Source organism: Mycolicibacterium pyrenivorans (assembly GCF_025821625.1).
Lineage (GTDB): Bacteria > Actinomycetota > Actinomycetes > Mycobacteriales > Mycobacteriaceae > Mycobacterium > Mycobacterium pyrenivorans.
In genome coordinates, this window is sequence record NZ_JACKSH010000206.1 from 1 (window position 1) to 45,070 (window position 45,070).

At 68.7% G+C, this 45,070-nt stretch carries 38 protein-coding genes, 1 tRNA gene and 1 pseudogene; 24 read left to right on the plus strand and 16 right to left on the minus strand.

Annotated features, from left to right (window positions below):
- Window positions 1-133 precede the first annotated feature (133 nt).
- On the minus strand, window positions 134-1,354 hold the full coding sequence (locus H7I57_RS23255; protein WP_264026412.1) for an alpha/beta hydrolase family protein: 1,221 nt from the start codon (window positions 1,352-1,354) through the stop codon (window positions 134-136).
- Between the two features lie 39 nt (window positions 1,355-1,393).
- Here H7I57_RS23255 and H7I57_RS23260 point away from each other — a divergent pair, with 39 nt between their 5' ends.
- Complete coding sequence (locus H7I57_RS23260) at window positions 1,394-2,158, plus strand: trans-aconitate 2-methyltransferase (protein ID WP_264026363.1); 765 nt, start codon at window positions 1,394-1,396, stop codon at window positions 2,156-2,158.
- A gap of 118 nt (window positions 2,159-2,276) precedes the next feature.
- Window positions 2,277-4,811: an alpha-glucan family phosphorylase gene (gene glgP, locus H7I57_RS23265; RefSeq protein ID WP_264026365.1), complete on the plus strand. Its 2,535-nt coding sequence runs from the start codon at window positions 2,277-2,279 to the stop codon at window positions 4,809-4,811.
- Here the strand turns inward: glgP and H7I57_RS23270 are convergent.
- On the minus strand, window positions 4,808-5,290 hold the full coding sequence (locus tag H7I57_RS23270) for a hypothetical protein (protein ID WP_264026367.1): 483 nt from the start codon (window positions 5,288-5,290) through the stop codon (window positions 4,808-4,810). The genes glgP and H7I57_RS23270 overlap by 4 nt on opposite strands.
- Window positions 5,291-5,480: 190 nt before the next feature.
- On the opposite strand from H7I57_RS23270, the gene H7I57_RS23275 reads away from it, so the two are divergent.
- Entirely contained in the window at window positions 5,481-6,107 is a 627-nt protein-coding gene (locus H7I57_RS23275) for a phosphatase PAP2 family protein (protein ID WP_264026414.1), read from the plus strand.
- On the opposite strand, the gene H7I57_RS23280 is transcribed toward H7I57_RS23275, so the two are convergent.
- The gene (locus tag H7I57_RS23280; protein WP_264026370.1) at window positions 6,061-7,554 is read right to left on the minus strand and encodes a bifunctional phosphatase PAP2/diacylglycerol kinase family protein; all 1,494 of its coding nucleotides are present in this window, start codon (window positions 7,552-7,554) and stop codon (window positions 6,061-6,063) included. The genes H7I57_RS23275 and H7I57_RS23280 overlap by 47 nt on opposite strands.
- Before the next feature lie 63 nt (window positions 7,555-7,617).
- On the opposite strand from H7I57_RS23280, the gene H7I57_RS23285 reads away from it, so the two are divergent.
- From H7I57_RS23285 to H7I57_RS23295, 3 genes are read left to right on the plus strand one after another with little or no spacing between them, the layout of a single operon-like run.
- Window positions 7,618-8,211, plus strand: coding sequence for an ArsR/SmtB family transcription factor (locus H7I57_RS23285; RefSeq protein ID WP_264026372.1), 594 nt, complete (start codon window positions 7,618-7,620; stop codon window positions 8,209-8,211).
- Window positions 8,212-8,213: 2 nt separating this feature from the next.
- A complete protein-coding gene (locus tag H7I57_RS23290) occupies window positions 8,214-9,053 on the plus strand; it encodes an SRPBCC family protein (RefSeq protein ID WP_264026373.1) in 840 nt (279 codons plus the stop codon).
- Window positions 9,054-9,069: 16 nt separating this feature from the next.
- Window positions 9,070-9,741 carry a L,D-transpeptidase family protein gene (locus tag H7I57_RS23295; RefSeq protein ID WP_372510339.1) on the plus strand — a complete coding sequence of 224 codons (672 nt, stop codon included), beginning with the start codon at window positions 9,070-9,072 and terminating at the stop codon, window positions 9,739-9,741.
- A gap of 3 nt (window positions 9,742-9,744) precedes the next feature.
- Here H7I57_RS23295 and H7I57_RS23300 read toward each other — a convergent pair whose 3' ends face one another.
- Entirely contained in the window at window positions 9,745-10,203 is a 459-nt protein-coding gene (locus H7I57_RS23300) for a nuclear transport factor 2 family protein (RefSeq protein WP_264026375.1), read from the minus strand.
- Window positions 10,204-10,257: 54 nt separating this feature from the next.
- Here H7I57_RS23300 and H7I57_RS23305 point away from each other — a divergent pair.
- The 4 genes and pseudogenes from H7I57_RS23305 to H7I57_RS23320 all read left to right on the plus strand — a co-directional run.
- Window positions 10,258-10,359, plus strand: a pseudogene (locus H7I57_RS23305) (HNH endonuclease signature motif containing protein); the annotation flags it as partial.
- Between the two features lie 320 nt (window positions 10,360-10,679).
- Window positions 10,680-12,536: an Hsp70 family protein gene (locus tag H7I57_RS23310; RefSeq protein ID WP_264026376.1), complete on the plus strand. Its 1,857-nt coding sequence runs from the start codon at window positions 10,680-10,682 to the stop codon at window positions 12,534-12,536.
- A gap of 215 nt (window positions 12,537-12,751) precedes the next feature.
- Window positions 12,752-13,723: an L-lactate dehydrogenase gene (locus H7I57_RS23315; RefSeq protein WP_264026377.1), complete on the plus strand. Its 972-nt coding sequence runs from the start codon at window positions 12,752-12,754 to the stop codon at window positions 13,721-13,723.
- Window positions 13,724-13,798: 75 nt separating this feature from the next.
- On the plus strand, window positions 13,799-15,775 hold the full coding sequence (locus tag H7I57_RS23320; RefSeq protein ID WP_264026379.1) for a SpoIIE family protein phosphatase: 1,977 nt from the start codon (window positions 13,799-13,801) through the stop codon (window positions 15,773-15,775).
- A 15-nt stretch (window positions 15,776-15,790) separates the two neighbouring features.
- On the opposite strand, the gene H7I57_RS23325 is transcribed toward H7I57_RS23320, so the two are convergent.
- The gene (locus H7I57_RS23325) at window positions 15,791-17,026 is read right to left on the minus strand and encodes an FAD-dependent oxidoreductase (protein ID WP_264026381.1); all 1,236 of its coding nucleotides are present in this window, start codon (window positions 17,024-17,026) and stop codon (window positions 15,791-15,793) included.
- A gap of 99 nt (window positions 17,027-17,125) precedes the next feature.
- Here H7I57_RS23325 and H7I57_RS23330 point away from each other — a divergent pair, with 99 nt between their 5' ends.
- Window positions 17,126-18,049: an NAD(P)H-dependent flavin oxidoreductase gene (locus tag H7I57_RS23330; RefSeq protein WP_264026415.1), complete on the plus strand. Its 924-nt coding sequence runs from the start codon at window positions 17,126-17,128 to the stop codon at window positions 18,047-18,049.
- A gap of 10 nt (window positions 18,050-18,059) precedes the next feature.
- On the opposite strand, the gene sodC is transcribed toward H7I57_RS23330, so the two are convergent.
- The 3 genes from sodC to H7I57_RS23345 form a co-directional block, all read right to left on the minus strand.
- Window positions 18,060-18,956 carry a superoxide dismutase[Cu-Zn] gene (gene sodC, locus H7I57_RS23335; protein WP_264026383.1) on the minus strand — a complete coding sequence of 299 codons (897 nt, stop codon included), beginning with the start codon at window positions 18,954-18,956 and terminating at the stop codon, window positions 18,060-18,062.
- Window positions 18,957-19,026: 70 nt separating this feature from the next.
- A complete protein-coding gene (locus H7I57_RS23340) occupies window positions 19,027-19,791 on the minus strand; it encodes a hypothetical protein (protein WP_264026384.1) in 765 nt (254 codons plus the stop codon).
- Window positions 19,792-19,873: 82 nt separating this feature from the next.
- Window positions 19,874-21,772, minus strand: coding sequence for a lipocalin family protein (locus H7I57_RS23345; RefSeq protein ID WP_264026385.1), 1,899 nt, complete (start codon window positions 21,770-21,772; stop codon window positions 19,874-19,876).
- 199 nt (window positions 21,773-21,971) lie between these two features.
- On the opposite strand from H7I57_RS23345, the gene H7I57_RS23350 reads away from it, so the two are divergent.
- Window positions 21,972-22,649 carry a DUF305 domain-containing protein gene (locus tag H7I57_RS23350; protein ID WP_264026388.1) on the plus strand — a complete coding sequence of 226 codons (678 nt, stop codon included), beginning with the start codon at window positions 21,972-21,974 and terminating at the stop codon, window positions 22,647-22,649.
- Here H7I57_RS23350 and H7I57_RS23355 read toward each other — a convergent pair.
- Entirely contained in the window at window positions 22,615-23,760 is a 1,146-nt protein-coding gene (locus tag H7I57_RS23355) for a sensor histidine kinase (protein ID WP_264026389.1), read from the minus strand. The genes H7I57_RS23350 and H7I57_RS23355 overlap by 35 nt on opposite strands.
- Entirely contained in the window at window positions 23,757-24,509 is a 753-nt protein-coding gene (locus H7I57_RS23360) for a response regulator (RefSeq protein WP_372510337.1), read from the minus strand. The genes H7I57_RS23355 and H7I57_RS23360 overlap by 4 nt, the downstream gene beginning before the upstream one ends.
- A 445-nt stretch (window positions 24,510-24,954) precedes the next feature.
- On the opposite strand from H7I57_RS23360, the gene lpqS reads away from it, so the two are divergent.
- From lpqS to H7I57_RS23375, 3 genes are all read left to right on the plus strand, one after another.
- Window positions 24,955-25,365, plus strand: a complete 411-nt coding sequence (lpqS, locus tag H7I57_RS23365) for a putative copper homeostasis (lipo)protein LpqS (protein WP_264026391.1) — start codon at window positions 24,955-24,957, stop codon at window positions 25,363-25,365.
- 113 nt (window positions 25,366-25,478) lie between these two features.
- Complete coding sequence (locus H7I57_RS23370) at window positions 25,479-26,588, plus strand: PLP-dependent cysteine synthase family protein (RefSeq protein ID WP_264026392.1); 1,110 nt, start codon at window positions 25,479-25,481, stop codon at window positions 26,586-26,588.
- 44 nt (window positions 26,589-26,632) lie between these two features.
- Window positions 26,633-27,859 (plus strand): MFS transporter, encoded by a 1,227-nt coding sequence (locus H7I57_RS23375; protein ID WP_264026417.1) that lies wholly within the window; start codon window positions 26,633-26,635, stop codon window positions 27,857-27,859.
- Here the strand turns inward: H7I57_RS23375 and H7I57_RS23380 are convergent.
- On the minus strand, window positions 27,846-28,727 hold the full coding sequence (locus tag H7I57_RS23380; RefSeq protein WP_264026419.1) for a glycoside hydrolase family 16 protein: 882 nt from the start codon (window positions 28,725-28,727) through the stop codon (window positions 27,846-27,848). The genes H7I57_RS23375 and H7I57_RS23380 overlap by 14 nt on opposite strands.
- A 578-nt stretch (window positions 28,728-29,305) precedes the next feature.
- Between H7I57_RS23380 and H7I57_RS23385 the strand changes: the two genes are divergently transcribed.
- Entirely contained in the window at window positions 29,306-30,025 is a 720-nt protein-coding gene (locus H7I57_RS23385; RefSeq protein WP_264026394.1) for a hypothetical protein, read from the plus strand.
- Here the strand turns inward: H7I57_RS23385 and H7I57_RS23390 are convergent.
- Window positions 30,014-30,087 (minus strand) — tRNA-Gly (locus H7I57_RS23390). The genes H7I57_RS23385 and H7I57_RS23390 overlap by 12 nt on opposite strands.
- An 87-nt stretch (window positions 30,088-30,174) precedes the next feature.
- Here H7I57_RS23390 and dcd point away from each other — a divergent pair.
- The 8 genes from dcd (at window position 30,175) to rfbA (ending at window position 37,767) form a co-directional block, all read left to right on the plus strand.
- Window positions 30,175-30,747 carry a dCTP deaminase gene (gene dcd, locus H7I57_RS23395; protein WP_264026395.1) on the plus strand — a complete coding sequence of 191 codons (573 nt, stop codon included), beginning with the start codon at window positions 30,175-30,177 and terminating at the stop codon, window positions 30,745-30,747.
- A 250-nt stretch (window positions 30,748-30,997) separates the two neighbouring features.
- Window positions 30,998-32,635 carry a DUF7159 family protein gene (locus H7I57_RS23400; RefSeq protein ID WP_264026399.1) on the plus strand — a complete coding sequence of 546 codons (1,638 nt, stop codon included), beginning with the start codon at window positions 30,998-31,000 and terminating at the stop codon, window positions 32,633-32,635.
- Window positions 32,636-32,711: 76 nt separating this feature from the next.
- The gene (locus tag H7I57_RS23405) at window positions 32,712-34,052 is read left to right on the plus strand and encodes a UDP-glucose dehydrogenase family protein (RefSeq protein WP_264026401.1); all 1,341 of its coding nucleotides are present in this window, start codon (window positions 32,712-32,714) and stop codon (window positions 34,050-34,052) included.
- 10 nt (window positions 34,053-34,062) lie between these two features.
- On the plus strand, window positions 34,063-34,386 hold the full coding sequence (locus tag H7I57_RS23410; RefSeq protein ID WP_264026402.1) for a DUF1330 domain-containing protein: 324 nt from the start codon (window positions 34,063-34,065) through the stop codon (window positions 34,384-34,386).
- Window positions 34,386-35,717 carry a cytochrome P450 gene (locus H7I57_RS23415; RefSeq protein ID WP_275081612.1) on the plus strand — a complete coding sequence of 444 codons (1,332 nt, stop codon included), beginning with the start codon at window positions 34,386-34,388 and terminating at the stop codon, window positions 35,715-35,717. The genes H7I57_RS23410 and H7I57_RS23415 overlap by 1 nt, the downstream gene beginning before the upstream one ends.
- Before the next feature lies 1 nt (window position 35,718).
- The gene (locus tag H7I57_RS23420) at window positions 35,719-36,465 is read left to right on the plus strand and encodes a maleylpyruvate isomerase family mycothiol-dependent enzyme (protein WP_264026403.1); all 747 of its coding nucleotides are present in this window, start codon (window positions 35,719-35,721) and stop codon (window positions 36,463-36,465) included.
- A 70-nt stretch (window positions 36,466-36,535) separates the two neighbouring features.
- Window positions 36,536-36,904: a nuclear transport factor 2 family protein gene (locus H7I57_RS23425; RefSeq protein WP_264026404.1), complete on the plus strand. Its 369-nt coding sequence runs from the start codon at window positions 36,536-36,538 to the stop codon at window positions 36,902-36,904.
- Window positions 36,904-37,767: a glucose-1-phosphate thymidylyltransferase RfbA gene (rfbA, locus tag H7I57_RS23430; protein ID WP_264026405.1), complete on the plus strand. Its 864-nt coding sequence runs from the start codon at window positions 36,904-36,906 to the stop codon at window positions 37,765-37,767. The genes H7I57_RS23425 and rfbA overlap by 1 nt, the downstream gene beginning before the upstream one ends.
- Here rfbA and H7I57_RS23435 read toward each other — a convergent pair.
- The 4 genes from H7I57_RS23435 to iniR form a co-directional block, all read right to left on the minus strand.
- Entirely contained in the window at window positions 37,764-38,993 is a 1,230-nt protein-coding gene (locus tag H7I57_RS23435) for a YibE/F family protein (RefSeq protein ID WP_264026406.1), read from the minus strand. The two genes, rfbA and H7I57_RS23435, sit on opposite strands and share 4 nt — an antisense overlap.
- A gap of 155 nt (window positions 38,994-39,148) precedes the next feature.
- Entirely contained in the window at window positions 39,149-40,414 is a 1,266-nt protein-coding gene (locus H7I57_RS23440; RefSeq protein ID WP_372510338.1) for a pyridoxal phosphate-dependent aminotransferase, read from the minus strand.
- Between the two features lie 57 nt (window positions 40,415-40,471).
- Window positions 40,472-43,525: a 4Fe-4S dicluster domain-containing protein gene (locus tag H7I57_RS23445; protein WP_264026408.1), complete on the minus strand. Its 3,054-nt coding sequence runs from the start codon at window positions 43,523-43,525 to the stop codon at window positions 40,472-40,474.
- Between the two features lie 136 nt (window positions 43,526-43,661).
- Window positions 43,662-45,070, minus strand: a 1,409-nt coding sequence (gene iniR, locus H7I57_RS23450; protein ID WP_264026410.1) for an isoniazid response ATPase/transcriptional regulator IniR, incomplete at its 5' end; no start/stop codon positions are given.

The window sequence follows — 45,070 nt, forward strand, 5'->3', positions numbered from 1 at the left end:
GTGCCCGAGCGCGGCGTGCACCGCCCCGCGCTCGCCGCCCTCGCTCCGGCGTCCGACACGCGCCTGGCCGCCGCACCCGTCCGCGTCACCGCCGGCCTGTCGTCACAGCTGCGGTGGCCGACGGGCGCAGCGCTCAGTCGAACATGAACTCGCCCATGAAGCGGGTCATCCGGCGCAGGTAGTCGGGCTGGCTGACATGCAGCACGTGGTTGCCGGGGAACCAGTGGAATGCGCAGTGGTCCCAATGCCTCCAGAGGATCTCGGCCTGCTCCGGGGGTGCCAGCCGGTCGCCGAGGCCGGCGATGATCAGCCGCCTGTCCTTGGCGGGTAGCGGGCGGTAGTTCAGCGGCGACGAGTACATCGTCGCGGCGTCGGACAGGTCTCTGTCGGTTCCGACGATCATGTCCCGCAGTGCCACCACCTTGTTGGCGGGGAACCACTCGTCGACCGTTCTGTCGGGGGTCACGACGGGAACGTTGGGGATGACCGCCTGGATCCTGTCGTCCACGCTGGCGATCAGCGCGGATGTGTAGCCGCCCAGCGACATTCCGGTCAGCGCGATGCGATCGACACCGGTGTGCTCGAGGTAGTCGATCAGCGATCGGAAGTCGTGCACGGCCTGCGCCATCGCCTCGGCGAAACCCGCGAAGCCGTTGGCGAAGTAGCCGTATCCGCTGTAGGGAGAGTACTTCTCGGCGCGACGTCCGTGGAACGGCGACGTGTAGAGCATGACGTCGTAGCCGGAGCGGTAGAACCAGGGCAGCGAGAAGAAGAGCCCGTTGAACAGATAGGCCGACCCCATGAAGCCGTGGATGACGCACAACGTGGGCCGCGGCCCGTCATCGTGACGCCAGTGCTGAGCGTGGACGACGTTGTTGCGCTGGTAGCTGCCGCACTGCTCGCGGAGAGCGGGGTTGACGGCCTGGAAGCTGGAGTCGAACCGGATGCTGCGCACGTTGCCGTGGGCGATCCATTCGGCCACTGGGTTGGCCGGGCGCGACGACACCCGCGGCGGCGCAGCGGGCGCGGGAAAGGACAGCTGCGGGTCCTTGGCCGACGCCAGGTCCGCGTAGAACCGCAGATGCTCCTCCTCGGTCCGTGACCGAGACCGCCGTAACGCACCGACCACCGTCGGCAGCATCGTGGCGCTGATCAGCGAGGCGATCGACGTTCGCAGCGCCAGGTCGGCAACGGCCGACGAGTCCACGATCAGGCGCTGCTGCCAGGTGAGATCGGCTCGGCGCGGCAGTCCGCGCGCGGTCGCGTCGGCGCCAGGGACGTCGGGGACGGGGATGGGCGGTGCTTCTTCGTCGGGAATGAGCAGGGGCGCGCCGTCGGACTCCACATCTCGCATGCTAATGCCGCCGGTGGTACGCAGTGCCACACTGGCCGCATGTGGAACGCGGATGTCTACCTCGCCTTCGCCGACCACCGGGGCAGGCCGTTCTTCGATCTGCTGTCGCGGGTCGGCGCCGACAGCCCCCGGCGGGTCGTCGATCTCGGATGCGGCCCCGGCAATCTCACCGAGACGCTGACCGGTCGGTGGCCCGGCGCGGTGATCGAGGCGTGGGACTCCTCACCGGAGATGGTCGATGCGGCGCGGCAACGCGGGGTGGCCGCGCAGGTGGGCGATGTGCGGGACTGGGCGCCGCAACCCGACGTCGACGTGATGGTGAGCAACGCGACGTTGCAGTGGATACCCGAGCACCCGCAACTGGTGACGCGGTGGGCCCGCCAGATGGGCGCCGGCTCCTGGATCGCGTTTCAGGTGCCGGGTAACTTCGATGCACCGTCGCATCAAGCGGTCCGCGACCTCGCACGCGCACCGCGGTGGTCGGAAGCTTTGCGGGACTTCCCCTTCCGTGGCTCCGATGTGGTGGGGTCGGCGGCCGACTACGCCGGGCTGCTGACCGATGCCGGATGTTCGGTCGACGCGTGGGAGACCACGTATGTCCATGAGCTGACCGGTGAGAACCCGGTGCTGGAGTGGATCACCGGGACGGCGTTGCGGCCGGTGCGCAGCGCCCTCGACGACGCGCAGTGGCAGCGGTTCCGCGATGAGCTGATCCCGATGCTGGACGCGTCCTATCCCCGGCGGCCGGACGGAACGACGTTCTTTCCGTTCCGGCGGGTGTTCGTGGTGGCGCAGGTGAAGTGAGCCATCGGTCCCGGCGGCCCCATGCCGTCGTCACCGCGTAGGTCACGGTAGGAGGTGACTTCGCCTGCGGTTAACACGTCGGCGGTAGGTTGACACTTTCCCGACCGAAGGCGACTTCATGGCCGAGCATCGCAACGAGATCGACCTCCCGGATTCACTGCGTGGTCTGGAGGAACTCGCCCTCGACATGCGGCTCATCTCCTCGCACCGCGCCGATCGGATCTGGCATCGCGTCAATCCGGAGCTGTGGAGCGCGTCGCGCAATGCCTGGGCTGTGCTCAAGTCGATCGGCCAGGACGAACTCGAAGACCTCGGCAAGGACAACGCGTTCAGCGCCGAGGTGCGCGTGCTCATCGAAGACCGCCAACGGCGCAACGGTGAACCGTTCTGGTTCCCGCAGTCCCAGGCGTCCAGGATCCTGGACCTGACCGCGTATTTCAGCATGGAGTTCGGCCTCGCCGAGGCGTTGCCGATCTACGCGGGCGGGCTCGGCGTCCTTGCGGGCGATCACATGAAGGCCGCGACAGACCTCGGCGCTCCGGTGGTCGGTGTCGGCCTGCTCTATCAGCAGGGGTACTTCCGTCAAGCCCTGGATTCTCAGGGCAATCAGCGTGAGCTCTACCCGTTCAGCGATCCCAGCGAGATACCGGTGCGGCGGTTGCGCGGCGGTGACGGCGCCTGGATACGCATCCCACTCGAATTCCCGGGCCGCACCGTGTACTTGCGCGCCTGGGCGGTAAACATCGGCCGGCTGTGGCTGTATCTGCTCGACAGCAACGATCCGGCCAACGATCCGTCGGACCGCGGTATCACGGCGCAACTCTACGATGCCGATCCCGAAGTGCGCTGGCAGCAGGAGATGGCGCTCGGCTTCGGCGGCTGGCGGCTTCTGCGCGAGCTGGGGCTCGATCCGCACGTCTGCCACCTCAACGAGGGGCATGCGGCGTTCGCCGTGCTGGAACGGGCCCGTTGGATCGCGCGGGAACAGGAAGTGCCGTTCGACGTCGCGCTCACCGTGGCCAGGGCGGGCACCGTGTTCACCACCCACACCCCGATCGCGGCCGCCTTCGACCGGTTCGATCCCGGCTACGTCGACGCGTACCTCGCGCCGTTCGCAGCCGAGATGCGGGTCGGTATCGGCAAGATACTGGGCCTGGGCCGCATCCGGCCGGACGACCAGACCGAGCCGTTCAACATGGCGTATCTCGCGATTCGCGGTTCGTCGCGGATCAACGGCGTGAGCCGGCTGCACGGCGAGGTGAGCCGTGAGCTCTTCGCCGATCTGTTTCCGCGCTGCCCACTCGAGGAGGTCCCGGTCGGGCACGTCACCAATGGCGTCCACGTTCCGTCGTGGGACTCGCAGGCCGCCGACGAGCTGTGGACGGACGCCGACTTGCGTTCCCAGTGGATGGGCGTGCCGACGCCGATCGCCGAGCGCATGGACACGGTTCCGACGGCCGAGCTGTGGAGTCTGCGCAATCGCAACCGTGAGGGATTCGTGTCTTGGGCGCGCCAGCGGCTGGCGCGCCAACTCACGATGGCCGGCGCGGGCGCCGACCGTATCGACGAGGCGCAGCGGATCTTCGATCCGAACGCGTTGACGCTCGGTTTCGCCCGGCGCTTCACCGAGTACAAGCGCACCGCGCTGCTGCTGCACGATCCCGACCGCCTCGCGCGCATACTCACCGATCCCGAACGGCCCGTGCAGATCGCCGTCGCCGGAAAGGCGCACCCCGCAGATACTTTCGGCAAGGCGATGATCCAGCGCTGGTTCGAGTTCTCGCAACGTCCGGACGTTCGTTCCCGCGTCGCGTTGATCACCGACTACGACCTGCTCCTCGCCGAGCAACTCGTCGGCGGCGTCGACGTCTGGATCAACACACCGCGACGGCCGTGGGAGGCCAGCGGGACGAGCGGGATGAAGGTGCTCGTCAACGGCGGCCTCAACCTGTCGGAACTCGACGGCTGGTGGGCCGAGGCCTACACCCCGCAGGTGGGGTGGGCGATCGGCGACGGCCGGGAACACGATCACGACCCGCAGTGGGATGCCGAGGAGGCCGACGGGCTATACGCGCTGCTGGACGAGGAGATCGTCCCGATGTTCTACGCGCGCGACGAGAGCGGGATCCCGCAGGACTGGTTGGGGCGGGTGCGCGCGAGCATGGCGACGCTGACGCCCGAGTTCTCGTCGGAACGCATGGTCCGCCAGTACGTCGAGGAGTTGTACGCCCCCGCTGCTGCCGCCTACCGCACCCGCATCCTCGACAGGTGCCGGGTGGCCGCGGACGTGCAGCGCTGGCGCGAGATGGTCGCAAACTATTGGGGCGACGTGTCTTTCGGCGCACTGCACGTCGAGCCGGCAGGAGACGGGCACGAGTTCCGAGTCCTGGTCTCCCTGGGCGCGATCGGGCCGAAGGCGGTGCAGGTGCAGCTGTATGCGACGGCCTGGGTGGGCGGTGCGGCCGAACGGATACCGATGCAACGCGGCGACGAAGTCATTCGCGGGACGTACAGCTACCACGTCCACGTCGACGGACCGCGGCCGCCAGAGGCATACACCCCTCGCGTGGTCCCTTATCACCCGGACGCTTCGGCACCGCTGGAAGCCGAGCAGATTCACTGGTACGACCGGGCGATGTCCGCCGCCGGTTAGGGGTGGTACGGCACGCCGACCGCCCGGAAGATGAATTCCGGTGGCATGTCGTACGCCAGGGACGTGCGCGGCAGGCGGGCCAACACGTCCTCAGGAATGTCCTCCTTGTAATGCAGGGACAACTCGCCCGAACACCGCGGGTCGACCGCGGCCAGGTCGACGTCGAGCGTCAGGCCGGTCGCCGAGATCTCGGCTTTGACCGGACCCGCCTGCGCGGCGTCCCAGCGGACGTCGATGGTGCGGCCGGCCAGTTTGGGCACCGACGACAGGGTGCCCAGAACCCGTTGGTCGGTCAGCACGAGCGAACCGACGTAGCTGGCGATGCTGCCCGAGGAGCGCAGGCCGGGCACGGCCCCGCGGAACCGGCGGGTGACGGCCACGTACTCGGCCATGAACAGCAGTCCCTCGGCCTCGACCTCAGCACGCAGCTCGCTGGGGAGCTTTCCGATTCGGAAGAGCTTCCGGAGAAATACGGCCATGCAGGCACGGTAGCTCAGCCGCGCGGCGCCGCGGCGACGCTGTAGACGAACTCCGGAGGAACCCTCAACCCGATCGCGCGGGCCGGTACCCCGAGCGGGTTTGCCCGGTGAATCGGGTGGTACAGCTGGTCGGGTGAAGACGCGCAGAGGGTGGCTGGTCGGTACGGCCCTGGCCGCCGTCGGCGTGTACATGCTGATGTGGCTGGGCTACACCCGGCAGTGGGCCTGGCTGGCGCGCCTGGACGCGTGGGCGCTGGAACCGATGTACCGAATCGGCGAGGCGCACCCCGGCTGGGTGACCGCGTGGACCGTGTTCTGCGCTGTCCTCGGCCCGGCCGTCCTCCGGGTGGTGACGCTGGTGGTGATCGTCGTGGCGTTGGTCCGGCGCAACGTCCGCCTCGCGGTGTTCCTGGTGATCAGCGTCGAACTCAGCGGCCTGGTCACCGAGATCGCCAAGACGCTGGTGAACCGGCCACGGCCGGCCACCGCGATGGTGTCGGCCGCGGGCGAATCGTTTCCGTCGGGACACGCGCTCGGCCTGATGGTCTGTGTGCCCGCCCTGGTGATCGTCGCCCTCCCGTGGGTCCGCGGCACATGGCGCATGTGGCTCGCTGCGCTCGGCGCCGTGGTCGTGGTGGCGATCGGCGCGGGGCGCGTGGTGCTCAACGTGCACCATCCGTCGGACGTGATCGCCGGGTGGGCCCTCGGCTACGCCTACCTCGTGGCCTGTCTGCTGCTGGTGCCGCCGCGGCATCGCACGCAGGACGCGGTCACACCGCGGGACGAAATACCGGCAGCGCCCGGTACAGCACGCTGAAGGTCGCCTTGGACACCTCGGTGCCGACCTCGCCGTCGAGCGCCAGCACCGTCGGCCCGTCCACCGACTCGAATGCGAACTGCGGCACCCGCAGCTCGTGATAGAGCGGGCTGCGTTCGAGCCTGCCCAGCGCGAGAGAGGTCAGGATGCGCAGTCGGCTCAGCCTCCGGCCGGTCTCCAGGATCCGGATGTCGATGAGCCCGTCGTCCATTCGTGTGCGCCTCGACGGGGCGAAACCCGACGGCAGGTAGACCGAGTTGCCCAGGAAGAACATCGACGTCTGCAACGTCTTGTTGTCGTAGGAGATGCGGACCGGCTCGCCGCGGCGCAGCGTGCTGAACATCGCGTAGACGCCTGCCAGCGGTTTGCCGATCTTGTGCTCGAGTTTCTCGCGCTTCTGCACGAACCGCGGGTAGGCGCCGATGCTGGCGGTGTTGACCACCATCTGGCGTTCGTTCAGGCACACCATGTCGACGCAGGACACGGCGCCGTCCTGGATCGCGGCGACGGTCTTGGCCGTGGTGTCGCACCCGATGTCCTTGGCGAAATGGTTGAAGGTGCCTGCGGGGAAGACCGCGAGCGGAAGACCCTCGTCGATGGCCACCGCCGCAGCCGTGGCGACAGTGCCGTCACCGCCGCCGATGGCGAGCACCTCGGCGTCCCGGGCGGCCGAGCGCAGCACCTCTTCGAGGTCGTCGTCCTCGGTGAGTTCGACGATCGTGGCCTTCGGGAGGGCATCGCGGACCTCGTCGAGCACCCGGGCGCCGGTGCCGCCGCCGGAGGCGGGGTTGACGACCAGCGTGACGCCTGCCCCGTCGGGACGGGCGGGGGTGTCCACCCGCAGCGGCTCGGTCGCAGGCAACCTCGCCTCGGCGATCGGCGGCACCACGCGGGCGCCCAGCACCGCGATTCCTGCGCCGAGGCCCAGGCCGGCGAGCACGTCGCCCGGATAGTGCGCGCCCGTCGCCACCCGCGACATGCCGACCAGGCCGGCCAACAGGGACAGCCCCAAGCCGACGGGCGGGTTCTCCAACCCGACGCCGACGGCGAACGCGGCCGCACTGGCCGAATGCCCCGACGGCAGCGAGTTCGACGTCGGGAGCCGGCGGCTCCGGCGCGCCAGGGGCACGAGGAGGCCGTTGGGGCGTGCCCGCCGCCATATCCGCTTGGCCCCCTGATTGGTGACCAGGCTCGTCACCCCCAGGGTCAGAACGCCGCGGGAGGCCCCCCGCTTGACCGACGGGTTGCCGAAAGCGATCAGTGCCGCGGCGATGGCGAACCACAGCTTGGAGTGGTCGGCAGCCCTCGTCAGGCGAGGCATGACCGTGTCGATCAGCGGGCTGGGGGATTCGGCGATGGCTTCGAACACCTCGCGGTCCAGCGTTCCGAGGCCTTCGCCGATCTGGCGGATGCCGCGGTGTCGTCGGGGCACAGGCAGCAGGTCCATTCCGCCAACTTAGCGGCAATCCGCTCTTGACAGTTTAATTTGTCAAGGGACAGGATGGGGCGCATGCTGGAGGTGGAGGTCATCGCCGATCCGGCCGCGGCGGTCAGCGCACTCGACCCGATCCGCGGCAGGCTGCTCGCCGAGTTGACCGAACCCGCGTCGGCCGCCGCCCTCGCGTCGCGAGTCGGCCTGCCCCGGCAGAAGGTCAACTACCACCTGCGCGCCCTGGAGGATCACCACCTCGTCGAGGCGGCAGGGGAACGACGCTGGGGCGGGCTCACCGAGCGTCTGCTCGTCGCCACCGCGTCGTCGTACGTCGTCTCACCCGGCGCGCTCGGGCCGGTGGCGGCCGACCCGGGCCGGTCGGTCGACCGGTTGTCGGCGAGCTACCTGATCGCCGTCGCCGCGCGAACGGTCCGCGAGGTCGGCGATCTCTGGCGCACCGCACGGGACAAACGCAAGCGGTTGGCGACGCTGTCGATCGACACCGCCGTCACTTTTCGCTCGGCGGCCGACCGCGCAGCCTTCACCGACGACCTGTCCCGCGCCGTGACCGAGTTGGTGGCGCGCTATCACGACGAATCCGATCCGCACGGGCGCACCCACCGGGTGGTGCTGGCGGCGTACCCGAAGCCGAAAGCGAAAGGAGATCAGTAGACATGACGCTGAAGAAGGACGACGGCGGACGCCGCTGGGTCGAGATGGAGTTCCTGGTGCCCGGCACACCGGAGCAGGTCTGGCAGGCGATCGCCACCGGGCCCGGGATGACCGCCTGGTTCACCCCGACCTCGGTAGACGAACGTGTCGGCGGCACCATCGAATTCGATTTCGGCGACCAGGACTGCTCGGGCGAGGACGCGGGCAGCTCGGGCGTCATCACCACCTGGGAGCCCCCTGCGCGCCTCGGCTACGAGGAGCACGGGTGGAGCGGTGACGCGCCGCCGGTGGCGACCGAGGTGGTGGTGACGAGCCGCTCGGGGGATCAGTGTGTGGTCCGGATGGTGCACAGTCTGTTCACCGATCGCGACGACTGGGATGACGAGCTGGAGAGCTTCGAGACGGGATGGCCCGGCTTCTTCGCGGTGCTGCGGATCTACCTCATGCACTTCCCGGGACAGCCCGCGGCCAACGTCCGGGTGATGACGGCGCATCCCGGCGACCTGAACCAGGCGTGGGCGACGCTGGCGGCGGCTCTCGGCCTCGGCGGCGTGAACGTCGGCGACCGGTGCGAGACCCCGGCCGGTGCACCGCGACTGGACGGCGTCGTGGAGCGCATCCACCAGGACGCGCACAGTCGCGAGGTGATGCTGCGGCTGGCCGCACCCGCGCCGGGCATCGCGGTGATCGGCGGCTTCGGCTTCGGCTTCGGCGATCAGAGCAGGGTGATGGTGAGCATCTACTTCTACGGTGCGGCGGCGCGCGACACCGCCGCGACCGAACAACCGAAATGGCAGGCCTGGATGGCACAGTTGATGCATGCCCACAGCGCAGCGACCTGATCGAGCCCGAACCTCCGTGCGCCGGTTGCTGATCGTCTGGTGCGCGACGGTGCTCGCCGCGACCGCCGGTCTGCTGACGGCGCCTCCCTCGTCGGCGGAGTTCACGCCGTGGTTCGCGCAGTCCGTCGGGGGGGCCACCCAGGTCCTGTCGGTCACCGGATCGGGCGGCTCGGACGCCAAGATGGACGTCTGGGAGCGCACCGCCGCCGGGTGGCAGCCGGTGGCCGGGGGCGTGGGAATCCCGGCGAAAATCGGTTCGAAAGGCATGTCGCCCAACCACTTCGACGGATCGTTGATGACGCCGAAGGGTATCTACACGCTGGACTTCGCCTTCGGCACCGAACCCAACCCCGGCGGCGGCCTGCAGTACGTCCAGGTCGGCCCCGACCACTGGTGGGACGGCGATATGAAGAGCCCGACCTACAACACCATGCAGGTGTGCAAGAAGGACGAGTGCCCGTTCAACACCTCGCTGAGCGCGGGAACCGAGAACCTGCAGATCCCGCAGTACGCGCACGCGGTGGTGATGGGCGTCAACAAGGCGCGAATCCCGGGCAAGGGCGGGGCCTTCTTCGTGCACAGCACCGACGGCGGGCCCACCGCGGGCTGCGTGGCGATCGACGACGCCACGCTGGTGACGATCATGCGCTGGCTGCGGCCCGGCGCGATGATCGCGATCACCGAATAGCCCTCAGATGTTGAGGGCCCGGCCCGCCTTGACCTTGAAGTTCAACGCCTCCAGCGACATCGACGCGTCGTAGGTGCGGTCGTAGCCGGTCTCGCAGATCTTCCAGCCGTCGTCGGTTCTGCGGTACCTGTCGTGGTAGAAGCCCGCGCCGATCAGCATGAAGTTGAAGTCCGGCGCGATCACCCGGTCCTGGAGATACCACGTCGCGGTGGCCTCGTCGCCGTCGACGGTGATCTCGGGGTGGTTGACGCGGTGTTCGGTCAGGATCTCGGGCCCCAGCGAGTTGCGCATGAAGCCGACGAGTTCGTCCCTGCTCGTGAAATGGTGCTCCTCACCGATCGACTCGCCGTACCGGCCGACGACATCCTCGGTGAGGGTGTCGGCGAACTCGTCCCAGTGTTTGGTGTCGAGCGCGCGGAGGTACCGGTACTTGACCTGCTTGATGTCGTCGATGTCACCCATGGCCGACATTGCAGCACACCACGGCACCGCAGCATAGGGCCACATATGTGACGTGGGGCGACCCGCGGTCTGCACGCCCACCACCTGCGGCACTGGGAAGACGGCGGGCCCACCGAGCTGGACAACCCGGTGCTGCTCTGCCCGTATCACCAGCGACCACCAACCAGTCAAGCCGGATAGTCGGCATCGCTGGCTTCCACCTCGTTGTATGTAGGGCAGAGAACGCCCGAAGCGCACCACGTAGGGCGACCTTTCGGTACCGTCAATTGAGTTGTGGCAGTTGGTATCACGCCTTGGGCCGGCGAACGCGACGAGGCGCGAGTGGTCGACGCGGACCTGGACCGCGTCGTAGGCGAACCCGAGCAGTGTTTCGGTGTCCATCGATGACCGCCAGATACGATCGTGCTTCCACGCCACTAGGGTGTCAGCTTGGACAGCCGCACTCCCCGCACGCGGCATCCGGTAAGGGATCTCTCTTGGACACGTTCGAGGACTCCAGCCCGTTGGGGTTGTCCATCGGGACGACCAACCTCGTCGCGGCCGGCGTCGGACACCCGCCGGTGATTCGGCGTTCGGTGCTGACGCTGTTCGGCCACGCCGCGCCCGAGGTTGGCACGCCCCGACCGGGCACCGCGAGCGATGCCGGGGTGGTGCTGTCCGGGTTCGTCGATCGGGTCGGTGATCCGGTGCCGCTGGTGGCCGCCGACGGGGCGAGCTACCCGGCCGAACAACTTCTGGTCGAAGCCCTGGAGTCGATGGCCGGGCTGGTGATCCGCACTACCCCGGCCGGCATCGCCATCGCCGTGCCCTCCTACTGGAGCCCGGCCATGTCCGACGCGCTGCAGACCACGTTGGGAGCCAGCGAGATCCTGTCTCCGGGCGGTGTCCGGCCACGGTTGATCCCGGACTCCGTTGCCGCCCTGACCGCGCTGAACGCCAACCCGGGCATCGATCGGCGAGGTGTGGTGGCCCTGCTGGACTTCGGGGGCGGCGGCACCAGCATCACCCTCGCCGACGCGGCGTCGGCATTCGACGTGATCGGCGGCACCGCCAGGATCCCCGAGTTCGCGGGGGACCAGATCGACCAGGCGTTGTTGAGCCACGTGCTCGACGGCATCGCCGGTGGCGGCGACGTCGACCCCGGGCAGACCGCCGCGGTGGGCTCACTGGCCAGGCTGCGGGAACAGTGCCGCTCGGCCAAGGAGCGGCTGTCTCGCGAAACCGTCACCGGCCTGACCGTCGAACTGCCCGACCAACGCACCGACATCCGCGTCACCCGATCCGAGCTGGAGGAGTTGATCGCGCGGCCGTTCGACGATGTCGTCGGGGCGTTCGAGGACATGTTGGCGCGCAACAACATCGGCTGGAGTGGCGTCTCCGCGGTCGCGCTGGTCGGCGGCGGGGCCAGCATCCCGCTTATCGTGCAACGCCTTTCGGAGAGGTCCGGGGTCCGGGTGGTGACGACGCCGCAGCCCGCCCTCGACGCAGGTGTGGGCGCGGCGCTGTTCGCCGCGTACGGGCGTGGCGCCGACACGGCGACCTGGGTGGCACCGGTGGCCCCCGTTCCCGGTCCGCGTCCCGAGGAAGCCGGCTCGGCGACCTTCCGTGCGCTTGCCTGGTCCCAGGACGATGACACCAGCGACGACGTCGTCCCGTACGCCGGAGGCGATTACGACCCCTACCTGCCGACGGGCGCGTACGAGTCCACTGAGATCCTGGCACCCGACGCCGCGCCGCGGGAGGACGACGCCAAGGCCTGGCAGCGGTTGCCGATGTCGGTGTTCGGGATCGCCGCGGCCATCGCCCTGGTCGCGGTGGGCGGCGTCGCGATCGCGCTGACCAGCCTCGACAGTGACGAGCCGACCACGCCGACCCCGGGCAACATCCCGTTGAGCAGCGCGTTCATTCCGTCTCCCGACGCCGACACGGTCACCAACCAGCCAGCGCAGCCACCCGCTCCGGCGCCGACCACCGCTGTCGCGCCGCCGAGCGTCGTCCCTACCACAACCCAGCCCGCCACGACGGCACCGACGACCACCACCACGACATCGCCCACGACCACGACGACCACCACCACCACCACGACAACAACAACGACAACGACGACGACCCCCACGACGACCACCACGACGACGACGACGATCCCGACCACCACGACGACGGTCCCGACGACGACGGTCGCCCCCACGACAACGAACCCACCGACAACGAACCCGCCGACGACGAACCCCCCGACGACGAACCCGCCGCCGCCGGCGGCGGTGACGACGACGTATCTCGACATCCCGTTCGTTCCGGTGCCCATTCCGATCCAGGTTCCGCAGGGCCCGTAACACCGCAGAAACTGACGGCTGCGTCACAACTCCAATGAGGTATAGGGATTTCCCCGATTCCCCCGGGGGTACTCTCGCGCTAGATTTGGCTGCGTCGGTTCGATCGGCTGCGGAGGGGACAGCCGATCGGGCCGGCTTTCGTCATATGGCCGGTGCGAGGCCCGAGGCTCGTTCAAAACCTCGATGACCCTGGCATTTTCGCCGACGTCGACGCAATGGGCGACAATGTCGGAGTGCCTGTCGAACAGAACACCAAGGTCGCCGTCGTCGGCATGGGAAGCGTCGGCACCGCCATCGCGTATGCCTGCCTGATCCGCGGAACGGCGGGCTCGCTCGCTCTCTACGACGTCAACGCAGGCAAGGTGCGCGCCGAAGTCCTCGATCTCAACCACGGCAGCCAGTTCGTGCCGCACTGCCGGATCTCGGGATCCGACGACATCGCGGTGACCGACCGCTCGGCCGTCATCATCGTCACCGCGGGTGCCAAACAGAAACCGGGACAGAACCGCCTCGACCTCGCCGCCGCCAACGTCGCGATGGCGAGGACGCTGACACCGCAACTGGTCGAACATTCGCCCGACGCCGTCATCGTGTTCGTCACCAACCCGGTCGACGTCGTGACGCTGGCCGCGACCCAGGCGGTCGACGCGGCACCGGGTCACATCTTCGGATCCGGAACAGTGTTGGACTCCAGTCGGTTCCGCTATCTGATCGCCGAGGAGGCGGACATCGCCGTCGGCAACGTGCACGGGTTCATCGTCGGCGAGCACGGCGATTCGGAGATCTCGCTGTGGTCGAGCGTGTCGATCGGGGGAGTGCCCGCAGATCAGTTCCGGCGCGACGGCGCGCTGGTGTTCGACGAGGACACCCGCCACCGCATCTCCGCCGAGGTGGTCAACTCCGCCTACGAGATCATCGCGGGCAAGGGGGCCACGAACTTGGCGATCGGGCTGTCCACGGCGCGCATCATCGAGGCGATCGTCGGCGACCAGCACCGGGTGATGCCGGTGTCGACGGTGCAGAGCGGTGCCTACGACCTCGCCGGCGTCGCGCTGTCACTGCCCACCGTCATCACCGCGGCAGGAGCGGGCAAGGTCCTGGAAGTGCCGCTGGCGGTGCCCGAGTTGCTCGGTCTGCAGTCGTCGGCGTCGACGCTGCGCGCCGTCCAGGACTCGCTCGGTCTGTAGCGACCAGGCTGGCGAGAACCCCTTTTAATCCGTTATCCCCGTCCTCGAGGGTGGGGCCAATGCGATAGTGGGTCGGTGAGAGCCGGCTCGGGCGTGCTGGCGCTGCGGGTTCCGCCGGGGATCCGAAGTGCAGCGCTGATCGTCGGTTCGCTGCTGGCAATCCTGGTCATCGCCTGGCTCTCCCTCGTGACGCAGCCGGAAGCGCTGGCTACCACTGCGTGGTGGCCAGCGGCCGGGATCGCGCTCGGCTTGGGGATTCGGTTCCCGCGGCGGTACATCGGCTTTCTCGCGCTGGCAGTCGTGGCCATCACGCTGCCACTGCTGTTGTGGGCGGGACGTACCGTTCCACTGGCGGTGGCCCTGGCCGTCGCCACCGGGATCGAGATGATGGCCGGGTCCCTGATTCTGCGGGGCCGCGACGACGTGCTGCCGACGTTGACGGGCCCGCGCGACCTCGGGCGGTTGCTGGTGGCTGTCATCACGGCGGCGATGGTCTTCGACCTGTTGTCGGCCGGCGCCGCATGGGCTCTCGGAGACACCGCAGGTGCCTGGACCCGGTTGATCACCAATGCCCCGAAGCATGCCGCGGGCATGATGCTGCTGACCCCGTTGTTCATGGACCTGCCGAAGCGGGCCCGGCAGGCGGCGCCGTTCGAAATGCTCGTGCAGGCGGCCGTGACCTTCGCCGTCGCGGGGCTCGTGTTCGGCGTCAACCAGCAGATGCCGCTGTCCTTTCTGCCGTTCGTGCCGCTGGTCTGGGCAGCGTTGCGGCTGTCCACGAGGCTGATGCTTCTGGAGATTCTCGGCGTCGCGGGGATGGCGTCGGTCGCGAGCACACAGGACAGGGGGCCGTTCTCCTTCGACCGGCTGACGTTGGAGCCCGGCATCGTCGTCCTTCAGACGTTCGAACTCTCGATGGTGATCGTCTTCCTCGCGCTCTCGCTGGCTGTGGGCCGCGAGCGGGACACCGCCCAACGCCTCCACGACAGCGAAGAGTTGTTCCGCAGGATCTTCGACGCCTCCGTCGCGGGAAATCTCATCGTCGGTCAGGAAGCCGACGGGTGGAACGTCAGGCGCAACAACGCATCTGCGGCCGCGACGCTTCCGGGTCTCGGTGCCGGAGACACCCGGCTGAGCGCCCTGCTGGGCGACAGTGCCAGCAAGGCGGTGTCGGACGAAGCGGACACCCTCGCCGATGAGCACGTGTGGTTGACGGTGACCACCGACGCCGAACGAATCCTCCAGGTCAGCATGGTCCCGATCAAGTCCGCCGAGGACGGCGATGTCCTCGCACTGCAGTTTCACGACATCACCGAAGCAACGCATGCGCGTCGTCTCGAGGAAGAGGAACTCGAACGGGCGGCCCAGGTTCAGCGCGCCCTGCTTCCCTGGCGAATTCCCGCGACACCGGGTTGGAGCTCGGGGGCGCTGTCCGTGCCGGCCAAGCAGGTAGGTGGGGACTTCTTCGACCTCCGCTTCAGCGCGCCGGACGCGGTATTGAGCCTCGGTGATGTGATGGGCAAGGGGATGGCCGCAGGCATGCTCGCGGCGGCAACCCGAATCGCGTTGCGTTCCAACGAACTCGCGACGAGCCCGTCAGTCGTGTTGACCCGCGCCGCGAATGTCCTCGACGGCGATCTGCAACGAACCTGCGCCTTCGTCACGGTGGCGTACGTCCACGTGGACCTCGTCTCGGGGAAGTACCGGGTCGCCGACGCCGGGCACGGGTTGCATTTCATCGTGCGCGGCGGTCCCGTCGGCGTGGAGCGCATCAGCTCCGAGGACATGCCCGTGGGCCTGGGTGAGGGCTGGCATGAGAAGCGCGGCACCCTCTACCCCGGCGATGCCGTGCTGCTGGTCAGCGACGGGTTGCTGGATCTCTGGGGAGGCACGGTCGAGGGCCTCAGCGACGCCGTCTTCCGGTGCGCACGCGAACACCGCGACTGTCCGCAGGCGCTGATCGACGCGCTCTGTGCGGGCGCCGACACCTCCGTCGACCGCGACGACGTGACCGCGGTGATGCTGCGGCGTGAGCGCGAAGCCGTGGCCTGACCTCCAACTGTGTCGTCAGCCTGCCGGCGCCCTGCGCGCGAACTCAGGTGCGCGTTCTGGGCGGACCCCGACACCGACCAGGTAACCGGGGATCACCGCAAGCCACGGCACCCGTTCGACCAACCGGATAAGGGCCGGCGGCGGGCCCGCCCCGTCGCCGCCGGCCAGGATCGGCCGGAGCAGCCGCTTGTCGATCAGCCTTTGGAGCGCCTGCGTCACCGCAGTCGGCACGATGCGGCGCCGCCGCACCGCGGCCAGGTCGCGGTCGGTCACCCTGCCGCGGAGAAGGGGCTCGGCGAGCAGTCGGGCGGTCGCCACGCCGTCCTGGACGGCCACGTTGATGCCGACCCCGCCCGCGGGCGACATGGCGTGGGCGGCGTCGCCGATGCACAACACACCGTCGCTGTGCCAGCGGCGCAACCGATTCATGTGCACGTCGAGGTGTTTGACGTCGTCGAGGGTGGTGATCGTGGTGGCGGTGTCACCGGCCTCGGGGAACAGTTCGAGGACATCGGCGTGGAATCCGTCGAGGCCGCGCGCCCGCAGTCGGGCATCCGTTCCCTTCGGGATGAGCAGCGCGATCTGCAGATAACCCTCGCGGGGGATGACGATCATCGCCTTGCCCGGGGCGATCCGCGGGAACAGGGTGTAGTCCTGGTCGCCTTCTCGCCGCGGTAACCGGAACCACCACGCGTCGAAGCTGACCGGCCATTCGCGGACCTGCAGCCCGGCCTCACGACGGACCACCGACCAGCGCCCGTCGCACCCCACGGTCAGGTCGGCGCGCAGTTCGCCCGGGCCGTCTGCGTCCTGGTACCGGACGCCGGAAACCCGGCCTCCCTCCCGCACCAGGCCGGTGACCTCCGTGCTCGTTCGCAGCGTGAAAGTGGGCTCGGCCTCGGCGGCCTCGGCCAGCAGATTGAGCAGATCCCACTGCGGAACCATCGCGATGTACGGATGAGGCATACGGAGGCGCTCGAAGTCGACCACCGTCACCGAGTGCCCTGGCCGGACCTCGAAGGTGCCCTTCTTGAGCTTGCTGTGGGGTACCGCGGCGAACTTCGGCCACAACCCGAGCTCGTCGATGAGCCGCAGCGTGGTGGGATGCACGGTGTCGCCGCGGAAGTCGCGCAGGAAATCGGCGTGCTTCTCCAGGACGGTGACGTGGACGCCGGCGCGGGCCAGCAGCAGTCCGAGCACCATCCCGGCCGGCCCGCCGCCGGCGACGGCGCAGGTGGTCTTCTCGCTCACGCCGCACACGCTAGCCCCGGCCTGCGTTTTTGGGGTGCGAACGAGTTCTTGGGGTAGGACGAGTAGGTGACCGGATTGTCCACGGAATGGTCCCGCTCGATGGGCCTGGAGGCGCCGATCGTCAATGCGCCGATGGGTGGCGTGGCCGGGGGCGCGCTCGCGGCGGCGGTGTCCCGTGCCGGTGGCCTCGGCATGGTGGGGATGGGCAGCGCCGGGTCACCGGAGCAACTCGAGGCAGAGCTTCGTCACCTGTCCGGGCTTGACCGCCCCTTCGGCATCGGCCTGGTGGACTGGGTGGTGTCGCAGAAGCCACGGCTCCTCGATGTGGCGCTGGCTGCCCGGCCGGCGCTGCTGGCCGTCAGCTTCGGGGACAACTCGACCTGGGTTCGGCGAGCGCATGACAGCGGGGTTCTCGCGGCCGCCCAGGTGGCGGACCTTCGGTCGGCGCACCAGGCGGTGGCGGCCGGGATCGATGTGGTGATCGCCCGTGGAGCCGAGGGCGGCGGGCACGGCGAGCCGCGTGTCAGCACCTTGCCGTTGCTCGCGGAGGTCCTCGACGAACTGCCGGTGCCCGTGCTCGCCGCCGGGGGGATCTCGTCGGGACGCGCGCTGGCCGCGGTCCTGGCGGCCGGTGCATCGGGTGCGTGGATCGGCACTGCCTTCATGGCATGCACTGAAGGGTCGGCATCCGAGCCGTCGCGCCGTGCGCTGCTCGGCGCCCGGGACACCGACACCGTGACCACGCGGGCATTCGACGTCGCTCTGGGATACGCGTGGCCGGAGCAGCTTCCGGAACGGGTGCTGCGCAATGAGTTCGGAGATCAGTGGACGGGTCGAGAGGAGGCGCTGGCCGCCGCCGACGAGGCCCGTGCAGAACTGGCCGCGGCGATCATCGCCGATGACCACCGACTGGCGCCGGTCAATGCGGGACAGGGAGTCGGCCGGCTGAGGAGTGTGCGTTCTGCGGCCGACGTCATCGCCGAGATGTGCGGTGATGCCCGGCGGCTGCTCGACCGCTGGTGACGACCCTGACCTACGGGTTGCCCGGCCCCGGCACGTTGGGGATGTTCGGCACGTCGGGGATCTCCGGGATCGCCGGAGGGCTGGGAACCTGCGGCGGCGGAGAGGTCGTCGTGGTGGGAGTCACGGTGACGGTCTCGGTGTCGGTGGGCGCCGGCGGCGGCACCACCACGGTCGTCTCGGTCTCGGTGGTCACTGATGTGGTGGCCGTCGTCGTCGTGGTGGTTGTCGTCGTCGTCGTGGTGGTGGTCGTGGTCTCCGCCGCAGGGTCGATGATGACGCCGCACGCCACGCGGCCACCCGAGTCGCCGGTGGCGAGCGTTTCCTGATCGGGCCCTGGTGCGCCGTTCTGGGTGTAGCGCGGCGGGATGTTCGCGAAGTTGTCCGGCCCCTCGTGAATCATCAGTGCCGTCTTCTCACCGGCCAGCAGGTCGTCCGCGGTGAACCTGTCGGTGACGGTCACCAGCCTCGCGGACCCGTCGGAGCGCACATCCAGCGAGGTCAGGTCACCGCTGGCGGGATGGCCACTCTGTCCGGGGGCCTGGAAGTGCCCGCCAGCGGAGTTGAAATCGCCTCGCGCCCCGCCGCCCGGAGCCTCGGAGTCGGGCTCACACTTGCCGACCGAGTGGATGTGCATGCCGTGGAATCCGGGAGACAGGATGCCGGGGGCCACGGTTTCCACCGTCACGGTCGCGAAACCGTCGGCGAAATCGAACGTCGCGTCGGCGACCGGGGTGCCGTCGGCGGTGGCCAGTTGCGCGGTCAGCCGTTCGGTGCCCGGCGGCGGACCGCCCGGCTCGCTGGTGGTCGGCGAGGTGGTGTCCTCGCCGGCGGAGTCCTCGGAGCCGCAGGCGGCCAGGAGGAGCGCGGGGGTGGCGATGAGCACGGCGACGTTGACGGGCTTGACCATGTCTCCAAGGTAGAGGGTGAGCCGCGCGCTGTCGGGCGGTTGGATGAGAACGCCGAATTTGCTGGCGGGATCAGCGGGCGGTCGCGGCCGTTGTTTCTGCGTGGCGCGCGACCCACTTCCGGCCCGCCTTGGCGGCTCGGGCGAGCGCGCCGAACTCGCCGAAGAAGGCCGCGACCGCACCGACGGCCGGGAGCATGCTCAGGTACCTGAAGGGCGCGCGGGGATGCGGGCGTTTGGCGAGTTCGTCGCCGACCGCGTCGAGCAGTCCGATCAGCTGCCACAGGGCCTTCGCGACGCCCTTCGGGGTGCGCGGGATCGGTTCGGTGGGCAGGTCGGCATCGACGTCGACTCCGTCCCCGGCGTCGGTGAGGTCCCGGTGACAGAGCACTGCGGCCAGCATGCGGACCTGCAGCCGATGGTCGGACACCCCCAGTTCGCGCGCCACCGCGCACAGCACGATGGCCTGGCTGGCGAACCCGAGGAGATCCTGGATCGGCAGCCGGCGGCCCACGACGCCGAGCACGCCGGGGAACGCCACCGCCACGGTGTTGAACGCGCCGACACGCCACACCCACCAGTCGATCCGGTCGTCGACGCTCATCTCGCCCCACGCCGTCGTGCCCGGCACGTCGGCGGCGTTGAGCACCCGGGCGATCCAGTCGGCGACGTTGTCGAGCGGGCCGTCGTCGGTGTCGGCCCGCCGCTGCTTCAGACCCAGAGGATTCGTTCCCCACAGCACGTCGAGAAGAGGGTTGATGATCCCGACGGCACGGCGCAGTGTGGTCTCGACGTCGGTGTCGGCGATCGACACGTCGGGTGTCGGCAGCAGGTTCACCGTCTCATCATGTCCAGTCCGTCCACTTCTCAAACGGCGACGAATACCGGCAGGGATGTCCGGGGAATGCTGCTGGTCGCGCTTACACCGAGACCGTGGCCGGAGCCGCCGCCGGCTGGCGGGTCGGGGTGATCCGTCCCTTGACGCCCTTGACCGAAGCGCGGTCCAGCAACTCCTGGTAGAGAGCGTCGGAGACGGTGCGGGTCCGGCTGAGCAGGAAGCCGCTGAGGCCGGTCGAGTCGCTGACGACGGCCCACTGATAGTCGGGGTCGAGGTCGACGATCCAGTAGTTGCCGGGAGGGTTGGCCGACGGCGTGCCGAAGAACCTGACGTTGAGCTTGTTGTTTTTGGAGTCGACGGGCAGCGCGGCGCCGACGATGCTCGACTCCGGGCCGTTGTCGAAGAAGTAGTTGCCCGAGTTCTCCACCTTGATCGAGCCATCGGGATTGAGGCTGTACACCGCCGTGGTGTTCACCAGACCGATCGAGAAGAACTGCTTGACGCTGCCCACCTCGTACCAGGTGCCCAGGTAGCTGTCGAGGTCGACGACCGGCGGGGGACCGAGCACGACCGCGGCGGTGTCGCCCATGACGATGTACTGATCAGGGGCTCCGTAGATGCCGTTGCCGTCGGTCGGGCCCAGGCCCTGGTACAGGTCGTTGATCCAGCCGGTGGCCAACGTGTAGACGGCCGCGGTGTTGCCGGGCGGGGAGAATTTTGTCACCAACTGGGCGAACAAGTCGATGATGGGGTTGCCGCCCAGCAGTGAGTCGGCATGCGAGCCGTTGGCGAGGGTCGCACCGACGAACTCGCCAGGGCGGGCGGTCACCAACTCGTCGGTGGTCGCCCCGAAGAAGTTCCACAACTGCGGCGGCGCCGCGACTTGATAGACCGGGATGTAGGGGTCGTCCAGGCTCTGCAGGGCCTGCGGCACGACGCCGCTGAACGAGAACCCGTCGAACATGACGACCCCCCGCAGGCTGCCGACGTTGACGGGGTCGGCCGCGTAGTAGCCGCCGACGGCCGTGGCGAAGCCACCACCCGCCGATTGACCGGACAGGATGAAGTCCTGCGGCAGCGTCCCCAGATAGCCTGCCGCGTTCGCGCTGGCGTTCAGCGACGCCCGGTCCCCGAGGAACATGGTGGCGACGGCCTGTTGCATCGGTACGCCGTTGAGCCAGCAGCCGGAACAGCGCCACGGAAACGACGGCACGTTGGGTGCCACGACGACGCTGTTGGTCTGCTGCGACAGGTTCGTGGCCAGCGCGGAGACGAAGGACTTCCTGTTGAGGAAGCCGTGCTGCAGCCAGATGACGCCGGTGGCCGACACCGAACCGTCCGCCTGGGTCGGTGAGTACCAGTCGGCGCGCGTCGTGAAACCGTTGCTACCCAACGGAATAGTCAGGCGGGCGTGGCCGGTCTTGACGCCGGTCACCGTGGCGGCGCCGGCCGCGCTCGACACGGCTCGGGCCGAGGTCGTCTCGGTCTCCGGCGCCGGTGAGGTGGTCGACTCGGTGGGGACCGTCGAGTCGACCGCTGTGGTCGCCGAGCCGAGCGGTTCGTCGGTGGAGGGGTCAGAACCTTCCGGCGCCTCATCGGTTGTCTCGTCGGTGGACGGGTCGACCGCCGCACTGTCGTCTGCGGTGGCTTCGCGTTCCGCTGTGGTCACCCTGCTGGGCCCGGCGCGCGAGGTCCGAGGCTCGGATTCGGCAGCGTCTGGCGTTTCCGCGTCCGAGTCCTCGGTGGATGACGGAACGGTCGCCGGATCCGTCGAGGTGTCTGCTCTCTCGTCCGGACCGGCGGCCCGTGTCGAGGCTTCTCGAGGGGTGCGGGACGAGTCGTCATCTGCGGACCGACTGGTCGACGCCGCGCTTTCGGAGGAGTCGGTGTCGGCCGCAGCGACACCATGACCGGCGCCGAGCGCGATGCACGCACCCGCGCCCATGGCTCCTAACCAGTACAGCAAACGGGCCGACGTCATGGCCGGACTGTAACCGCGGACCCCAGGGCTCGGAAGATCATTGACGCCAACGTCAGCGTGATGTCACTTCTGTCCCCCGGTGGCCACGTCGTTTACGGACTGCCCTTTACGGAATCTTCACCCGACGACTTGGCGAACCATACTCAGCACCCCGAGGCTGGAAGGCGATCGGTGACAGTCGCCAAGGAAAGGACTCTCAATGCAGCACAGTCGGTTGTGTTTCGTCGCCGCGACCGCGGTGGCCGCGACGCTCACTCTGAGTGCGTGTGGTGGCTCGGGGAACGACCCCCAGACTTCGGCGGCCACGTCGGCAGCGCCGTCATCGGCGGCGACCGGCAGCGATTCCGCGCAGGATCACAACGACTCGGACGTGATGTTCACTCAGGGGATGATCCCGCATCACCAGCAGGCCATCGAGATGAGCGACATGCTGCTGGCCAAGCCGGACATCGCCCCGGACGTGGTGACTCTGGCCAACGACATCAAGGCCGCGCAGTCACCCGAGATCGAACAGATGCAGGGCTGGCTGGACCAATGGGGCGTCTCCGGCGCCATGCCTCCGGGTGAGATGCCTGCCGACATGCCGGGCCACGACATGCCGGCCCATGAAATGCCAGGCGGAGGTGGCATGCCCGCCATGACCGGTCACGGCATGATGTCGCAGGCCGACATGGCGGCGTTGCGGGACGCGCAGGGCACGGAGGCGAGCAGGCTGTACCTCACACACATGATCACTCACCACGAGGGCGCAATCATGATGGCGCAACAGGAGACTGACGGCGGGAAGTACCCGCAGGCGCTGGAATTGGCGCGCGCGATCATGGATTCCCAGCAGAAGGAGATCACCACGATGCGGGAGATGCTGGACGCGATGTGAGCGGCGCGCGCAACGCGGGGTCCTTCAGCGGCAGGGTGATCGTGAAGACCGCTCCCGATCCGGGGCCCGGGCTGTGCACGGTGATCGTTCCGTCGTGGGCGTCCATGAGTGCCTTCGCGATGGCCAAACCTATTCCGGCGCCGCCGTGCTCACGGTCACGGGCCCCATCGGCGCGGTAGAACCGTTCGAACACGTGCGGCAGATGTTCGGCGGCGATGCCCTCACCGGTGTCGGACACCCGAACCGCGAGTCGATGATGGTCGACGCCGGCGCTGAGGTCGACGCGACCGCCCGGTGAGGTGTGCCGCAGTGCGTTGTCGAGCAGGTTCGCCAGCACCTGGGCCAACCGCTGCTCGTCACCCCACACCGAGGGCAGGTCTGCGGTCACATCTGCGCGCAGGGTGACGCCCTTGCTCGCGTAGCGCTCCTGCGCGGCGGCGGCGCAACGTCGTATCAGGTGGTCGACGTCGATGGCGCTGTGGGCCATCGACGCGGAGCTCTCCTCGGCCTGCGCCAGGGCGGCCACGTCGTCGGCGAACCTGACGAGTCGGCCGGTCTGGTCGCGCAGCATCGCGGCGGTCTCGGGGGTGAGGGTGCGGACCCCGTCCTCGAGCGCTTCGACGTATGCCTCCAGAACCGTTACCGGCGTGCGGATTTCGTGTGCGAGGTCGCTGAAGAGCCGACGGCGGGTGGCCTCGACGGACTGCAGACGCGACGCCATCCGGTTGAACGCTCCGGCGAGTGCGTCGAAGTCGTCACCAAGGTGTGGTGGTGAAACCCGGATGTCGTACCTGCCGTCGGAGACCGCGGTGGCGGCCGAGGCCACTTCCGTGATCGATCGCTGCAACCGGCGGCTGAGGTACCAGCTGACCGCCAGCGCGGCCAGCGCCGACACCGCGAGCGCGCCGCCGACCGAGATGACGGTGGCGTATCCGTAGGCCTCCTCGGCGTGCATCGCCTCCAGCGAGTGCATCGGCGCACCCGCTTCCAGCAGATGCTCGCGGAACAGCGGGGGCCCGACGACGGCGGCCACCGCTGAGGTGGTGGCCGCGCCCGCGGCGAGCACGATGGCCTGTGCCGCGAGCAGTCGCAGACCGATGCCGGGCCTCATTGCCCGACCTCCATCCGGTAGCCGACCCCCCGCACGGTGGTGATGAAGCGGGGCTGGGCGGCGTCATCGCCGAGCTTGCGTCGCAGGTGGCCGATGTGGACGTCGACGAGATGCTCGTTGCCCACCCACGGGCCGTCGCGCACGATATCGAGGAGTTGACGACGGCTCAGCACGATCCCCGGCCGCGCCGACAGCGCATCGAGAATGTCGAATTCGGTGCGCGTCAACAGAATCGGCTCGCCGTCGATGGTGACGTCGCGCGCCGCGACGTTGATGCACAGTGGACCGAGGTTGCGTGGCGGCGCGCCTGTCTGTGACGCAGCGTCCGCGGTGTGGTGAATGCGCGGGCGCCGCAGCATGGCGCGGATCCGCGCCACGAGCTCGCGCGGGCTGAACGGTTTGGTGATGTAATCGTCGGCACCGACGGTGAGCCCGACGATGGTGTCCATCTCGGTGTCGCGGGCGGTCAGCATCACGACGTAGGCGTCGGAGAACGTGCGCAGTTGCCGGCACACCTCGAGGCCGTCGATACCCGGCAACCCGAGGTCCAGGATGACGACATCCGGATCGAGTTCCCGAGCGACGGCAAGTGCGTCGGCACCGTTGCTCGCCACGGTGGCCTCGAACTGCTCACGCTCCAGATAACTGGCCACGACGTCGGCGAGTGCGATCTCGTCGTCCACCACCAGCGCCCGATACCCCCGCACGTGAGCGTTCGGCGATTCCGTCGGTTGTCTCATGGCCTTCATGGTGCCCGTCCGGCGCGTGTCCGCGTTCACAGATTGCGGTCGGGTACTTTTCGAGTACTGCGCGGTCGCGGCCGCGTCCTCACCGGCGGGTTAGCTGGTTGTGCCGTCACCCGGGAGTCGTCGGCCTACAGATGCCGGTCGAACCGGCTGGGGGTGCAACGGTGAGACGCACCACGGCAACCCGCTTGCCGCAGCGGTTCATCGAAGCGGCTCACGGCTGTCACCGCCGGCATCGGGGACGTCGGGATGCTTTCGGTGAAAGCATCCGTGAACTGGCATGACGCGCGTCCTGATGGTGACGCCTGCGGTATTCAGCACATCTAAATTGTTCCGGTGCACAGCATTTCGGGCCGCACTGTCATCCGGTCGCGACGCGGTAACAACACGGTGTCGAGTCGGCGGCTCGATGGAAGAGTTCCGATCCGCTGCTACAGTCGGGAACATTGTGAGGTACAACGTCCCGGTTCCTCGGACGCGATGGCGCGCCGCCGCCGCGGTGATTCTGGCTTTCTGGGTCGTCGTGGTCGGCGCCGAGTGGGCGCTTCCGGGTACCGAGACGCCGCACCACGGGCCGCACGCGTCCGCCGCTGGTCCGCACGGTGGCTTTGCTGTTGTCGCCGATCATCCCCACTTCGAGAGCGGATCGACGCCGCTCGCACCCGAGACCATCGCCGAGGCGGCGCTGCCCCGCGCCACCGTCACCCTCATCGCGCTGGCCCTGATCGGCGCCATCGCCGCCGTCCTGCCGTTCTGGCGGCAGACCTCGTTGACCGCGATTCGTGGTCCACCCCGGCGGCTCGTCGCACCCGACAGCGGGCGGGTCCTCCTGACCCGCCTGTGCATCGCGCGTCGCTGATCGCGTAGCGCCAGACCAAGCCGGCCCCCTGCGGCGGCCCTGGTCGGTGACCGCTACCCGTCATCAGCAGCCGCGCGCCTGTTCGCGCGGCCGAACAGAAGCGACGTATACCGATGAACCATGCCCCGTCCGTCCACACATCCGACGTCCTGCTGACCCGGCAGCATCGCCTCGGCCGCTACGATCGGCCGGGCACCATGGTCGGGAACACCCCGGTGCTGCGCATCGGCGCGCCCTTCACCGCCGATGAGCGTGGCTTCTGGGCCAAGCTCGAAGGTTCCAACCCCGGCGGCATGAAGGACCGCCCCGCCATGCACATGGTCGAGCGCGGACGTGCGCGTGGCGCGCTGCGCCCAGGCGCCCGAATCGTCGAATCCACCAGCGGCACCTTGGGTCTCGGTTTGGCCCTGGCGGGCACCGTGTACGAGCACCCGGTCACCCTCGTCACCGACCCGGGGATGGAGCCGATCCTCCAACGGATGCTGTCGGCCTTCGGCGCCGACGTCGAGCTGGTGACCGAACCGCATCCCGATGGCGGGTGGCAGCAGGCCCGCCGCGACCGGGTGCAACAGATTCTGTCCGCCGACCCCCATGCCTGGTATCCCGACCAGTACAACAACCCCGACAACGTCGAGGCCTACCGACCGCTGGCACGCGAACTGCACGCACAGCTCGGCCACATCGACGTTCTGGTGTGCTCGGTGGGCACCGGCGGACATTCCGCAGGGGTGGCGCGGGTGTTGCGGGAGTTCAACCCCGACCTACGGTTGGTCGGCGTGGACACGATCGGATCGACCATCTTCGGGCAGCCCGCCAGCGCCCGCCTGATGCGTGGCCTCGGGTCGAGCATCTTCCCGGGAAACGTCGACTACGAGGCGTTCAGCGAGGTCCACTGGGTGGCCCCGGCGGAGGCGGTGTGGGCATGCCGCACCCTGGCGGCCACGCACTACGCCAGCGGTGGGTGGAGCGTGGGGGCGGTCGCGCTGGTGGCCGGGTGGGCGGCGCGCACGTCGCCGGCCGACACCACGATCGCCGCGGTCTTTCCCGACGGGCCGCAACGCTATTTCGACACCGTCTACAACGACGACTACTGCCGTGGCCACGGCTTGCTCGACATCACTCCACCTGACGAGCCGGCCGTCATCGACGATCCGTGCACCGCGGTGGTGACGTCGTGGACCCGCAGTACCCGCGTCGTCGACCCGCTGGCGGTGCTGCGGTGAGAAACGTTGTCGCGCAGTTCCGAAGCTTCGACCGGCCGAGCCGGATGCTGATGATCAACCAGTTCGGCATCAACCTGGGCTTCTACATGCTGATGCCGTACCTGGCCGGATACCTGGCCGGTCCGCTCGGGCTGGCAGCGTGGGCGGTCGGGCTGGTGCTGGGGGTTCGCAACTTCTCCCAGCAGGGGATGTTCATCGTCGGGGGCACGCTGGCCGACCGACTCGGCTACAAACCGCTGATCGTCGCGGGGTGCCTACTCCGCACGGCGGGGTTCGGTCTTCTCATCGTGGCCGAGTCGCTGCCTGCGGTGCTGATCGCCTCCGCCGCAACGGGGTTCGCAGGAGCCTTGTTCAACCCGGCGGTGCGGGCCTACCTGGCTGCGGACGCCGGACCGCGACGCGTCGAGGCGTTCGCGGTGTTCAACATCTTCTATCAGGCCGGGATCCTGGCCGGACCGCTGGTCGGGCTGGCACTGATGGTGTTCGACTTCCGCATCACCGCCGCCGCGGCGGCGATCGTGTTCGCCGCCTTGACCATCGCGCAACTGTTCGCGCTGCCGCAACACAGCGGCCGCACCGCGACCGAGAAGACCTCAGTGCTGGCCGACTGGCGCGTCGTGCTGGCCAATCGGTCGTTCCTGTTGTTCGCCGCGGCGATGATCGGCTCCTACGTGCTGTCCTTCCAGGTGTACCTCGCGCTGCCGTTACAGGCGAGGGTGCTATCGCCTCATGGTGAGTCGCTTTTGGTGGCAGGGATTTTCGTGGTTTCCGGGCTGGTGGCGGTCTTCGGACAGCTGCGGATCACCCGGTGGTTCGGCGCACGCTGGGGGGCAGGACACTCCCTGACGGTGGGTCTGGTCATCCTCGCGGCGGCGTTCTTACCGCTGATGGCGATACCGGACGCCGAGCGCTTCGGGTCCGGTGCGGCGGTCGCCGCGCTGTTGGTGGCCGCGGGTGTGCTCGCGGTCGGCTCGGCGGCGGTGTTCCCCTTCGAGATGGACACCGTCGTGTCGTTGGCGCAGGACCGGCTGGTGGCCACGCACTACGGCTTCTACAACACGATCGTGGGGATCGGGATTCTCGTCGGCAATCTCGCCACCGGATCGCTGATGGAGGCCGCCCGTAGCGCCGGTGTGGACGAGCTCGTCTGGGTGGTGCTGGCGGTGATCGGGCTGGCCTCGGCGGCCGCGCTGTACCGACTCGACCGGACCGGCCGGCTGCGGCCGGTCTCGCCGGTGACGGCCGGTCAGGGAGCTTCTAGAAGACCCTGATCCAGTCGACGCGCATCTCGGCCGGGTACGTGCCTGCCGCGGGCTCGCGGCCACCCGAGCCGCCGACGGCGATGTTGAACACCGGTGCCAGCGTGTAGCCGGGGTCGTTGAACGGCCAGTCCGCGATGGAGTTCGCCGGCACCACGAAGAACGGCTCCATGCCCGGCTGGTAGTCCTTCCAGAAGTGCAGGCCGGTCGGCAGCCAGGTCATCCGCCAGGTGTGCCACGCGTTGTCGATGGGGTGGCGGTGGGTGGCGAACGATGTCCCGTCCAGCCTGGCGTGCACCGTGGTCCCCGAGGGCCAGTCTCTGTTCCCGTACCACTCGACCAGGTCGATCTCCCCGCCCCGGACCGGGTTGTCGTTGAGCAGCCAGAAGGCCGGCCAGGCGCCGTCGGTCAGGCAGTCGAGCTTGACCCGCGCTTCCCAGGTGGTGCCGACGCCGCCACGCCAGTTGCCGACGATCTTGGCGCTGGCGTACTTCTCCTGGATGGTGGTGCCGGGGCCGCGGGTGGCCCGGATGACCAGGTTGCCGTTGCCGTCCTGGAACACGTGCTCCTGGTCGGTCACGTAGCGGCCCATGTTGAAGGGTTTGTCCCACTCGTGCGGGTTCTTGATGGTCTCGCGAGCCGGGACGATGTGCCACCACGCCGGGTCCGGGGGCGCCCCGGCCGGGCCGTTGAACTCGTCCTGGAACAGCATCACCGGGCCCACGTCCGCAGCGCCGGGCCCTGGTGCCGCGGGCATCCCGGGCGGACCCGGAACAGGCGGGATGTCGCCGACGATGGGCTGAGCGTGGGCGGTGGCGGCGGGGAGCGCGGCAGCCGCCGCACCCAGGCCCATCATCAACATGGCACGGCGGCGATCCATTTCTGGCACGGAAAAACCATAAATGACCCGGGTGCGGGCGACTGCTCATTTCGACCATTCGGCCAGTCGTCGTGGAGGGCCTTCACCGTCACCGCGGTCATGATCGGACTTTGCCCGCGGGGTCCTGGGCCGGGTATGGGCTGGTGGACGCGCTATGACGCCGAGGGGCCTTCATTGTTGTTGCCGTGAATATTTCGACCAGTTGGCGGCTTCGGTTTGCTTCGCCCGGCGGCTTGACAAGCGATCGCGCATTTGCCGGTTGCCGCCGGGGAGCCGATGACGGGAAGCCCACCCGCGTGTGCAGCCTGGAAGTCCTTCGAGCATTGACCGCCTCAGCCCGCGGGACCTGCGTCAAACGGCTGTCGCAACGTCCGCGTTGTGCTGTATACCGCTGCCCGGGAAGGTGTACCACCGACGCAGGTTGCGGGCGGTAGGCCGGGCAGGAACGCGACGGCGGTGTCGAGGGACGTCGTCGCCGCCGACGCCCACCGCGGGTCCCGCGCGGTCGTCATACGACGAGGTTGCTGGGGCTCCGTTGGCGTTTGGTTGCGCTGCCGTGCGATGGGTACCGGTAGAACATGGTGCGCGGCAACGAACTGCTGCAGAGGCCGTTGGACCAGCGTGAACGCTGGGCCGACGAGATCCTGGACCGGTTGGCCCCGGTCATGGGTGTGCTCGGCATCGTGTTCGTGCTGCTGGTGCTCGGCGAGCAACTGGCGCGCCCGGGACCGCTATCGGTGGTGCTGGCGGTGCTGAGCTGGCTGCTGTGGGCGGTGTTCGCAATCGAGTTCCTCGCGCGGTTGGTGGTAGCCCCCAAGACAACTACGTTCCTGCGGCGTAACTGGTGGCAGTTGATCTTCCTGGTGTTGCCCTTCCTTCGGCTACTGCGGCTGCTCCGAGTCGCGCGGTTGACCAGATCAGGTCGCGTGCTGGCAGGTGCGGTGCGGGGCAGTCGATCCGCGCAGCAGGTGTTGGGCAGCAGGCTGGCGGGCCTTGGGTCGGTGGTGGCGATCACGGTGTTGGGCAGCAGCCAGTTGCTGTACCAGTTCAGCGACTATCCCCGGTACGCGGATGCCTTGCATTCGGCCGCACTAGGGGCTGTCACGGGTGAGCCATTGGGGAAGACTGACGGCTTCGCCCAAGTGACCGACGTGGTTCTGGCGATATTCTCGGTGGTTGTGTTCGGCGCGCTCGCAGGGTTGCTCGGTTCGTTCTTCATCGAGAATCGAACCCTGCAAAAGGAGGCCGCCGGTCGGTCGAGTAGCGACCAGTCGGTCAACGATCAGTGGAGCCGATGACGGGAATCGAACCCGCGTATTCAGCTTGGGAAGCTGATGTTCTGCCATTGAACTACATCGGCATGTTCGATCACGAAGGCTAACACCTGGTGGGCGGGCTTCGTGGAGGTGTCCGGGCCGCGGCCCGTCGCTGCCGTTACGCTCGTGCGGTGCTGCTCTCCGACCGCGACATCCGCGCCGAGATCAAGGCAGGCAGGCTCGGTATCGACCCGTTCGACGACAGCCTGGTCCAGCCCTCCAGCGTCGACGTCCGGCTCGACAACCTGTTCCGGGTTTTCAACAACACCCGCTACACCCATATCGATCCGTCGCTGCGCCAGGACGACCTGACCACCCTGGTGGAGCCCAAGGAGGGCGAACCGTTCGTCCTGCATCCCGGCGAGTTCGTGCTGGGGGCGACGCTGGAGCGCTGCACCCTGCCCGACGACCTGGCCGGCCGGCTGGAGGGCAAGTCCTCGCTGGGCAGGCTCGGCCTGCTCACCCATTCGACGGCCGGTTTCATCGACCCGGGATTCTCCGGTCACATCACCCTCGAGCTGTCGAACGTCGCGAACCTGCCCATCACACTGTGGCCCGGCATGAAGATCGGCCAGCTCTGCCTGCTGCGCCTGACCAGCCCCGCCGAGCACCCGTACGGCAGCGCGAAGGCCGGCTCGAAATACCAGAACCAGCGCGGACCGACACCGTCGCGGTCGTACCAGAATTTCCTCCGGTCCAGCTGACCGGGGCCGATGGCCGGAGCCCGCAGAAACGTCAATGACGGTTGTCGGGCACGCGAGTAAGGTCGGGAATCACCGGCGCCATCGCGCATTCGTGCCGTCGCGTTCCGGCCAGGTCTTCACCGCTGCCAGCTAACAGCGTCGGGTGTAACGCCTCAGCTGGTCAGGCCGATGAAGTATCTAGTTGTCGGCTCGTCGTGCCCGAATGAGCAATGGCAGCCAACCAGGCGCAGCAAACATTTTGGAGGGGTCAGTGGACATCGTATTAGGTGTGTCGATGACACCTACGACGGTCCGCATGGTGCTGGTCGAGGGCGAAAAGGCCGACGGCGTCACCGTCGACCATGACGTCTTCGACGTTGCTTCCGCAGAGGGCTCAGCAAACGTCGCGGACCAAGTTGTCGCGGCGGTTCTTGGCACCAAGGAGAGCGCACAGACCGGCGGTCATCACCTCAAGTCCATCGGCGTCACGTGGAGTGATCACGCCGAAGCCGCCGCTCTGCGCGATGCGCTGGCCGCCCAGGGCATCGACGACGTCATGCTCGTCTCCGAGGGGCACGCCGCCGCGTCGCTGGCGCAGGCCGTCGGACGCGCGGTCGGATACGACACCACCGCGCTGCTGTTCGTGAATCGGGACACCGCGACGCTGTCGGTCGTGCAGACCGACGACGGCTCGGTGGTCAAGGTGCTCAGCCGCACCCTGCACAGCGCGGACGCGATGGCCGTCCTCACGGAGATGGCCGAAGCGGTCGCCGCCCAGGACGCCCCGCCGCAGGGCATGTTCGTCGTCGGCGCCGGTGTCGACGTCAGCTCGGTGAAGGCGCACCTCGAGCACCTCGTCTCCCTGCCGGTCAATGCCCCCGACGATGCGGAGCTGGCGCTGGCCCGCGGCGCCGCGCTGGCGTCGGCCGCCGCACCCGCCTTCGAGGCGTCGACCGTCGGCCTGGCGTACTCCCAGGACCCCGACGGCACCACCGCCGGCTCGGTGTTCGCCGGCCTGGCCGGATCCGCGACGCAGCTGGCGCCGGTGCAGGCCGCGGCCGCCGACGACGTGGTCGACGAGTTCGCGATGACCCAGGCCCGGCCGGTCGAGGAGGAGCGCAAGCCGTTCCTGCTCGTCGGTAGCGCGCTGACGTCGGTGTTCGTGATCGGTGTTGTGGCGCTGGTCATCTCGTTGGCGATCAGCATCCGGCCGACCGCCGACCAACGCCCGAGCCCGGCCGAGGCCGTCATCGTTCCCAGCAGTCAGGTTCCGGCTCCGGCGCCGGTCCAGGAGGCCCGGCAGCCGGTCGACCCGCCGTCGGCGGAGACCATCAAACCGCCGGTCCCCGTCGTGCAGCAGGCACCTGCGCAGACGCCGCGGACCGTCTTCGTGGAGCAGGCGCCCGCACCTGCCGCACCCGCCCCGGCTCCAGCGCCCGCCGCCCCTGCGCCGGCTCCCGCTCCGGTGGCGCCGCCCCCGGTGGTCGCGCCTCCCGTGGTGGTGCCGCCGCCGGTGATCGTGGTGCCGCGGCAGTACCCGCGGTGGACGCCACCGAGGGCCACGTACACGGTTCCGCCGCCGACCAAGACGCAGGTGCCCGACGAGCCGGACACGCCGTGGACGCCGCCGTGGGACCCGCCGGACAAGCCGGACAAGCCGGACTACCCGACGGTGCCGCAGATTCCACAGCCTCAGCAACCGCAGTGGCCGCAGTATCCGGGTAGCGGTTCCAGCGGCGGCTCCGGCGCGAGCGGAGGCTCCGGCGCGAGCGGCGGTTCGGGCTCGTCCGGCGGTAGCGGATCCCGTGACTCGGGTTCCTCGCGCGGTGGTTCGAGCTCCGGGGTTCCCGGCGACATCAACGGCGACGGGTGCTTCCTGGTGTTCTGCGCTCCCGGCGGCGGTCGCTAGCATTCGTCACCTGCCGTTGGCCTGGCGCTCGGTGTCACGTAGCGACTAGCTCATCCTGGCTGCCTATAGAGGCAGTATGCGATGCACGGTCTTCGGTACGGGATACCTCGGCGCGACGCACGCGGTGGGGATGGCCGAATCGGGCCATGACGTCATCGGCGTGGACATCGACCCCGGCAAGATCGCCAAGCTCTCCGGCGGCGACGTGCCGTTCTATGAGCCCGGACTTCGAGAGATGCTGCAGCGCAACATCGACGAAGGCAGGTTGCGCTTCACCACCGACTATGCCGAGGCCGCGGAGTTCGCCGACGTGCACTTCCTCGGCGTGGGCACCCCGCAGAAGAAGGGTGAATACGGCGCCGATCTGCGCCATGTGTACGCCGTGGTCGACACGTTGGTGCCCCTGCTGCGACGGCCGGCAGTCATCGTGGGCAAGTCGACCGTGCCGGTGGGCACCGCGGCTGACCTGTGCGCCCGCGCCGGACGGCTCGCCCCCGAGGGCGTCACCGTCGAGGTGGCCTGGAATCCGGAGTTCCTGCGCGAGGGGTTCGCCATCCAGGACACCCTGCACCCAGATCGCATTGTCCTTGGGGTGCAGCGCGATTCGGTGCTGGCCGAGGAGGCGATCCGCGCCCTCTACGCCCCACTGCTCGACGAGGGGGTGCCCTTCCTGCTGACCGACCTGCAGACCGCCGAGCTCGTCAAGGTGTCGGCGAATGCGTTCCTGGCGACGAAGATCTCGTTCATCAACGCGATCTCGGAGGTGTGCGAAGCAGTCGACGCCGACGTCACCCTGCTGGCCGACGCGCTGGGCTACGACGCCCGCATCGGCAGGAGATTCCTCAACGCCGGTCTCGGGTTCGGCGGCGGCTGCCTGCCCAAGGACATCCGCGCGTTCATGGCCCGCGCCGGCGAACTCGGCGCCAACCATGCGCTGACGTTCCTGCGGGAGGTGGACAGCATCAACATGCGCCGCCGGGTCAAGATGGTGGAACTGGCGACCAGGGCGTGCGGTGGCTCGCTGCTGGGCGCGAACGTGGCCGTCCTCGGCGCGGCCTTCAAGCCCGAATCCGACGACGTGCGCGACTCACCCGCGCTCAACGTCGCCGGGATGCTCCAGCTCAACGGCGCGACCGTCAACGTCTACGACCCCAAGGCGATGGACAACTCGCGGCTGGTGTTCCCCACCCTGAACTATTCGACGTCCGCCGTGGAGGCCTGCGACCGGGCCGACGCGGTGCTGGTGCTCACCGAATGGAACGAGTTCGTCGGGCTGCAACCCGAAACACTGGCCGGCATCGTGAACGCCAAAGTCGTTGTCGACGGGCGTAATTGCCTCGATGCCGAGCTGTGGCGGCGGGCAGGCTGGCGGGTGCACGCGCTGGGCCGGGGGGAAGGCGCACCGTCGGCGGCGTAGCGTCGCGGCCATGACCGTGTACGCGCTGAACTTGTTCGACATCGCCGATCCCGACGAGTACCTGGCGTATTCGAGGCGCTCGCCGAAGGAGGTCGCGCAGCACGGCGGCCGCGTCGTCGCGCTCGGACAGTTCCGCGAGTCGGTCACCGGCGACATCGAACCGCGTACCGTGCTGATCCTCGTCGAGTGGGATTCCAAGGACGCGTTCGACAGCTACCGAAACGATCCGGACCTGGCCGACCTGCACGCCCATCGGGAGAACGGCTCGTCGTCCTACATCTGGCATCTCTTCGACTCGTTGGCCGATCTGCGGCCCCTGCTTAAACTCGTCTGATGGCAGTTGATCTGCGCCAGCGAGTCCGGTGGCTGGCCCTGCACGGCGTGATCCGCGGGATGTCCAAGATCGGCACCCGGCGCGGCGGGGACCCGCAGGCCCGGCTGATCTCCGACCCGGACGTCCGCGCCGATCCCGCCGCGTTCGCCGACGAACTGCGCGACCGGGGCCCGCTCATCCGGTGCCGCGCGGTCCTGCTGACCTTCGACCATCAGGTGGCAGGCGAGCTGCTGCGGTCCGACGACTTCCACGTCTCGGCGCTCGGGTCCGGCCTGCCCCAGCCGCTGCGCTGGATCAACCGCAAAACCCACCCCGACCTGTTGCACCCCATCGAGCCGCCGTCGCTGCTGTCGATCGAACCGCCCGACCACACCCGCTGCCGCAAGCTGGTGTCCTCGGTGTTCACCCCACGGGCGGTCGCCGCGCTGCGCGACCGCGTCCAACAGACCGCCGACCAGCTGCTCGACGGCCTCGACGGGGAATCCGGCCCGGTCGACGTGGTTGCGCGGTACTGCTCCCAGCTGCCGGTCGCGGTGATCAGCGACATCCTCGGCGTGCCCGAGCGCGACCGCCAGCACATCCTGCACTTCGGGGAACTCGGGGCGCCCAGCCTCGACATCGGGCTGTCCTGGCAGCAGTACATGCAGGTGCACCGCGGCCTCGTCGGCTTCAACAACTGGCTGGGCGAGCACCTGCAGCAGTTGCGCCGCAACCCCGGCGACGACCTGATGAGCCAGCTGATCCAGGCCAGCCAGGACTCCGACGAAGGCGCCCGGCTGACGGAACGCGAACTGCAGGCCACTGCGGGCCTGGTGCTGGCCGCGGGGTTCGAGACCACCGTGAACCTGCTGGGCAACGGCATCCGCATGCTGCTCGACACCCCCGAGCATCTGCAGACGCTGTCGTCGCGCCCGGAGCTGTGGCCGACCGCGGTCGAAGAGATCCTGCGGCTCGACTCTCCGGTGCAGATGAGCGCACGCATCGCCCGCAGGGACGTCGAGGTCGCAGGCACCGCGGTGAAGCGCGGTGAACTGGTCATCATCCACCTCGCCGGGGCCAACCGTGACCCCAAGGTGTTCGACGATCCGCACCGCTTCGACATCGAGCGGGAGAATGCCGGCAAGCACCTTTCGTTCTCGGCCGGCAGGCACTTCTGCCTGGGTGCCGCGCTGGCCCGCGCCGAGGGCGAGGTGGGGCTGCGGACGTTCTTCGAGCGCTATCCCGACGCTCGGCTGGCCGGCGCCGGCAGCCGGCGCGACACCCGGGTACTGCGGGGTTGGTCAACCTTGCCGATCACGCTTGGAAAGACGCGCGCCGCGATAGGTTCATGACGTGGACTTCCGAGCAGCCCTGCTCGAGCAGACTCGAGCATTCGGTGAACTGATCAGGTCGGCAGACCCCGCGACACCCGTTCCGACGTGCGGCGAGTGGACCCTCAAAGATCTCTTCCGTCACGTGGGACGCGGAAACCGTTGGGCCGCACAGATCGTCATCGAACACCGCAACCAGCCGCTGGACCCGCGTGACGTACACGACGGCAAACCGCCCGACGACATCGACGCCGCGATCGACTGGCTCAACCGCGGCGCGGAACTGATGGTGGACGCGGTCAACCGGGTCGGTGCCGACGCCCGGGTGTGGACGTTCCTGGGCCCGCGGCCCGCGGGATGGTGGATCCGTCGACGGCTGCACGAGGCGACCGTGCACCGCGCCGATGCGGCGCTGGCCCTGGGGTCCGAGTTCGAGCTGTCACCGGAACTGGCCGGCGATGCGCTCAGCGAGTGGCTCGAGCGGGTGTGCTACGACAAACGGCACCCCGTCGTGCTGGACCCCGGACAGTCCATCCACTTCCACGCCACCGAGGAGAAGCTGGGGCCCACGGGGGAGTGGACCGTCGTCCACGACGACGACGGCGTGTGGTGGTCGCACAGCCACAGCAAAGGCAGTGTGGCGCTGCGCGGCCCCGTCACCGAGCTCCTGCTGGCCACCGTCCGGCGCAAGACCGCGGCCGAGGCCGGTCTCGAGGTGTTCGGCGACACCGCCGTCTGGGACGCCTGGCTGAACAGCACGCCGTACTGAGGGTGGCACTTCGTCGGAGACGAACATGGGGCACTTCGTCGGAGACGAACATGTGGCGTAGTTTCGCGGCATGACCACTTCGGAGATGGCCACCGTCCTCGCCTGGCACGACGCCCTCAACGCCGGCGACCTGGACACTCTGTTGACGCTGTCCAGCGATGACATCGAGATCGGTGACGCCGCAGGCGCCGCCCAGGGGCACGCCGCCCTGCGCGAGTGGGCGCAGGCGCTCGACGTCAAGGCCGAGCCCGGGCGGATCTACGTCAACGACGGGGTCGTCGTCGTCGAACAGCGGATCATCTCCGTCACCGGGGAAGAAGGAACGGCGGCCTCGGCGTTTCGGGTGGTCCGTGACCACGTCACCTCGATGTTCCGGCACGACGACCTGGCCACCGCGCTGGCCGCCACCGAACTGACCGAAGCGGACCTGACCGGCTGATGCGGGGGATCATCCTGGCCGGCGGATCGGGCACCCGGCTGTACCCGATCACGATGGGTGTGAGCAAGCAGTTGGTCCCCGTCTACGACAAGCCGCTGATCTATTACCCGCTGTCCACGCTGATGATGGCGGGCATCCGCGACATCCTGGTGATCACGACGGCGCGCGACGCGTCGGGCTTTCACCGGTTGCTGGGTGACGGCTCCGATTTCGGTGTCAATCTGACCTACGCGGTTCAGGACGAACCCGACGGCCTCGCGCAGGCGTTCGTGATCGGCGCCTCCCACATCGGGTCGGATTCGGTAGCACTGGTGTTGGGCGACAACATCTTCTACGGTCCGGGGTTGGGAACCAGCCTGAGCCGATTCCAGAACGTCAGCGGTGCAGCGATTTTCGCGTACTGGGTGGCCAATCCGTCGGCGTACGGTGTCGTCGAGTTCGCCGCCGACGGCACGGCGCTGTCGCTGGAGGAGAAGCCGAAGACACCCAAGTCGCACTACGCGGTGCCGGGCCTGTACTTCTACGACAACGACGTCGTGGACATCGCACGGTCGCTGCGCAAGTCGGCCCGCGGAGAGTACGAGATCACCGAGATCAACCAGACATACCTCAACCAGGGCAGGTTGGCCGTCGAGGTGCTCGCCCGCGGCACCGCCTGGCTCGACACGGGGACCTTCGACTCACTGCTGGACGCCAGCGACTACGTGCGCACCATCGAGCGCAGGCAGGGGCTCAAGATCAGCGTGCCCGAGGAGGTCGCCTGGCGGGTCGGCTTCATCGACGACGACGCGCTCGCCGCCCGCGCGCAGACCCTGCTCAAGTCCGGTTACGGGGCGTATCTGCTGGAGTTGCTGGAGCGCTAGGCCCGACGTGCGCCGGGCGGCGTCGCGAGCACCGCGGCGATGCCCGTGGTCAGCGGCACCGACAGCGCCAACGCGATACCTCCCACCGCCGAGCGGGCGATCTCGATGGCCACGCTCTCGCTGGTGAGCACGTCACCGAGCGAGCGATTGGCGACGCTGAACAGCAGCAGCAGAGGTAATGCGCTGCCCGCATAGGCCAGCACCAGGGTGTAGACCGTGCTGGCGATGTGGTCGCGGCCGACCCGCATGGCGCCGACGAAGATGTTGCGGCGGCTGCTCTGCTCGATCCCGGCGAGTTCGAACACCGTCGACGCCTGGGTGACCGTGACGTCGTTGAGCACACCGAGCGAGCCGATGATGAAGCCCGCCAGCAGCAGGCCGGTGATCGACACATTCCCCAGATAGGCGGCGACCTCGTTGTTCTGGTCCTCGGACAGGCCGGTGAGATGGGTCAGTTCGATTGCCCCCCAGGACAGCACCGCGGCGAGCAGCAGGGAGGCCAGGGTCCCCAGCAGGGCCGCGCTGGTCCGCAGGCTCACGCCGTGCGCGAGGTAGATCACCGCGTACAGGATGGCCGCGGACGCCACCACCGCGACCGGTACGGCCGGGGCGCCGTCGCGCAGCGCCGGTAGCAGGAACACGACCAGCACCCCGAACGCGATGACGATGCCGACCAGCGCGCGAAGACCGCGCCACCGGGCCACCGCGACGATCACCACCGCGAACACCGCGGCCAGCGCGGCCAGCGGCCACGTTCGCTCGTAGTCGTAGAAGGCGTAGCTGGTGGCGCCGACGTCGTCGACCTGGCGGCTGATGCGGATGTCGTCACCGACGGCCAGGACGGGCTGGCCGGGCCCGCCGCTGAACTCCAGCAGGGTATTGGCGCCCTGGTTGGGCCCGGAATCGATCGCCACGAGCACGTGGACGCATGCAGCGGCCTCACCCTGGCCCCGATCCGGGTCCGCGGTGAGCACCGCGCCTGCCGATGGGCTCCCGCACACCGCGGCGCTGCTGGACAACACGTGACCGGACTCGGTGGTCACCGCGCCGCCCGCGGCGTTCTGGAACGGCAACGGGATGTCCGCCCGCTGCGCGGTGGGCCACAACAGCGCCGCACCGATCAGCACGGCGACGCCGCAGGCGGTCAGCAGGCCGACGACGATCTTGGCCGCGAGCGGACCCAGCGGCGACGGGCCGTCCAGCGAATGCGAATGTGAGTGCGCCACCCGGACAGGGTAGAGGTCGGTCCTTGGACTCCCGAGGCCACGCGACGGTCTGGCCTCAGCGCGGTGGCCGGATCCCTGCCCCTGCTCCGTCGAAACTGAACTTGTGCGCGAACTTTCACCCAGGAGTCGAGCAGAACTTCAGATTCGGCGGGCACTCACTGCCGGTAGCTGACCAGGAAGTTGCCGAGCCGTTCGATCGCGTTCGCCAGGTCACGGGCCCACGGCAGGGTCACGATCCGCAGGTGATCCGGTGTCGGCCAGTTGAACCCGGTGCCCTGGGCGACCAGGATCTTCTCCTGCAGCAGCAGGTCCAAGACGAGTTGTTCGTCGTCGACGATGTCGTAGACCTCGGGATCCAGGCGCGGGAACGCGTACAGCGCGCCTTCGGGTTTCACGCACGACACCCCGGGGATCTCGTTGAGCTTCGTCCACGCCACGTCGCGCTGCTCCAGCAACCTGCCCCCGGGCAGCACCAGGTCGTCGATGCTCTGATGGCCGCCCAGGGCCACCTGGATGGCATGCTGCGCAGGCACATTCGGGCACAACCGCATGTTCGCCAGCAGGCTGATGCCTTCGATGAAGCTCGTCGCGTGCTCCTTCGGGCCGGTGATGACCAGCCATCCCGAACGGTATCCGGCCACCCGGTAGGCCTTGGAAAGGCCGTTGAAGGTCAGCGTCAGGACATCGGGCGCCACGGTGGCCATCGCGATGTGCTGCCGCTCGTCGTAGAGGATCTTGTCGTAGATCTCGTCGGCCAGCAGCATCAGCTCGTGCTTGCGTGCCAGGTCGGCTATCTGGGTGAGGACCTCGCGGGAGTACACCGCGCCGGTGGGGTTGTTCGGATTGATCACCACGATCGCCTTGGTGCGGTCGGTGATCTTGGATTCCAGATCGGCGATGTCGGGCTGCCAGCCCTGGGTCTCGTCGCACAGGTAGTGCACCGGGGTGCCGCCCGCCAGCGACGTCGACGCCGTCCACAGCGGGTAGTCCGGAGCGGGGATGAGCACCTGGTCACCGTTGTCGAGCAGCGCCTGCAGCGTCATCGTGATCAGCTCGGAGGCGCCGTTGCCCAGGTAGACGTCGTCGATGTCGAAGCGCGGGAACCCGTCGACCAGTTCGTAGCGGGTGAACACCGCGCGGCGGGCGCTGACGATGCCCTTGGAATCCGAATAACCCTGCGCGTAGGGCAGCGCAGCGATCATGTCGCGCATGATCACGTCGGGCGCCTCGAAGCCGAACGGCGCCGGGTTGCCGATGTTGAGCTTGAGGATCCGGTGCCCCTCGGCCTCCAGCCGCGACGCGTGCTCGTGGACCGGCCCGCGGATCTCGTACAGCACGTCCTGCAGCTTGCTCGACTGCGAGAACGTGCGCTGCCGCCCGTGCTGGCCGGTGGCGTGCCACGGCAGGTGCGAAGTGCTCATGGGCACCATCGTCCCATCGGTGTCGAATGAAATAGGAATCCGAGGCCGGACGGTGACCTACCGCTTGCCCGGCGGTCGGGCACCCTTGGCCAGTCCTAGACCCTTGACCGGCGGCTCCTCTTTGGCGGGTGCCGCCGCGCCGCCGTCGGACGGTGCCGGTGCCGAGTCGCCGTCGCCGGTCGGCACGGGAGACGGCTCCGGCTGTGCCGCAGCGGGTTTCGCGGGTGCCGCCGCCTTCTTGGCGCCCGGCCTGCGCGCACCCGGCGCGAGACCCAGACCCTTCACCTCGGGTTCGGGTGCGGCCGGCGCACTGGGCTCTGCCGGTGCTTCGGATGTCGACGGCTCTTCGGCGGCAGGCGCTGCCGGTGCGGCCTTCTTCTTCGCTCCGGGGCGCTTGGCGCCGCCGGCGATGCCGAGGCCCTTGACCTCGGGCGCCTTGACCTCGGGCGCCTTGGCAGGAGCCGCCTCGGCCTTGGCCTCGGCGGGGGCCGCAGAGGCGGATTCGGCCGGTGCGGCCGCGGCCTTCTTGGCGCCGGGCCGCTTGGCCCCGCCGGCGATGCCGAGACCCTTCGGTGCCGGTGCTGCTGCCGCCGGCTTGTCGTCGGCCGCGGTGTCGGCTGCGGCCTTCTTGGCGCCGGGGCGCTTGGCGGCGCCGGCGATGCCCAGTCCGGTCACGGGCTTGGAGGCTGTCGACGATTCGGCTTCCGTGGTGGTGTCGGCCCCCGACTTCGTGGCCTCCGCGGGGGCGGCCTCTTCAGCTTCGTCGGCTGCGGGCCGGTCGGTCTTCGCCGGGGCAGTCGCCGCCACGCGAGCCGCCCGTTCTTCGGCTTCCTTTGCGGCCGTGCCCTTTTCGGGCAGCGTGAAGGTGGCCTTGTCCAGCGAACCCAGCAGCAGCTGGGCCACATCGAGGACCTCGGCCTTCTCCACGTCCCTGGCGGCGGCGACGTCGTCGACGCCGTCGGTGATCATCACCCGGCAGAACGGGCACCCGGTGGCGATCTTCGACGCGCCGGTGTCCATGGCCTCTTCGACGCGTTCCTGGTTGACGCGCTTGCCGATGTGCTCTTCCATCCACATCCGCGCGCCGCCTGCGCCACAGCACAGACCGCGGTCGGCGTGGCGGGGCATCTCGGTCAGCTTCGCCCCCGAGGCCCCGATCAGTTCCCGCGGCGCGTCGTAGACCTTGTTGTGCCGACCCAGGTAGCAGGGGTCGTGATAGGTGATGTCCGCTCCGCCGTCACCGTTGGAGTCGACGGACTTGACCGGAACCAGCTTCTTGTCCCTGATCAGCCGGTTCAGCAGCTGGGTGTGGTGCAGCACGGTGTAGTGCCCGCCGAGCTGGGGATACTCGCGGCCGAGGGTGTTGAAGCAGTGCGGGCAGGTGACCACGACCTTGCGGTCGACCCGCTCGACGCCCTCGAACAGCTCTCCGAGCGTCTCCACGTTCTGCGCGGCGAGCTGCTGGAACAGGAACTCGTTGCCCGAACGGCGGGCCGAGTCACCGTTGCAGGTCTCACCTTCGCCAAGCACCAGAAACTTCACGCCCGCCGCAGAGAGCAGCTCGGCGACGGCCTTGGTGGTCTTCTTCGCCCGATCCTCGTAGGCGCCGGCGCAGCCCACCCAGAACAGGTACTCGAAGCCCTCGAACGATTCGACGTCCTTGCCGTAGACCGGCACGTCGAAGTCGACCTCGTCGATCCAGTTGGTGCGGTCCTTGGAGTTCTGGCCCCACGGGTTGCCCTTGGTCTCCAGGTTCTTGAACAGCACGCCGAGCTCGCCGGGGAACTCGGACTCCATCATCACCTGGTAGCGGCGCATGTCGACGATGTGGTCGATGTGCTCGATGTCGACCGGGCACTGCTCGACGCACGCCCCGCAGGTGGTGCACGACCACAGCACGTCGGGGTCGATGACGCCGCCCTCCTCGAGGGTGCCCACCAGCGGACGGGTCGCCTGAAGCGGCGAGTCGGCGGGGATGCGCTCGAACCCGGACTCGGGCACGTGCTCGTGCGAGTGCTCCTCGGAGTGCTTCTCGCCGCGCACCTTCTCACCGAGGCCGCCCTCGGGGGTGTTCTCGAGCGGACTCTCCTTGCCGTCCAGGAAGTACGGCGCCTTCGCGAACATGTGGTCGCGCAGGTTCATGATCACGAGCTTGGGCGACAGTGGCTTGCCGGTGTTCCACGCGGGGCACTGCGACTGGCAGCGGCCGCATTCGGTGCACGTGGTGAAGTCGAGGTAACCCTTCCAGGTGAAGTCCTCGATCTTGCCGCGGCCCAGCACGGCGTCCTCGGCGGGATCCTCGAAGTCCACGATCTCGCCCTTGGACTCCACCGGCAGCAGCGGGCCCAGGCCGTCGGGCAGCCGCTTGAACGTCACGTTGATCGGCGCCAGGCCGATGTGCAGGTGCTTGGAGTGCAGCACGATCAGCAGGAACACCAGCATGATCGCGATGTGCGCGAGCAGGGCGATCGTCTCGATCCACTCGTTGGCGGGCACGCCGAGCGGGCGCATGATCGCGCCCATGAGCTGGGAGAAGAACGCGCCGTTGCCGTAGGGCAGGTTGCCGACGACGGCGGCCGCGCCGCGCACCAGCGCGTAGGTCCAGATGACGTTGAAGATCATGAACAGGATCAGCCAGGCGCCGCCGGTGTGCGATCCGTAGAACCGGGAGTCGCGACCGTGCTTCTTGGGCTCGCGGACGATGCGGATGATCGCGAAGGTGATGATGCCGAGCAGCACGGCGACGGCGAAGAAGTCCTGCAGGAAGCCCAGGACGTCCCACCGGCCGACGAGCGGGATGTGAAAGTCGTGGTCGACGAGCAGGCCGAACGCCTCGAGGTAGACGGTGGCCAGGACGAAGAAGCCCCACATGGTGAAGAAGTGCGCGATACCGGGAACGGACCAGCGCAGCAGCCGGGTCTGCCCGAACACCTCTTCGAACTGTGTGGTGATGCGCTTGCGCAGGTGGTCCTTGCGGTTGTTGGACTCGCTCATCGGCTGACCGGACCGGATCAACTTCGTCAGCCACAGCACGCGCTTTGCGGCGAACACCCCGACGACGGCGATCATCAGAACCCCGACGACGATCCTGATCAACATCTGCGTATCCACGCGTGTCCTCCGGTTGTCCGGTTACCCGTGGGTAACTTAAACCATGTTACTGTCGAGTAACTTTAGCTCGGTGCCAGCTCATAGTTGCATCCTGCCGGGAAACGGCGCTACGAAGGCTGTCCTAACTCGGCGGTGCTCAGTGTGATGGGGCGAGCATCGCGCGCAGCATCGACAGCATCTCCGACCGGGATTCCGCGCCGAGTCGGCGGCGGATCCGGGCGACGTGATGCTCGACGGTCTTCGCTGAGATGAACAGCTGCGCGCCGATATCCCGGTAGGGCATGCCCTGCAGCAGCAGTTCGGCGACCTCCCGTTCACGCTCGGAAAGCTGGGCTGCGGCGGGCCGCGGGGCGGTGACGGTCTGCGGCGCGGCGACCGGGCCACGGTCGGCGGGCAGTGAGGCGACCGCCGGCTCCGGGGTCGCGACGGTCTGCTTGAGGTCTCGGGCCAGCTGCAGCATTGCCTGCGAGACCCGTGGGTCGGAGGTCTGCAGGGCGGCCTGGCCCGCCAGCCGGGTCGCGTCCCACGTGTGCCCGAACTGCGCCAGCGCGCGCGCCGCGGCCGTCACCTCGTCCCCGTCGACGTGGTTGGCCAGCACCCGAAGCCAGGTCCGGCCGGCCGTGGCCAGCGCCTTCGCGAAGAACGTATGCGGTGCGGCGGCCGTCAGCGCCTGGCCGTGCGGGGCGACGCCATCCGGCGAGTTGGCGAGGATGCCTGCGTGCACGCCCGCCCAGTGCAGCGGCACCGACCACAGCACCGGATCGCCCAACCCGGCGAGCAGCGCGAAGGCCTCGTCCACGGCGTGCTGAAGCTGATCGACCTGACGCATCCGCGCCGCGGCCACCCACAGTTCCCCCAACGGCAGCACTGCGTACAGATCGGCCGAATACTCCGCCAGCACCTCCATCGCCGAATACCAGTGCTGTTGCATCGCGCCGCTGTCACCGCTGCGCCGCGCGATGCCGGTCTGCAGCGCGGCCGCCCACAGTGCGTCCCGGCGGTGCAGCGTCGCGTCGCCTGCGGCAGGCACCGCGGCGGCCGCGGCCTGAAGCTGCCCGTCCTGCATGTGCGCCCAGCCCAGCAGCAGCCGGTGCCGATGAGTGACGAAGATCGCATCCGCGCCGTCGCCCTGCCCGTCGCTGCGCACCGCACGCCCGATCACGCTCCGTGCCCGAACCGGGTCGCCACCGTGCAGCGCCGCGAGCGTGACGAGGGCGGCGGGGGTGTCCGGGATGACGACGGACTGGCCGGCGGACGAACTGAAGGCGGCGCCGATGGACTGGCTCAATCGTGCCACCGCAACGGGATACGGCTGGTCGAGGGTCATGACCAGCCCCTCGGTGAGGCTGCGCGCAGCCCGCGCCGTCGATGTCGGGGGCCCCGCGGTCTGCGTGTCCGACGTCGCCCGTGCCGCGGCCCCGTCGCCGGCGGCCAGGGCGGTGATCGTCGCCGCGGCGGCGACGACGGCATCCGGGGCCGGGCCGAGCCACCGGAACAGGTCATTGGCCTGCGCGGCGCTGCCGTCGTGCAGCGCAATGCTCGCCG

Excerpts from the sequence above, each read along its gene's own strand:
- H7I57_RS23255 (WP_264026412.1), bottom strand. The coding sequence starts at position 1,354 with ATGCGAGATGTGGAGTCCGACGGCGCGCCCCTGCTCATTCCCGACGAA.
- H7I57_RS23260 (WP_264026363.1), top strand. The coding sequence starts at position 1,394 with ATGTGGAACGCGGATGTCTACCTCGCCTTCGCCGACCACCGGGGCAGG.
- glgP (WP_264026365.1), top strand. The coding sequence starts at position 2,277 with ATGGCCGAGCATCGCAACGAGATCGACCTCCCGGATTCACTGCGTGGT.
- H7I57_RS23270 (WP_264026367.1), bottom strand. The coding sequence starts at position 5,290 with ATGGCCGTATTTCTCCGGAAGCTCTTCCGAATCGGAAAGCTCCCCAGC.
- H7I57_RS23275 (WP_264026414.1), top strand. The coding sequence starts at position 5,481 with ATGCTGATGTGGCTGGGCTACACCCGGCAGTGGGCCTGGCTGGCGCGC.
- H7I57_RS23280 (WP_264026370.1), bottom strand. The coding sequence starts at position 7,554 with ATGGACCTGCTGCCTGTGCCCCGACGACACCGCGGCATCCGCCAGATC.
- H7I57_RS23285 (WP_264026372.1), top strand. The coding sequence starts at position 7,618 with ATGCTGGAGGTGGAGGTCATCGCCGATCCGGCCGCGGCGGTCAGCGCA.
- H7I57_RS23290 (WP_264026373.1), top strand. The coding sequence starts at position 8,214 with ATGACGCTGAAGAAGGACGACGGCGGACGCCGCTGGGTCGAGATGGAG.
- H7I57_RS23300 (WP_264026375.1), bottom strand. The coding sequence starts at position 10,203 with ATGGGTGACATCGACGACATCAAGCAGGTCAAGTACCGGTACCTCCGC.
- H7I57_RS23315 (WP_264026377.1), top strand. The coding sequence starts at position 12,752 with ATGGGCGACAATGTCGGAGTGCCTGTCGAACAGAACACCAAGGTCGCC.
- H7I57_RS23330 (WP_264026415.1), top strand. The coding sequence starts at position 17,126 with ATGGGCCTGGAGGCGCCGATCGTCAATGCGCCGATGGGTGGCGTGGCC.
- sodC (WP_264026383.1), bottom strand. The coding sequence starts at position 18,956 with ATGGTCAAGCCCGTCAACGTCGCCGTGCTCATCGCCACCCCCGCGCTC.
- H7I57_RS23345 (WP_264026385.1), bottom strand. The coding sequence starts at position 21,772 with ATGACGTCGGCCCGTTTGCTGTACTGGTTAGGAGCCATGGGCGCGGGT.
- H7I57_RS23350 (WP_264026388.1), top strand. The coding sequence starts at position 21,972 with ATGCAGCACAGTCGGTTGTGTTTCGTCGCCGCGACCGCGGTGGCCGCG.
- H7I57_RS23355 (WP_264026389.1), bottom strand. The coding sequence starts at position 23,760 with ATGAGGCCCGGCATCGGTCTGCGACTGCTCGCGGCACAGGCCATCGTG.
- H7I57_RS23360 (WP_372510337.1), bottom strand. The coding sequence starts at position 24,509 with ATGAAGGCCATGAGACAACCGACGGAATCGCCGAACGCTCACGTGCGG.
- H7I57_RS23370 (WP_264026392.1), top strand. The coding sequence starts at position 25,479 with ATGAACCATGCCCCGTCCGTCCACACATCCGACGTCCTGCTGACCCGG.
- H7I57_RS23375 (WP_264026417.1), top strand. The coding sequence starts at position 26,633 with ATGCTGATGATCAACCAGTTCGGCATCAACCTGGGCTTCTACATGCTG.
- H7I57_RS23380 (WP_264026419.1), bottom strand. The coding sequence starts at position 28,727 with ATGGATCGCCGCCGTGCCATGTTGATGATGGGCCTGGGTGCGGCGGCT.
- H7I57_RS23385 (WP_264026394.1), top strand. The coding sequence starts at position 29,306 with ATGGTGCGCGGCAACGAACTGCTGCAGAGGCCGTTGGACCAGCGTGAA.
- H7I57_RS23405 (WP_264026401.1), top strand. The coding sequence starts at position 32,712 with ATGCGATGCACGGTCTTCGGTACGGGATACCTCGGCGCGACGCACGCG.
- H7I57_RS23410 (WP_264026402.1), top strand. The coding sequence starts at position 34,063 with ATGACCGTGTACGCGCTGAACTTGTTCGACATCGCCGATCCCGACGAG.
- H7I57_RS23415 (WP_275081612.1), top strand. The coding sequence starts at position 34,386 with ATGGCAGTTGATCTGCGCCAGCGAGTCCGGTGGCTGGCCCTGCACGGC.
- H7I57_RS23425 (WP_264026404.1), top strand. The coding sequence starts at position 36,536 with ATGACCACTTCGGAGATGGCCACCGTCCTCGCCTGGCACGACGCCCTC.
- rfbA (WP_264026405.1), top strand. The coding sequence starts at position 36,904 with ATGCGGGGGATCATCCTGGCCGGCGGATCGGGCACCCGGCTGTACCCG.
- H7I57_RS23440 (WP_372510338.1), bottom strand. The coding sequence starts at position 40,414 with ATGAGCACTTCGCACCTGCCGTGGCACGCCACCGGCCAGCACGGGCGG.